Annotated in this window: 57 protein-coding genes (1 of these 57 running past the window's edge); 48 read left to right on the top strand and 9 right to left on the bottom strand. The window is 41.6% G+C overall.

The window, feature by feature from the left end:
- From V7138_RS22775 to V7138_RS22710, 14 genes are all read left to right on the top strand, one after another.
- On the top strand, window positions 1–451 hold the final stretch of the coding sequence (locus tag V7138_RS22775; RefSeq protein ID WP_335401972.1) for a gamma-glutamyltransferase family protein. It extends 1,160 nt beyond the left edge of the window; the window shows 451 of its 1,611 coding nt (coding positions 1,161–1,611); the start codon falls outside the window, past its left edge; its stop codon occupies window positions 449–451.
- A 24-nt stretch (window positions 452–475) separates the two neighbouring features.
- Window positions 476–1,051, top strand: a complete 576-nt coding sequence (locus V7138_RS22770; RefSeq protein WP_335401969.1) for a chromate transporter — start codon at window positions 476–478, stop codon at window positions 1,049–1,051.
- The gene (locus V7138_RS22765) at window positions 1,048–1,578 is read left to right on the top strand and encodes a chromate transporter (RefSeq protein ID WP_335401966.1); all 531 of its coding nucleotides are present in this window, start codon (window positions 1,048–1,050) and stop codon (window positions 1,576–1,578) included. Before V7138_RS22770 ends, V7138_RS22765 begins: the two co-directional genes overlap by 4 nt.
- Before the next feature lie 13 nt (window positions 1,579–1,591).
- Window positions 1,592–2,197, top strand: a complete 606-nt coding sequence (gene pcp / locus V7138_RS22760) for a pyroglutamyl-peptidase I (RefSeq protein WP_335401964.1) — start codon at window positions 1,592–1,594, stop codon at window positions 2,195–2,197.
- A gap of 116 nt (window positions 2,198–2,313) precedes the next feature.
- A complete protein-coding gene (locus V7138_RS22755; protein WP_335401962.1) occupies window positions 2,314–2,865 on the top strand; it encodes a chromate transporter in 552 nt (183 codons plus the stop codon).
- Window positions 2,862–3,389 (top strand): chromate transporter, encoded by a 528-nt coding sequence (locus V7138_RS22750; RefSeq protein WP_335401959.1) that lies wholly within the window; start codon window positions 2,862–2,864, stop codon window positions 3,387–3,389. The genes V7138_RS22755 and V7138_RS22750 overlap by 4 nt, the downstream gene beginning before the upstream one ends.
- Before the next feature lie 556 nt (window positions 3,390–3,945).
- The gene (gene spoIIID / locus V7138_RS22745; RefSeq protein ID WP_010677153.1) at window positions 3,946–4,221 is read left to right on the top strand and encodes a sporulation transcriptional regulator SpoIIID; all 276 of its coding nucleotides are present in this window, start codon (window positions 3,946–3,948) and stop codon (window positions 4,219–4,221) included.
- 145 nt (window positions 4,222–4,366) lie between these two features.
- The gene (locus V7138_RS22740) at window positions 4,367–5,368 is read left to right on the top strand and encodes a rod shape-determining protein (protein WP_335401956.1); all 1,002 of its coding nucleotides are present in this window, start codon (window positions 4,367–4,369) and stop codon (window positions 5,366–5,368) included.
- Between the two features lie 137 nt (window positions 5,369–5,505).
- The gene (locus V7138_RS22735) at window positions 5,506–5,631 is read left to right on the top strand and encodes a hypothetical protein (protein WP_335401954.1); all 126 of its coding nucleotides are present in this window, start codon (window positions 5,506–5,508) and stop codon (window positions 5,629–5,631) included.
- Window positions 5,632–5,738: 107 nt separating this feature from the next.
- Complete coding sequence (locus tag V7138_RS22730) at window positions 5,739–6,575, top strand: flagellar hook-basal body protein (protein ID WP_335401951.1); 837 nt, start codon at window positions 5,739–5,741, stop codon at window positions 6,573–6,575.
- 331 nt (window positions 6,576–6,906) lie between these two features.
- On the top strand, window positions 6,907–7,740 hold the full coding sequence (locus V7138_RS22725; protein ID WP_335401997.1) for a flagellar hook-basal body protein: 834 nt from the start codon (window positions 6,907–6,909) through the stop codon (window positions 7,738–7,740).
- Window positions 7,741–7,818: 78 nt separating this feature from the next.
- Window positions 7,819–8,115 (top strand): DNA-directed RNA polymerase subunit beta, encoded by a 297-nt coding sequence (locus V7138_RS22720; RefSeq protein WP_335401948.1) that lies wholly within the window; start codon window positions 7,819–7,821, stop codon window positions 8,113–8,115.
- Window positions 8,116–8,243: 128 nt separating this feature from the next.
- Window positions 8,244–8,678, top strand: a complete 435-nt coding sequence (fabZ, locus tag V7138_RS22715; RefSeq protein WP_335401995.1) for a 3-hydroxyacyl-ACP dehydratase FabZ — start codon at window positions 8,244–8,246, stop codon at window positions 8,676–8,678.
- A 138-nt stretch (window positions 8,679–8,816) separates the two neighbouring features.
- Window positions 8,817–9,233 (top strand): hypothetical protein, encoded by a 417-nt coding sequence (locus V7138_RS22710; RefSeq protein WP_335401946.1) that lies wholly within the window; start codon window positions 8,817–8,819, stop codon window positions 9,231–9,233.
- A gap of 38 nt (window positions 9,234–9,271) precedes the next feature.
- On the opposite strand, the gene V7138_RS22705 is transcribed toward V7138_RS22710, so the two are convergent.
- Window positions 9,272–9,709 carry a YwpF-like family protein gene (locus V7138_RS22705; protein WP_335401943.1) on the bottom strand — a complete coding sequence of 146 codons (438 nt, stop codon included), beginning with the start codon at window positions 9,707–9,709 and terminating at the stop codon, window positions 9,272–9,274.
- Between the two features lie 297 nt (window positions 9,710–10,006).
- Here V7138_RS22705 and ssb point away from each other — a divergent pair, with 297 nt between their 5' ends.
- From ssb to V7138_RS22665, 8 genes are all read left to right on the top strand, one after another.
- Window positions 10,007–10,348 (top strand): single-stranded DNA-binding protein, encoded by a 342-nt coding sequence (ssb, locus tag V7138_RS22700; protein WP_335401941.1) that lies wholly within the window; start codon window positions 10,007–10,009, stop codon window positions 10,346–10,348.
- 34 nt (window positions 10,349–10,382) lie between these two features.
- Window positions 10,383–10,559: a hypothetical protein gene (locus tag V7138_RS22695; RefSeq protein ID WP_335401939.1), complete on the top strand. Its 177-nt coding sequence runs from the start codon at window positions 10,383–10,385 to the stop codon at window positions 10,557–10,559.
- Between the two features lie 385 nt (window positions 10,560–10,944).
- Complete coding sequence (locus tag V7138_RS22690; RefSeq protein WP_335401937.1) at window positions 10,945–11,310, top strand: GntR family transcriptional regulator; 366 nt, start codon at window positions 10,945–10,947, stop codon at window positions 11,308–11,310.
- 12 nt (window positions 11,311–11,322) lie between these two features.
- A complete protein-coding gene (locus tag V7138_RS22685; RefSeq protein ID WP_335401935.1) occupies window positions 11,323–12,012 on the top strand; it encodes an ABC transporter ATP-binding protein in 690 nt (229 codons plus the stop codon).
- The gene (locus tag V7138_RS22680) at window positions 12,009–12,839 is read left to right on the top strand and encodes a hypothetical protein (protein WP_335401933.1); all 831 of its coding nucleotides are present in this window, start codon (window positions 12,009–12,011) and stop codon (window positions 12,837–12,839) included. Before V7138_RS22685 ends, V7138_RS22680 begins: the two co-directional genes overlap by 4 nt.
- A gap of 15 nt (window positions 12,840–12,854) precedes the next feature.
- Window positions 12,855–14,036: a hypothetical protein gene (locus tag V7138_RS22675; protein ID WP_335401931.1), complete on the top strand. Its 1,182-nt coding sequence runs from the start codon at window positions 12,855–12,857 to the stop codon at window positions 14,034–14,036.
- A gap of 55 nt (window positions 14,037–14,091) precedes the next feature.
- The gene (locus V7138_RS22670; protein ID WP_335401929.1) at window positions 14,092–14,604 is read left to right on the top strand and encodes an RNA polymerase sigma factor; all 513 of its coding nucleotides are present in this window, start codon (window positions 14,092–14,094) and stop codon (window positions 14,602–14,604) included.
- A 90-nt stretch (window positions 14,605–14,694) separates the two neighbouring features.
- Window positions 14,695–15,327 (top strand): hypothetical protein, encoded by a 633-nt coding sequence (locus V7138_RS22665; RefSeq protein WP_335401927.1) that lies wholly within the window; start codon window positions 14,695–14,697, stop codon window positions 15,325–15,327.
- A gap of 891 nt (window positions 15,328–16,218) precedes the next feature.
- Here V7138_RS22665 and V7138_RS22660 read toward each other — a convergent pair.
- Window positions 16,219–18,954 carry a DEAD/DEAH box helicase gene (locus tag V7138_RS22660; RefSeq protein WP_335401925.1) on the bottom strand — a complete coding sequence of 912 codons (2,736 nt, stop codon included), beginning with the start codon at window positions 18,952–18,954 and terminating at the stop codon, window positions 16,219–16,221.
- 12 nt (window positions 18,955–18,966) lie between these two features.
- Window positions 18,967–20,565, bottom strand: coding sequence for an SWIM zinc finger family protein (locus V7138_RS22655; RefSeq protein WP_335401922.1), 1,599 nt, complete (start codon window positions 20,563–20,565; stop codon window positions 18,967–18,969).
- 613 nt (window positions 20,566–21,178) lie between these two features.
- Here V7138_RS22655 and V7138_RS22650 point away from each other — a divergent pair.
- The 4 genes from V7138_RS22650 (at window position 21,179) to V7138_RS22635 (ending at window position 26,910) form a co-directional block, all read left to right on the top strand.
- Window positions 21,179–21,340, top strand: a complete 162-nt coding sequence (locus V7138_RS22650) for a hypothetical protein (RefSeq protein WP_335401919.1) — start codon at window positions 21,179–21,181, stop codon at window positions 21,338–21,340.
- Between the two features lie 306 nt (window positions 21,341–21,646).
- On the top strand, window positions 21,647–23,503 hold the full coding sequence (locus V7138_RS22645) for a GAF domain-containing sensor histidine kinase (RefSeq protein WP_335401917.1): 1,857 nt from the start codon (window positions 21,647–21,649) through the stop codon (window positions 23,501–23,503).
- On the top strand, window positions 23,478–24,110 hold the full coding sequence (locus tag V7138_RS22640) for a response regulator transcription factor (protein ID WP_335401915.1): 633 nt from the start codon (window positions 23,478–23,480) through the stop codon (window positions 24,108–24,110). Before V7138_RS22645 ends, V7138_RS22640 begins: the two co-directional genes overlap by 26 nt.
- Before the next feature lie 328 nt (window positions 24,111–24,438).
- Window positions 24,439–26,910: a S8 family serine peptidase gene (locus V7138_RS22635; RefSeq protein ID WP_335401913.1), complete on the top strand. Its 2,472-nt coding sequence runs from the start codon at window positions 24,439–24,441 to the stop codon at window positions 26,908–26,910.
- Between the two features lie 106 nt (window positions 26,911–27,016).
- Here the strand turns inward: V7138_RS22635 and V7138_RS22630 are convergent, their stop codons facing one another.
- Both V7138_RS22630 and V7138_RS22625 read right to left on the bottom strand, forming a co-directional pair.
- Window positions 27,017–27,478, bottom strand: a complete 462-nt coding sequence (locus V7138_RS22630) for a hypothetical protein (protein WP_335401910.1) — start codon at window positions 27,476–27,478, stop codon at window positions 27,017–27,019.
- A 127-nt stretch (window positions 27,479–27,605) separates the two neighbouring features.
- On the bottom strand, window positions 27,606–27,761 hold the full coding sequence (locus V7138_RS22625; protein ID WP_335401907.1) for a hypothetical protein: 156 nt from the start codon (window positions 27,759–27,761) through the stop codon (window positions 27,606–27,608).
- Between the two features lie 457 nt (window positions 27,762–28,218).
- Here V7138_RS22625 and V7138_RS22620 point away from each other — a divergent pair, with 457 nt between their 5' ends.
- A complete protein-coding gene (locus V7138_RS22620; RefSeq protein ID WP_335401904.1) occupies window positions 28,219–28,755 on the top strand; it encodes a glycerol-3-phosphate responsive antiterminator in 537 nt (178 codons plus the stop codon).
- A gap of 313 nt (window positions 28,756–29,068) precedes the next feature.
- Here the strand turns inward: V7138_RS22620 and V7138_RS22615 are convergent, their stop codons facing one another.
- On the bottom strand, window positions 29,069–30,892 hold the full coding sequence (locus tag V7138_RS22615; RefSeq protein ID WP_335401901.1) for a putative bifunctional diguanylate cyclase/phosphodiesterase: 1,824 nt from the start codon (window positions 30,890–30,892) through the stop codon (window positions 29,069–29,071).
- A gap of 259 nt (window positions 30,893–31,151) precedes the next feature.
- On the opposite strand from V7138_RS22615, the gene V7138_RS22610 reads away from it, so the two are divergent.
- From V7138_RS22610 to V7138_RS22600, 3 genes are all read left to right on the top strand, one after another.
- Window positions 31,152–31,382, top strand: a complete 231-nt coding sequence (locus V7138_RS22610) for a DUF1659 domain-containing protein (RefSeq protein WP_335401898.1) — start codon at window positions 31,152–31,154, stop codon at window positions 31,380–31,382.
- Between the two features lie 36 nt (window positions 31,383–31,418).
- Entirely contained in the window at window positions 31,419–31,634 is a 216-nt protein-coding gene (locus V7138_RS22605; RefSeq protein ID WP_335401897.1) for a DUF2922 domain-containing protein, read from the top strand.
- 66 nt (window positions 31,635–31,700) lie between these two features.
- Entirely contained in the window at window positions 31,701–31,871 is a 171-nt protein-coding gene (locus V7138_RS22600; RefSeq protein WP_335401895.1) for a YvrJ family protein, read from the top strand.
- A 36-nt stretch (window positions 31,872–31,907) separates the two neighbouring features.
- Here V7138_RS22600 and V7138_RS22595 read toward each other — a convergent pair whose 3' ends face one another.
- On the bottom strand, window positions 31,908–32,291 hold the full coding sequence (locus tag V7138_RS22595) for a VOC family protein (protein WP_335401892.1): 384 nt from the start codon (window positions 32,289–32,291) through the stop codon (window positions 31,908–31,910).
- Window positions 32,292–32,338: 47 nt separating this feature from the next.
- Between V7138_RS22595 and V7138_RS22590 the strand changes: the two genes are divergently transcribed.
- From V7138_RS22590 to V7138_RS22505, 18 genes are all read left to right on the top strand, one after another.
- Entirely contained in the window at window positions 32,339–37,618 is a 5,280-nt protein-coding gene (locus V7138_RS22590) for a LysM peptidoglycan-binding domain-containing protein (protein ID WP_335401890.1), read from the top strand.
- A 245-nt stretch (window positions 37,619–37,863) separates the two neighbouring features.
- Window positions 37,864–39,672 (top strand): sensor histidine kinase, encoded by a 1,809-nt coding sequence (locus V7138_RS22585; RefSeq protein ID WP_335401887.1) that lies wholly within the window; start codon window positions 37,864–37,866, stop codon window positions 39,670–39,672.
- Window positions 39,669–40,370: a response regulator transcription factor gene (locus tag V7138_RS22580; protein ID WP_335401883.1), complete on the top strand. Its 702-nt coding sequence runs from the start codon at window positions 39,669–39,671 to the stop codon at window positions 40,368–40,370. The genes V7138_RS22585 and V7138_RS22580 overlap by 4 nt, the downstream gene beginning before the upstream one ends.
- A 102-nt stretch (window positions 40,371–40,472) precedes the next feature.
- A complete protein-coding gene (locus V7138_RS22575; RefSeq protein WP_335401881.1) occupies window positions 40,473–41,759 on the top strand; it encodes an ABC transporter substrate-binding protein in 1,287 nt (428 codons plus the stop codon).
- Window positions 41,760–41,829: 70 nt separating this feature from the next.
- Entirely contained in the window at window positions 41,830–42,522 is a 693-nt protein-coding gene (locus V7138_RS22570) for a hypothetical protein (RefSeq protein WP_335401879.1), read from the top strand.
- A gap of 123 nt (window positions 42,523–42,645) precedes the next feature.
- Window positions 42,646–43,473 (top strand): carbohydrate ABC transporter permease, encoded by an 828-nt coding sequence (locus tag V7138_RS22565; protein ID WP_335401992.1) that lies wholly within the window; start codon window positions 42,646–42,648, stop codon window positions 43,471–43,473.
- Window positions 43,463–44,299 (top strand): carbohydrate ABC transporter permease, encoded by an 837-nt coding sequence (locus tag V7138_RS22560; RefSeq protein ID WP_335401875.1) that lies wholly within the window; start codon window positions 43,463–43,465, stop codon window positions 44,297–44,299. The genes V7138_RS22565 and V7138_RS22560 overlap by 11 nt, the downstream gene beginning before the upstream one ends.
- A 39-nt stretch (window positions 44,300–44,338) precedes the next feature.
- Window positions 44,339–45,679: an FAD-dependent oxidoreductase gene (locus V7138_RS22555; RefSeq protein ID WP_335401872.1), complete on the top strand. Its 1,341-nt coding sequence runs from the start codon at window positions 44,339–44,341 to the stop codon at window positions 45,677–45,679.
- 34 nt (window positions 45,680–45,713) lie between these two features.
- Window positions 45,714–47,363 (top strand): DUF4127 family protein, encoded by a 1,650-nt coding sequence (locus V7138_RS22550; protein ID WP_335401870.1) that lies wholly within the window; start codon window positions 45,714–45,716, stop codon window positions 47,361–47,363.
- Between the two features lie 298 nt (window positions 47,364–47,661).
- Window positions 47,662–48,759, top strand: a complete 1,098-nt coding sequence (locus V7138_RS22545; protein ID WP_335401868.1) for a YecA family protein — start codon at window positions 47,662–47,664, stop codon at window positions 48,757–48,759.
- 141 nt (window positions 48,760–48,900) lie between these two features.
- The gene (locus tag V7138_RS22540; RefSeq protein WP_335401865.1) at window positions 48,901–49,269 is read left to right on the top strand and encodes a hypothetical protein; all 369 of its coding nucleotides are present in this window, start codon (window positions 48,901–48,903) and stop codon (window positions 49,267–49,269) included.
- A 130-nt stretch (window positions 49,270–49,399) separates the two neighbouring features.
- Window positions 49,400–49,528, top strand: a complete 129-nt coding sequence (locus tag V7138_RS22535) for a hypothetical protein (protein WP_335401862.1) — start codon at window positions 49,400–49,402, stop codon at window positions 49,526–49,528.
- A 216-nt stretch (window positions 49,529–49,744) separates the two neighbouring features.
- On the top strand, window positions 49,745–51,169 hold the full coding sequence (locus V7138_RS22530) for a S8 family peptidase (RefSeq protein ID WP_335401860.1): 1,425 nt from the start codon (window positions 49,745–49,747) through the stop codon (window positions 51,167–51,169).
- A 170-nt stretch (window positions 51,170–51,339) separates the two neighbouring features.
- Window positions 51,340–52,311, top strand: a complete 972-nt coding sequence (locus V7138_RS22525) for a Gfo/Idh/MocA family protein (RefSeq protein ID WP_335401857.1) — start codon at window positions 51,340–51,342, stop codon at window positions 52,309–52,311.
- Window positions 52,312–52,781: 470 nt separating this feature from the next.
- A complete protein-coding gene (locus V7138_RS22520) occupies window positions 52,782–54,461 on the top strand; it encodes a methyl-accepting chemotaxis protein (protein ID WP_335401855.1) in 1,680 nt (559 codons plus the stop codon).
- Window positions 54,462–54,512: 51 nt separating this feature from the next.
- Complete coding sequence (locus tag V7138_RS22515) at window positions 54,513–54,662, top strand: hypothetical protein (RefSeq protein ID WP_335401853.1); 150 nt, start codon at window positions 54,513–54,515, stop codon at window positions 54,660–54,662.
- 43 nt (window positions 54,663–54,705) lie between these two features.
- Window positions 54,706–55,239, top strand: coding sequence for a hypothetical protein (locus tag V7138_RS22510; RefSeq protein WP_335401850.1), 534 nt, complete (start codon window positions 54,706–54,708; stop codon window positions 55,237–55,239).
- Between the two features lie 158 nt (window positions 55,240–55,397).
- Window positions 55,398–55,802 (top strand): hypothetical protein, encoded by a 405-nt coding sequence (locus V7138_RS22505; protein ID WP_335401847.1) that lies wholly within the window; start codon window positions 55,398–55,400, stop codon window positions 55,800–55,802.
- Between the two features lie 130 nt (window positions 55,803–55,932).
- Here V7138_RS22505 and V7138_RS22500 read toward each other — a convergent pair whose 3' ends face one another.
- Both V7138_RS22500 and tagU read right to left on the bottom strand, forming a co-directional pair.
- A complete protein-coding gene (locus V7138_RS22500) occupies window positions 55,933–56,382 on the bottom strand; it encodes a hypothetical protein (protein ID WP_335401844.1) in 450 nt (149 codons plus the stop codon).
- A gap of 116 nt (window positions 56,383–56,498) precedes the next feature.
- Window positions 56,499–57,431: a polyisoprenyl-teichoic acid--peptidoglycan teichoic acid transferase TagU gene (gene tagU, locus V7138_RS22495; protein WP_335401841.1), complete on the bottom strand. Its 933-nt coding sequence runs from the start codon at window positions 57,429–57,431 to the stop codon at window positions 56,499–56,501.
- Between the last annotated feature and the right edge of the window lie 240 nt (window positions 57,432–57,671).

Here is a 57,671-nt window from a genome sequence, read left to right as displayed (position 1 = left end):
AGGAATTTCCCTACAAAACCGTGGTCATGATTTCTCCTTAGACCCAACGCATGAAAATGCGTTAGAGCCAGGTAAAAAGACGTACCACACAATCATCCCGGGCTTTTTAACGAAGGATGGCGAAGCGGTTGGCCCATTCGGTGTCATGGGTGGATACATGCAGCCACAAGGTCACACACAGGTCATCATGAATACAATTGATTTCCATTTGAACCCGCAGGCGGCACTTGATTCGCCAAGATGGCAATGGATTGAAGATAAAAAAGTATTGGTCGAACCGAACTTTCCAACCCATGTTGCGCAGGCACTTGCACGACGTGGCCATCAAATTCAGGTAGCCCTTGATGGCGGCAGCTTTGGTCGCGGTCAAATTATTTGGCGAGATCCAAAGACCGGTGTTCTTGCAGGCGGTACGGAGGCAAGGACTGACGGCAGCATTGCATCATGGTAAACAAAACGGAAATGAGTTGATAGCATGAAACAGCTTGATTTATTTTTAGCATTTTTACGAGTCGGGCTATTGGGGTATGGGGGCGGTCCCTCCTCAATTCCACTTGTTCATAAAGAGGTAGTCGGCAAATACAAATGGATGGATGACGATGAATTTGCCGATGTACTTGCCCTTGGAAATACATTGCCTGGTCCGATTGCGACAAAAATGGCTGGTTATATTGGCTACCGCGTTGCAGGTGTGTTAGGGATGATTAATGCCGTATTAGCAACGATTGTTCCGACTATTTTTGCAATGATTATTCTGTTAACCTTCCTAACTTCACTTAAGGATCAGCCATGGGTGCAGGGGATGACAAAAGCAGTTGTCCCAGTCGTTTGCGTAATGCTGGCGACCTTAACCTGGGACTTCTATAAAAAGTCAAAGGACTCACTTGGCTGGAAGTTTGCAGTAGGAATCATCATTGTAAGCTTTTTATTAATGGAGTTTGTTGGAGTTCATCCAGGAATCATCATCGGAGTGCTCCTAGTGGCAGCACTCGTCAAGAAAGACAAAGCTCCAGAAGTTAAGGAATCAATAGAAAAGGGTGTTGGCATGTGATTTATTGGCAAATTTTCTTAGCCTTTTTTATACCGGGAATTGTCGGGTACGGCGGTGGCCCTGCTTCCATTCCACTGGTTGAAAATGAGGTTGTGGGACGCTATGGTTGGTTAACCGTTTCAGAATTCAGTGAAGTACTTGCTCTCGGAAATTCCTTGCCAGGCCCAATTGCTACAAAGATGGCGGGCTATATTGGGTATGATGTAGCGGGAATTCCAGGTGCACTCGTTGGCGTCTTCGCGACTGTGGCACCATCGTTAATTTTAATGGTTGTACTACTCGGCTTTTTATACAAACATAAGGATTCTCCAAAAGTAAAACGAATGTCCAACTATGTGCGCCCGGCAATTGCCGTTTTACTTGGAATTATGACAATTAGCTTTTTCACAACATCGTATGCAGACGCAGGCTTGCTTCAAACCATCATAATCATAGTGGTAAGCTTTGTATTAATGGAAAAGCTGAAAGTTCACCCAGCCTATGTCATCATTGGGGCACTCGGCTATGGCGCGTTTTTTCTAGCATAAAGAGGTGTAAAGAATGAAGAAACTTTTATTAACAGGATTCGTTCCTTTTTTAGATAATCCAATTAATCCGACCGAGGAAATTGTGAAAGCCTTGGAAGGGCGGGTAATCGGAGGATATGAGATTATAGGAAGAGTGTTACCGGTTGATTTTGCAGAGTCGGCAAAACAATGTCTAGAGCATGTCAATGAGGTAAATCCGGATGTCGTCATTTCATTAGGGCTTGCAGCGGGTAGAAGTAAAGTTACACCTGAGCGGATTGCGATCAACTGTCGTGATGGGGCTGAAGATAATAGCGGCGTGAAATTACAGGACGCACCAATTGAAGATAACGGTCCAGCCGGTTATTTTTCGACCTTGCCGATTCGGGCATTTGTCGATGCTTCAGTTGAAAAAGGATACCCAGCTACCATCTCAAACACAGCCGGGACATATCTTTGCAACAATGTGATGTACTCGGTATTGCATAAAATCGAGTTGGAGAATCTTGAAATGCGTGCTGGATTTATTCATGTCCCAGCTTCACATAAGCTTGCCCTTCAGAAAAATGGTATCCCGAGCTGGTCATTAGCAGATCTAGTTGCATCAATTACCGCAATGATTGAAGTTCTCGGGGAGTAACGACTGTTTCAAAAGTTACGTCCAATCGCTGTTTGAATACAAGACCAATATTTGAAAACACTAAGAGGAAGCCTAATCCGAGGCTTCCTCTTTTTCTATATGAAAGGACTTATAAAATGAAGCAATTGTATATTTTTTATGCATTTTTGAAAGTTGGTTTACTTGGATATGGAGGCGGTCCGTCCTCGATTCCGCTTGTCCATAAGGAAGCCGTTGAGCGTTACAAATGGTTAAACGATGATGATTTTGGCGACATCCTTGCACTCGGAAACACCTTGCCTGGGCCGATTGCGACAAAAATGGCTGGCTATATTGGCTATCGTGTTGGAGGCTGGTTCGGGATGATCAATGCGGTTTTGGCAACCTCAGTGCCGACCATCTTATTAATGATTGTTTTGCTTACCTCTTTGACCTCCTTTAAAAATCTGGAGTGGGTGCAGGGGATGACGAAGGCTGTGCTTGCGGTGGTAGGGGTCATGCTTGCTCAATTAACGTGGGAATTCTTCATGAACGCGAAAAAAGGGCTTGGGTGGACAAGAGCGATTCTGCTAGGGGTTGTAAGTGTGTTGGTGTTAGATGTATTTGGCGTACACCCAGGTATTTTAGTTGGGGCCTTACTGGTACTCGCCTTGATAAAAAAGAATAAACAGGAGGAGAAACAAACATGATCTACGTGCAGCTTTTTATTGCTTTTTTCATTCCTGGAATTCTTGGCTATGGTGGTGGTCCGGCCTCAATCCCACTTGTTGAGAATGAAGTTGTTCATCGCTATCACTGGCTTAATGTTCATGAGTTTAGTGAAGTGATTGCGATTGGAAACGCGTTGCCCGGACCGATTGCGACAAAAATGGCGGGGTATATTGGGTATCAACAAGCAGGGATTTTGGGTGCGTTTGTTGCCGTCTTTGCAACGGTTGCTCCTTCACTGATTTTGATGATTGGTTTGCTAAGCATATTAAAAAAGTTTAAGCACTCACCAAAAGTGAAACGGATGACGAATTATATCCGGCCAACAATCGCTGTACTGTTGGGGGCAATGGCATACCGCTTTTTTGAAGAATCGTATGTGGATGCCGGGCTCGTTCATACAATAATCTTGGTGGGGCTGAGTTTTTTACTCCTCGAAAAATGGAAGGTCCACCCCGCATATGTAATTATTGGGTCACTCGTGTATGGGGCGGTGCTGTTATAGTCTTATACCCCGATGCGGGCTGAATTCTACAATTCCCTCTCAATATTTCGCCAAAATCTTTAATTATGACTCAAACAGACAAATTTCTCAGGAAATAATCGAACTGATGTGAATAAAAAATAATATGGTCGAAAAACGCCAAGACAGCCGTTTTAAAAATTACTTATTGTCGAATTCCAGTATTGTTTTTAAAAATGGAGGTAACCGATCATGGGTGTTCTTCTCCGAGTAACGGAAAATCAGAGTCGGATATTTTAAGAAATACAGGTAGTCCAAAGAAAAAACGGCTTGTCCAAACAGAAAAAACATGCCATTTTTAAAAATATTTTGATAAAAGCCTTGTCCCTCTTGAGTTTTATAGCATAATCCCTCACCCAAGCTAATAAAATGTTACAAACCTAACAAAGAGAGTGTTTGAGGTGAGGGGGCGTATACCGTCTTCAAAGATCCAGCAATTCATTATGTCGAATATTATCCAAACAAAATAATTTCTTAGTTGAAGCAAGAACGCGTCTCATTTCACACTTCTCACATCCATATAGGGAGGGCGAGTAGTGTGCACGATTACATCAAAGAACGAACTATCAAGATTGGAAAGTATATCGTGGAGACAAGAAAAACAGTTCGCGTCATTGCGAAAGAATTTGGAGTTTCCAAAAGTACTGTCCATAAAGATTTAACCGAAAGGCTACCTGAAATTAATCCCGAACTAGCAAACGAAGTAAAAGAAATCCTGGATTACCATAAATCAATACGGCATTTACGGGGTGGAGAAGCGACAAAGCTCAAGTATAAAAAAGAAGAAGAATTACAAGAGGAACCAGTAAAATAACATTTAGGGACTTTCTTCCTAGCATTTACGACATTTTCCTACAAAAATCTTACAAAACATCTATTATAAATGTCAGATTGTGATACAATATATTTTAGGAAAATATGTGCATTTGTGTTTCAAATGCAAGGAGGAAAGTTACCAAATGTTAGCTAGGGATATCGGTATCGATTTAGGAACTGCGAACGTACTTATACATGTAAAAGGTAAAGGTATTGTACTGAATGAGCCATCTGTTGTGGCATTAGATAAAAATACAGGTAAAGTTTTAGCGGTTGGTGAAGAAGCTAGACGCATGGTGGGGCGTACACCTGGAAATATTGTGGCGATTCGACCATTAAAAGACGGAGTTATTGCTGATTTTGATGTAACAGAAGCAATGCTTAAGCATTTTATCAATAAATTAAATGTAAAAGGATTTCTTTCAAAACCAAGAATCCTTATTTGTTGCCCAACAAACATCACTTCTGTTGAGCAAAAAGCAATCAAGGAGGCTGCAGAAAAAAGCGGCGGGAAGAAAATCTACCTTGAAGAAGAACCAAAAGTCGCTGCGATTGGAGCAGGAATGGACATCTTCCAACCAAGCGGAAACATGGTCGTAGATATTGGCGGTGGTACTACAGATGTTGCTGTACTATCAATGGGCGATATCGTCACCGCCTCTTCTATAAAAATGGCAGGGGACACATTTGATGCGGAAATCCTTAGCTATATTAAGCGTGAGTACAAGCTCTTAATCGGGGAAAGAACAGCTGAAAACATTAAAATTCAAGTTGCGACTGTTTTCGCAGATTCACGTCAGGAAGAGATTGACATTCGTGGGCGAGACATGGTGACTGGTTTACCTCGTACACTTACAATCAAATCTGATGAAATTGAGAAAGCACTGCGTGAACCGGTTTCTGCAATTGTACAAGCTGCGAAAAGTGTTCTTGAACGAACACCACCAGAGCTTTCTGCGGACATTATTGACCGTGGCGTGATATTAACGGGTGGGGGAGCATTGCTTCACGGGATCGATCAGCTTTTAGCTGAAGAACTACGCGTACCTGTGTTAATTGCTGAAAACCCAATGGAATGTGTGGCAATCGGAACAGGCATCATGCTTGAAAACTTGGACAAGCTTCCACGCAGAAAATTAGTGTAATAAGTAAAATAGGACCTTTCCGAAATGGCAGGTCCTTTCTCACTTTTTTCAAAAAAATTTCGTGTGGCTATATTTTACAGATGAAGAAATAGGGAAATCCTACTATAATAAATAGTAATAAGTGTTCAAAAAGGAGGATGAAGAGGACCGCGTCGACAAAAGCGCCACATCCTGTGGCATTGTCGACACTAGCACGTCCTTGTGCGTCGAAATTTCAAGGCGGTGCAGCTTTGAGTACCGGAGCGTATGCAGTTAATACGTGAGGAACGGAAAAGCAAGCCTACGCAGAAATTCGATGTGTCATATTCACCGCACTTTTTGAACAACCTTTAAAAATAGGTAGATGTTCGGATAAAAATGAGGTGAACCCATGTTACGTGGATTTTATTCTGCTGCAGCTGGAATGCTTGCGCAGCAGCGTCGTACAGAAATGCTAACGAATAATATTGCAAATGCGAATACACCGGGCTATAAAGTAGACCAAGGCTCTTTACGTGCCTTCCCGGAAATGCTCATGCAACGTCTTGAAGGTGTACAAAGCCCAGCTAAAAATGGTGGCAGCCTTCGGAATGCAAGCACCATTGGCGGTCTGAACACTGGTGTATACATGCAGGAAATGATTCCACTGTTCAAGCAAGGAGATATCCGCGAAACAGGGCTACCAACAGATGTGGCGTTGGTGAATGGCAACTTGCCAATCAATGGTGAAACAAACAAACCAGGTTCTCTATTTTTTACCGTGCAAAATGCAAATGGTGATGTGAGGTACACAAGGAACGGAAACTTCACGGTGGACCCGTCTGGATTTTTAACCACAAATGAAGGTTTTTATGTACTTGATGAAAATGGAAACCGAATTGCGCTTGAAAATGATCAATTTGATGTGTCAGCAGACGGTAGGGTTGTTATGAACGGACTACCTCAATCACGTTTAGGCATTGCTTTTTCGGATAATCCAATGGACTTGGTGAAAGAAGGAAATGGCTTGTTCCGGACAAATGACGGTTTAGTGCTACCAAATGCTGCGGTCAATCCAGAAGTGTCCTATACGTTAAAACAAGGTTTCCTTGAAGGTTCGAATGTCGATGTCACACAGGCGATGACCGAAATGATGACGGCGTTTCGGACGTTTGAAGCCAATCAAAAGGTACTGCAGGCGTATGACAAGAGTATGGACAAAGCTGTTAACGAGATTGGAAGATTATAAGAAAAGAGTAAGCGCCTTGTAGTTGAACGTCTACTAAAACCTGCCACATCCTATGGCAAACGTAGACGTCAGCACATCCTCGAAAATGCTATGCATTTTCTTCGTGCGATGATTATGCTGCCGAAGCATTCCTTGTCCTGTGCAAGTCCGACAAGCATAAGACAAGCGCTGACAGAAGGCGCCTTTTGCCTTCAGAAGCGATTGGCTTGTGACCTCGAGCTGCTCAAAGCATCCTTTTCGCAAGATATACACGGAAGCTTATTCAAGGTGAAAACTGGCTAGGCGCTGGAGCTAGACATTAAAGAAAGTGTGGGGATTTTGAGTGCGCTCGATGATTACGGCAACAAATACGATGAGTCAGCTGCAAAAACAGCTTGATACAATTGGACATAATCTAGCAAATATTGATACAACCGGATATAAAAAGCGCCAGGTCAACTTTAGTGAGCTTTTATCCCAACAATTCAATAATCAACCTGTTAACGCCGGGGAGGAAGGTCGCGTGACCCCGAATGGAATTCGCATGGGTGTGGGTGCTCGACTTGGCCATACGAATATGATGATGACCCAAGGTGCCATCAAGACAACAGATCGTGAGCTGGATATCGCGTTTACGAAAGAAAATCAATTTTTACAAGTGTTAGTTGACGAAAATGGCGTTCAGGTCCCTCGTTTTACAAGGGAAGGTGCCCTTTATTTATCTCCAGCAAATGATGGAACCAATCGCGTTTCCCTTGTAACAAGTGGTGGTCATCCTGTTTTAGACCAAGATGGAGAGCCAATCGTATTCGTTGATGATTTTAAGGAAATTAAAATTTCTACAAGCGGAGAGTTAACCGTTATTTCTGAGGCAGGTGCACCTCAAACGTTCAATCTTTCAGTGGTGCAAGTAAACAAACCACAGCTTCTTCAAGCGGTGGGACAAAATCAATTTGCGTTACCTGACTTGGCGGAGCTTGAAATAGCGGCAAATGATGTGTTCGTTTCGTTAGAAGGTGCTTTGCGCGAACAAGTAAGTATGCAGCAAGGGGCACTTGAACAATCCAATGTTGATTTAACAACGGAAATGTCTGATTTAATGCTAACCCAACGTTCGTATCAATTTAATGCAAAATCAATCTCCATTTCAGATCAAATGATGGGGCTTGTGAACGGAATACGATAAAAGAACAACGTAGATACTAAAAGGTAAGGCAGATCATCGCGAATCTCGGCAACAACCTAAAGATAAGGGGTAATCTCAGTGACAAGTGAACTTAACAATACACAAGTAAAATCGCGCGAGGAAATTCGAAAAGCGCGTGACGAAGAAAAGAATACGGGAAAAGAGCCGAAGAAGAAGCGCGAAGGAAAACTTCGTATTCGCTTAATTCCGATTTGGATACGACTTTTGCTTGTCGTTGTTCTTTTTGCAGCCAGCGTCATGATTGGTGTGGTTGTAGGTTACGGAGTCATTGGAGATGGTGATCCGGGCGATGCCTTGAAAAAAGAAACATGGCAGCATATTATAGACCTTGTCAATAAAGATGCAGAAAAGTAAGAGGGTATATACCTTCTTTTTTTTTGTGGCAAAAACTGCTTGGCCGATGTTGTTTTCAATTTCCCTAATACTTGTATTATAATAAGCATTATAAGCTCGACTTATACATAGAGGAGGAAATGGAAAAAATGTACGATATCAATGAAATAAAGGAAATTATTCCACATCGCTATCCGTTTTTATTAGTCGATCGGATTCTTGAATTGGAAGAGGGAAAACGAGCGCTAGGTATTAAAAATGTTACGGCAAATGAGGAATTTTTCAACGGACATTTCCCTGGATATCCTGTCATGCCAGGTGTTTTAATCGTTGAAGCATTAGCACAGGTTGGTGCAGTGGCAATGCTTAAAAAAGAAGAAAACAAGGGCAGACTGGCATTCTTTGCGGGGATTGACAACTGCCGTTTTAAAAAGCAGGTCGTCCCTGGCGATCAACTTCGTCTAGAAGTAGAAATTACTCGTCTTCGCGGGTCGATTGGTAAAGGAAAAGGTGTGGCAACTGTTGACGGCGAGATTGTTTGTGAAACAGAAATCATGTTTGCTTTAGGTGATAAAACAGAATAAGTATCGTTCAAAAACCAGATGATAAAGTTCATCTGGTTTTTTTAATTTTTTTGATACATTTTTTATCTTCGGGGAAAGCTAAGCAAAGACCAAATAGGTCAAACAATACTTAGAAAAAAACAGAAAGGAGAAAATGCAATGAACAACAAATGGTTCTTAAAGCTAATCGGGTCACTTCTTGCCGTGTTTTTAATAACAGGCTGTAACAATGATGACCAAAATCCGCCTCCAGAGGACGATGGACTTGAAACACCGGGGGAGGATTTCAACAATGATCTGAATAATGACACGGATAATAATAACGTGACCCCAGAGGAAGATGTCGTACCTGGTGATAATGATGGTATGAACGATAATAATAACGGTATGAATGGTAATGATACTGGTACAAACGGAAATGGTAATGGCAACATGATTGGTGATGAAAATAACGATGGCGACCTAGATATAGGTAATGACGATGATGACAATAACGGTAACAATAATGGAGTAAATCCTGGTGGCACAGGTGGAACTGGTGGCGCTGGCGCTGGTGGCACAGGTGGAAGCAAATAGGTTTCATCACTAAAAAAGGCAGGATAGTCCTGTCTTTTTTAATTTTCTATTGTTTTTTTCTTTTCTTGAAGGCGGTTTTTGAATTCAGTAAGCAGGCCTTCACCCTGTAAACCCTGTTGAATAAGGTCGGTCAGGACAATCTCAGCCATGATCGGTCGACTTGAGACTAGATTTCCATCCAAGAGGACACTCACGCTATTATCCATTTCCTTAATGATTTTGACGTCGCCCATAAAAGTGGCAGGATCATTTGATTTTTTAGAAATTATGACTTGAAGGTTCAATTTTGTTTCGTCTTGTTTTGCCTTTTCAAAAATGGGCTTAAAAGACTTTTCAAAAAAGGCTTCTACTATCCAACGGTTTTCCCCATCCTCTTTATTGATAATCAACCCATCAATTAACGGTATATCTTCAATCCGGCTCGGCTGCTCATCCTGATGAAGAACCATAAGTGACACCAATCTAAACGTTTTCAAGTTCCTGACCTCCTTATATTTCGTTCGTACTATACAGATAGTTAAATTATAGCATATTACCTTCCTTATTTTATGGAAGAGATGTGGAAATAATCAGAAGTTCATAAGTGAAAAAAATTTGTAGAATCTTAGAAAATCGTAGGTTTACCGATACTTGGTATAAGAAAAATAAATAATGAGCAGTGAATTTCCACTTTTCTAGGAGAAATTCCTTTGATAATTTATTTTTCCTAATTTTACCTATGTCGAAACGTGAAGTATGATAGCCTTGTTAGATTTAACAAGGAGGAAAAATACATGATTAATCAAGTGATTTTGGTTGGAAGACTGACCCGGGATCCGGATTTGCGGTACACCCAGGAAGGAAAAGCGATTGCCCATGTAACGCTTGCAGTTAGTCGAAATTTTAGGAACGCAGGTGGTGAAATTGACACCGATTTTGTTAATTGCACACTTTGGCGAAAGACAGCTGAGAATACGGCTAACTATTGTAAAAAGGGATCAATTCTAGGTGTAACAGGGCGAATTCAAACACGTAATTATCAAAACAATGATGGTAAAAGGGTATATGTGACTGAAGTGTTAGCAGACTCTGTGAAATTCTTAGGTGGAAAGCCAAGGGAGCTCGTTGAAAATTAAGGGTCTAGATGTTTAGATTTGGGAGGTTATGAAATTGAATAATGATGAAATCAAGTCTATAAATGAAAAGCTAAATAAGCTTGCAATGGGAATTGCGTTACATCTGGAAACATTACAAGGGCAAATCGGTGAGCGGATGGATCAGATTGACACAACCTATAATGAACGAATTTTACAAATCAATCGCCTTTTAGACGGGAAGCAGGTATGAGTATGAAATCTGTAAAAATGAGATTTAGAATATAAAAAACCACTATCCATATACCTCGCAACAAGAAGCCTCAGTTGCCTTTTCAAAAATGGTTCCTCAAGAGATAGATGGATGCTCCGGAAATTCCTCAAATTCTTTGCCAATCATGGTCACAACATGGTTGGCTTTTTCTCATTTATAATATAGAACATTTGTTCCTAATTGTCAATTGTATTTTTTCTTGTTGACAGGAGTGGTGTATTAATCATATAATACACAGTGTATTAACCAATTGATACACGATGTATTTTTTTATAGTAACTGTATGGTCCATTTAATACAGTTTTTTTATAAATAGTGTATGAACCCCTTAATACAGGGAGATGAAAATTTAGGAGTTGGGTCTATGGATATCAAGTTTAACAATCGAGATCCTGTATACGTACAAGTTATTCAGTATTTTAAGGAGCAAATTGCGAAAGGCTTTTTCGAACCAGGGCAAGAGATTCTTTCAAGAAGAGAATTAGCGAATCGGTTGAAGATTAATCCGAATACGGCGCAGCGTGCGTATAAAGAAATGGAGGAACAAGGGTTGATTTTTACAGAAGGAAATTTACCAAGTCGTATCACAAAGGATGAAGAGGTGTTGAGAATGGTTCGCGAGGAATTGATTATGGATGCAGTTTCTACTTTTATTCAATCTGTTCGGTCAATCAATGTACCTTTACAGGACGTCTTAACTTTAGTTGAAAAAGAGTACGAAAAGGAATAGGAGGGGCTTTTTGTGATTGAAGTAAAAAATGTAACGAAGAAGTTTGGCAGGAAGACCGTATTAAAGGGCGTTAATTTTACTGCTGAAAAAGGGCAAATCACGGCTTTAATTGGGATTAACGGTGTTGGGAAAACAACGGTCATGAAGGCGATTATGGCGTTAACCCCAATTAATAGTGGAGAAATTCTCATAAATGGTGAAAAAGTTCATAAAGGAAGCTATGAAAAAATCACGTTTATTCCAGACACAATCACGATGCTGCCACAAATGAAAATCAAAGAAGCCTTCACATTTATGGCCGATTTCTATGACAGCTGGAATCCAAAACGCGCGAATGAGCTCCTTGAGTTTTTTAGACTAAAAGAAACCGACAGAATCTCGGAGTTATCGAAGGGAAATACGGCAAAAGTGAACCTGATCCTTGGACTGGCGTTGGATGTCGACTATGTCCTCATGGATGAGCCGTTTTCAGGGATTGATATTTTTAGCCGGGAACAAATTGCCGAAGTGTTCACCAGTCATTTAATTGAAGACCGTGGCGTGATTATCACAACTCATGAAATTAATGATATTGAGCATTTAATTGATAAAGTCGTTTTGCTAGATGATGGTGTTGTGTTAAAAGAATTCGATACCGAAGAAGTTAGAGAAAATGAAGGGAAATCGGTAATCGATGTGATGAGAGAGGTGTACAAGGGATGAAACGTTATTTAAAACTAGTAAATTTCGAGTTTTCTCGTTTTTTTAAGCTTTATCTTGTCTTGGTTGGAATTACGGTATTTTTCCAGGGAATAGGCATTATTTTTACGTCGAAAAGATATCTAGGTAGAGCGGAAAAAGCAATGGTCGAGGACATGATTTCAAAGAGTGACTATATTTCACAATATGGGAAAATAACCATGATTGATTTTGTTCAGACCCTTTGGTTTATGGGGCCGATTATGCTGGGTGGTGCCACATTACTGATTTATGTATTCTTTATTTGGTATCGTGATTGGCTCGGGAAAAACACATTCAGTTATCGTCTGCTTGTGTTGCCAACAGCTCGATTGAATGTGTATCTAGCAAAGGCTACTACGATTTTGCTGTTTGTTTTAGGTCTTATTGCGGTGCAATTAGTATTGATACCCGTTGAAAGTCGAGTGTTCCAGTGGATGGTTCCAGGGGAATTTCGTGCTGATTTTACAGTGGGTGAAATTATGAACGTCAATTATTTACAAATGTTATATCCTAAGTCATTTATGGATTTTATCCTCTACTATGGTACAGGAATAGCAGGAGTTTGCGTGGTATTTAACGCGATTTTGTTAGAACGTTCTTACCGGTTAAAAGGGATTTTCTTAGGGATTCTTTATTGTGCCATCACGTTTCTTTTCCTTTTGGCACCACTCCTAGTAGATGAATATATGTTAGGGAACTATTTTTATCCAAATGAACTGTTTTATTTGGTGGTTGGGGCAGGATTAGTGGCTTGGGCTGCGGCCATCTGGATTGGCAATTATCTTTTAAATAAGAAAATAAGGGTTTGATGGGAGGTCACATACATGAAACGATATTGGAAAATCCTCACGCTCTGTCTCGTTACGGTCATCGTGCTTGGAACCTTTTATATACAATCTAGTGTAGCTTCAGAAAATTTAAAAATTGAATTTGAAAAAGTGAGTGGCGATGAGAGTCTAGTAGAGAATCTAGTACTAAATGCTAATTATGTTGTAGGAGACATTCATCAATACCTGCTGATTACGAATGAGGAAACTGAAAATATAATGAATCGATCTCTTGTTCAACAATTGACCGGTCTTTATGCGGAAACTTCTACACTTGAATTGGTTGAGAAATACAAGTCATTTATGAGAGGGAAAACTCTAGTACCATCCTATTTTTATGAGGATGAACATGTACTCGTTTATGTCAGTATTGAAGGCAGAGGTATGAATATTGCTTATGAGAATGCCTATTTTGATATTGACATTTTAGATAAGAAATCAGAAGAGTCAACCCCAATGAAAATTAATGTACCTACAAATGGAAAATACAATTGGATTGATATTGTGGATATTCAGATAGTAGACAGGAATTTGAAGGTGATCGCAAGAGGTTCTGGTATGGAGGGTGGAGAAGACTTAATTGTTTACACGATTGACTTAAGTAGTAAGAACATAACAAATGAAGAAGTCATTTTCTCCATTCCAAGAGTTGAAAATGGCTGGTATGGCTTTAACGTTTTCAATGAATATTATTCGAATGGACCAGAAAAGTACCTGTTATTTAAAGCTGAGGCATATTCACATGAGCAAGAAGGACCGAGGGCCATAGTTAATGATTTCATGATATACGACATTGAAAAAAACAAGATGATTAAAAGCGAACTACCTGATGACTTTGAAGGTGACATTACACATTCATCCGTATTCAATTCCGTTGCGTATGTACCTGTTCAATCTCAACATGAAGTAGAGGTCATTCAATTTGATATTGAAGCCCAGGAGTGGAGCAAGAAACAAACATTTGCAATCAATCAATCGAAGGATGCGGAGCATGTACCTTATGTAAAACTACAAGATGGAAAATTCTATATCGTTAGTTCTACGGATGATGGACACATGCTTCTAATCGGAGACATAAATACAGGGGAAACCTTATACGAAGGCAAATTAAAGGTGAAGAATCAAAAAACGAATCATAACGATTACCAATTATATGTTAACGAAATAAATGTTGAATAGTAATGTGGGACAAAGGGACAGGTTCCTTGTTCCAAAATAATATAGGGTGAGAAAAATGCTGGAACAACAAATCGAACAAATTATAAGTGAATACGAACCAGAATTACGATACGCGGCCTTTCGGTACGTGCGAAATTGGGTCGTGGTTGATGATATCATGCAGGAGGTCTTTTTAAAGATTTTTTTGAAAATCCATTTGTTTAGGGATCCTTCTAAAATGAAAGCCTGGTTGTACAGTATTACCCGAAACCAATGCATTGATTACCTTCGCAGCAAGGTTGTGAAAGCAACGGTCTTAATGGACGATATTGAAGCACTGCGATATACGACTACTGAATCTGTCGAAAAAGAAATCGTAGAGAAATTTGATCGTGATACACTTTACGAACATATTGAGTCTTTGCCGAAGGATTACAAACAAACCTTATCCCTGTATTATTTTCATGATTACTCGTATAACGAAATTAGTAAACTATTGCGTAAGGATATCTCGTTTGTGAAAAATAAGCTGTTTAGAGGTCGACGATTGTTGAAGGAAGTATATGAGAATAACGAGTTAATCGTATAAATGAGGGGCCAATCATGGGAATGACATGATTGGTCCTTTTTTATAGGAGTTTGGTAGGGTATAATGATTCAAAAATAACTATTGGTGGGAATGAGTAGGATGAGAGTTGCCGTTTTGTTTGGGATAGCGTTATTGTTAGGAGTTTTGTTAGGGTTATTGGAACTAGGCCAACCGACAAGTATGATCATAAGCATGATTGTGATCGTAGTTCTTGGTACTTACCTATTTATTTATCCGATATACTGGGAGAAAAATATAAGAAAGATAGAATCCTATCTTGAGAAACGCAGAAAAAATCCGGTGTTTAAACTCTATTATGGGATGGGGAACCGGATTGATCAGGATGTGAAGGAAGCGACGGAGGCATTGCTTCAAAAATATAAAGACCCCACAAGACAGGCATTGTTCAAGACCTTGCATGCCTTATACGAGGATGATATTTTGCGAGTAAAAAAGGATGTAGAGGACATCCGTCCCCCGCAGTATAAAGCCTATTATCAGGCAATTATTGCTGTGGAGGAAGGCGAATTGGAGCAAGCGGCCGAGCTTAGAAAACAGGTGAAGTCGGAGTGGATGAAGCATGCATTGGCTGCCGGGATTGCTAAGAAAGCGGGTAATCACGAGGAGTATGTGACTGAAGTCCAAAAAGCCTATGAAAAGTCGCGTGGAATGCAAAGGTATGTGATATATAAGCAATTTGAGGAGGATATGAAGGTGGTTTGATTGGGGAATGCCTCTTCAATTGGGTATTTGCGTGTGAATGTGAGTGTTATGCGTCGGTTCGGGGATATTTGCGTGTGAATACGGGGATATGCGTCAGTTCGGTGATATTTGCGTCAGGATGCGAGGATATGCGTCGGTTCAGGGATATTTGCGTGTGGATGTGAGTGTTATGCGTCGGTTGGCGGATATTTGCGTGTGAATGCGGGATATGCGTCAATTCGCAGCTATTTGCGTCTAAAAGACTTTCTACACAAAATTAGGTTGGTGACAACAGTCACCAACCTTCACTCATTTCTTTAGTTTTTCCTCGACTAGGTGGTAGAACTTTTGCCAAGGTTCGGTTTTGTCTTTGTGCTTTTCACTTGGCACAAATTTTTTCGTCCTTTTCCTTGGTTTGGTTGTCTTTTCTGCCAAATGAATCAGCTCCTTTGGTTAGCGGTATATCATGATATGGTTTACGGAGGATTGATATACAAATTAGGCCGTTAGCGGTATATCAAGCCTCAGATTTCTATTTCTGATATACCGATTAGACTGTTTTCGGTATATCAAGCTTCAGATTTATGTTTCTGATATACCGATTATGCCGTTTGCGGTATACCAAGCCCTAGATTTCCACTTGTGATATATCGATTAAGGTGTTAGCGGTATATCAAGCCTCAGATTTCCGTTTTTGATATATTGATTAAGCTGTTTGTGGTATATCAAGTCTGAGATTTCTACTTTTGATATACCGATTAGACTGTTTTCGGTATACCAACCTGCAAAATCCCCACATCCATATACCGCAACCCCGATATCTAGATCAAGCCTTAAAATCACACAATAGTATGGGGAAACCTGTCCCTCTGTCCCAAACGCTACCGTACTCCAGACAGCCTCCCGCGTCCGTTAAAACACTCCAAGTAACTCCTTCAGTTCGTTGGTCGAGAGTTCGGTAATCCAGTTTTCGCTGGTGATGATTTCGTCGTTTAGTGACTGCTTCTTTTCCAGCATTTCGTCGATTTTTTCTTCGAGTGTGCCGGTGGCGATGAGCTTGTGCACGTGGACGAAGCGCTTTTGGCCGATGCGGTATGCGCGGTCGGTAGCTTGGTTTTCGACGGCTGGGTTCCACCAGCGGTCATAATGGATGACGTGGTTTGCTTCCGTTAAGTTCAATCCGGTTCCGCCTGCCTTTAGGGACAGGATTAAGATATTGAACTCACGGTTTTGGAAGCCGTCGATCATCTTGTCACGCTGTACTTTTGGGACACTTCCGTTCAAGAACTGTACGGGCTCGTTGAAGCGTTTTTGAAGCACATCCTGAATCATTTCGCCCATTTGAATATATTGGGTGAAAATCAAACAGCTCTCGTTCTGGTCGCGAAGGTGATCCACCAATTCAAGCAGCTTCTCCATTTTCACGGAGCGTTCATCCACATTCTTAGGATTTTGTTCCTTCAAATAGAGCGCAGGATGGTCACACACCTGCTTCAACTGGCCGAGCATTTTTAAAATCAGCCCTTTACGCTGCATGCCTGCAAGCTGTTCGACCTGCTCCAGGGTATCTTTCACAAGCTGCTCATAAATCGAAGCCTGCTCAACTGTTAATGGACAATATTCCTTCTGCTCGAGCTTGTCAGGTAGATTTAATGCAACGGCCTCATCATTTTTCGTGCGTCTTAGTAAAAATGGTTTAATTAAGCGCTGCAGCTGAGCAATTGTTTCCTCATCATGATCCTTTTCAATTGGAGATACGAAGCGCTTTTGGAAGCCCCCAAGGCTGCCTAAATAGCCACGGTTAATAAAATCAAAAATCGACCAAAGCTCTGTTAAGCGGTTTTCCATTGGCGTTCCAGTCAAAGCAATATTATGGTCGCTTTTGAGTTTGCGAATCGCGCGTGACTGCTTCGTTTGCGCATTCTTAATGTTTTGCGCCTCATCCAAGCAAATCGTACCCCAGTCAAAAGCAGAAATTTCTTCTTCATCCAAATGAGACAACCCATAAGAGGTAAGGACGATGTCCACTTGATTGACTCTTTCAGCAAACTCTTCACCCTTCAAGCGGTTAGGGCCATAATGAAGGTGGACGCGTAAGTCCGGTCCGAATTTCTCAAGCTCCTTTTGCCAGTTTCCGAGAACAGATGTAGGGCAAATAATGAGCGCTGGTTTTGAGCCGCTTTCTTTGACCGCTAAAAAATAGGCAATCATTTGTATCGTTTTTCCAAGACCCATGTCATCAGCGAGACAGGCACCAAATCCAAACTTCCTTAAAAATAAAAGCCAGTCGACACCTTGTTGCTGGTAAGGACGGAGCTCCCCCTTGAACGTGTCAGGAATAACAGCCTGTGGAATCTCCTTGATATCGGTTAGCTGCGTAATCATATGTGACAGATGGCGGTTCAGTTCAATTTGGACGCCTGCAAAGGCGTTTGCCGCTTCCTGTTCCTCACGTTCAGCTTTTTCCGAAAGGGAAAGCAACTCTTGCTCCAGTACATCTCGAACATGGAGTCCTTCTTTGTTTGCGCGCTCTAGGATTGACTGTACCTGTTTGATAAAAGCCGGGTCAAGCTTGATCCATTTGCCGCGGATATTGATTAAGCGTCTTTGCTCGTTTACAAGTGACATGAATTCTTCCTCAGAAAGCTCAACACCATTGGTTGAAAAGCGCCAGTCAAAATTAATGATCGATTGTAAGCCAACGAAAGATTGACGGCCACCACCAGCCGACGTTTTAACCTTTGCCTTGATTGCAAGCTGAGCGTCTTTGATGGCCTGCCACCACGCTGGTAACAGGATGCCAACTCCTGCTTCAATAAGCTGCGTGCTTGCTTCCGTTAAAAAGTCCCACGCCTGGCGTTCGGTTAACTCGTGAACAATCCCGTCTCCATCACGAAGCCAGGGAACGAGCTTACACCACATGGCTTGCTCACTTTCAACTTTATCCGCAAACTCTGTCCATTCCAGGGGCAGAGCGGTATACAAGGTATGAGGTTTTTCTTTCTTGCGAAGCACTGTGTGGAGCGTCCAGACTCCGTTATCCACCTCGGGTTCTTCGATTTGCAGGAGGCATTCAAAGGGTGTGTGATCTTCCTTCCAACCAATTCGTTCGAGCCAATTATTTTCATCCACGACCGACCCAGCGCCGGCGGTACTTTTTACAAGAGGGAAGGTTTCAGCGATCTCTTCCCAGGCATCAGATAACGTCGAATCAGACCGAATCCAATCGGTGATGGCTTCAGAAAACCACTCCAAGGCAAAGCCAGTTAGCTCGGTGCCAATTGGTTTCCAGCCAAAGCGTTCAGAGCTATTCCAATGGTCAAAGTCAGGCATAAATTCGCCGTTCTCGATAAGTGGGAGTAAGCTGCTAGCAATCTTATGGTACTGGTCAACATCCTCACTCAGCTCGATTTGGATATGTGAGTTGACGGGCAATTCAGCGAAAAAGGTGAACGCCTGCCAGGGTGAAAGAAGGACAGCATGATCAGTCTCTTCAAGAAAGGTCCCGTAAAAGCTGGCTTCATGCCAGGCGAGGAGATTATGTTTCCACTTATTCACTTCAAGTTCGTGGCCGTCTTCTGTTGTGCACCATATAGAGCAGCCATTGTCCCACTTGGCATTGATTAAAAATGTTTCTCCAATGTACATCGTCTCACCCCTTTACTCTGAGATCATAGAAGCCCGAAGTAGCTCTTGCTGGAAGGCACGTAAACGTTTATTCACAGTGGCAAGCTTTGTAATATAGTCGTCCCAACGGTCTTCTTGTTTTAGCTTTTTATAATGAGTCCGGATCTTGCGTAAATATTTGACGGCTTTTTTATAGCTTGGTCGGTTTTTCCCGGCAATTGCTTTTGCGACGGCTTGGTGGTAAAGAGGAAGCAATGCCGAACGATCAAGGGTTTCGATTTCTTTTATTATATAGCGATCCAGGTCATCGATTTCATGGCCGACCATGATTTGCAGCTCGACCCATTTCCGGTATTGTTCGGTGTCGAGTAAAAAGTCATTGTATTCAACATAGCTGTATGGAAGCAGTAATTTCAGCGCTTGAATATAAACCGCTGAATCGTGCTCATCAGCATATGTCGAGATATTTTGTAAAAACAGCCTTGTCATATGGCGGCGCCCTTCATAGCTTTGAATCCCAAATATATAGTCCTGGACTCCTTCTAATGCAAGGTCAATCCATGAGCGAGCGCGATCCCAATTTTTTGCTTCAGATAAATAGGAAATCCACCAAAAGCTATAGGCAACAGCCGGGTGCCCAAGCGTTTTCACGGCTTCAATCGCAGTTGCGTCATCATTCTGTAAAAAACGAATATGGGCATAGGCAATCAGCTCGACTGGATGTTCGGTGTCCAATGCACTTTCTTCGGTTTCAAGCCATTTTTTTCGATTGAAAAAGGTCGCCCAAAGCAAACGGTACATTTGCATGCGCTCATATTGAAACATGGACTCGGTAAGTAGCGACTCGCGGACAAGTTCGAGGCTTTCTTCAAGCAGCCCGTCAAGTGAAAATGGGAGAGACACCCTCCGCATTTCTAGCGAGTTATCGAGTACAACATCTGTGAAGTTATGAAAATAAGGCTTGATATAGGTATCTACTTGGTAATTCCGAACTTCCAATTGCTCGAGCAGCTCAAGCGTTTTTCGAATACAAAAAAGAGCCGCATGGATGAGATACAAGCGTTTCAGTTCCTCAGACCGTGGCGCTTTCTTTTTGATGGTTTGAAAAAGGGAATGATACAGGGTCGCAAACGTATACACATTTTTCTCGCGTTGACCTGATTCAAACCGCTTATATTCACTGTTGAAAAGAGTTAGCCAGCTCTCAAGTGAATTTTCCTTGTATTCGACACGTTGTAAGACACTGCCTTTTGTTACGGGAATGGAGGCTAACATAGGCTTCGGTTTGTTTCTAGCCTTCCATTGTTCAAGCAAGGACCCGACGCGGTCGACGCTTGCGTAGACGGAGAAAAACAACGCCATCCGGTGCCGGCAAAAGGAAGGGTCGGGGCAAGTACAGCTAGACATTTCTAAGAAATCAAGGTCTAGTGTGACATCAACAGGGGTGACATCCTGCACGCGGCCAGCTACTGTTTGTCCGGTGAATTGTACATTATAAACACTACCTTGACGGTAAAGGTTTAGTCCTTTTTTGATTAAATTGCGGTCTTCTTCATTTTCGAATGTAATCATCCCACGAAGCTTTTCGGAAAAATGCATGACCGCATCCTTTGGAATATCGTTTTGAAGCAAAGTGGTCTCACTCCCCACATGCAATATTTAAAGTTCAAAAAGGAGGATAAAAAGGACCACGCCGGCTAAAAACGCCACGTCCTTATGTCTAGCCGGCACTAGCACATCCTGTGCGTCGAAAGTTCGAGGCGGCGCAGCTCCCGCGTACCGGAGCGTATGCGATTAATACGTGAGGAACGGAAAAGCAAGCCAACGAACTTCCATAGGATGTGGTGACTTCGACGTTCGACACAGGACGTGTCGGCAGTTAGTCGAAGTTCCTAATTGTAATGGGTCATTTTTACCGGACTTTTTGAACATCCTCTAAATTCATATCTTTTTATTATACCGCAAAAAAGGATTAAATGGGATTTCGGCAACTAGTGAGAGTGGATGTTTAACTTAATTTTGGAAAATTTTTAAAGGAGACAGTCGCAAAAAACAAGTCTCTAGCGTACATGTATAGTAATTACTTGGCGGAGTTGGTTTCTCCATCCAACCTCCCCAAGAATCATTTTCTCCCAAAGTGCCGTGATGGTACTTATAGAATTCTCTTAGCTTGGTGGAGGTTTCTCCATCCTTCACCAAGCCATTTTTTTATGAAAGGCACATTTCAACTAGGAGTGAACTTAAATTGAAACATTCATCTTCAAACAAGGAGATTTCGATTGATGAAAATAGGGTAAGACGAGCGTTAATTCGTGCCTATATGAAGGGAGAAAGAAATTCAGAAATTGATATGAAGCAATTTATTCAAGACTTAGCAAATGATATAAAAGGATCCCCTACAACATAATCCCCTCTAGACGTGGGACAAGGGACATGTCCCCTTGTCCCTGTACTACTTTTGTCGTATAAAATTAATTAATTTGGGTCATAGAAATGTTTGTGTTTTTTTGGCATAATTATCACCACAAACATTTCGCGGTGTTTGTGGTTACCCAGCATTGGTCAGTGGTTTTCAAGCCATTAGACTAGTCTGGGTTCTTTATGCGTAAAAAATGATTTCGGTTTCATAGATTCGGTTGTGATTTTTTTACGATACATATATGATGAACCTAATACGTTTAATTAACTGAAAGTTATGATAAGGGGGAGAGATGTGAAGCTTCCAAAGGTGTCCTCTCAAAGACGTGAGAATTATGCGAAAATCTATATGATTATCATTGCAGTACTGGGCGGTGCTGCTGTGGTGAATGCGCTTTTTCATCTTGAACCAATAGATAATATCACTATTCTAATATTACTCACCGTATTTTTAGCAATAATAGAGTATTACCCAATTCCACTTTTGCGAGGGTCAACGACAGTCACATTCCCGTTCATCTTTGTGATGTATGAGCTTTTTGGAATTTCGTATCCAATCATCATTTATGCGGGGATTGCTTTAGTGATTAATATCCTCCACCAACGTCCGTTAAGGCTGATCCTGTTTAACCCGGCACAGCTGGCTGGCAGTGTATTTTTAGCGGAATACATTTTATCACATACAAATGTGGTTCAAGTTCTTTCGTCAAGTAGTAGTTTTCTAGCAGGATTAAGTACATATATTCTTTTTCTTATCCTCTTTTTTATTATAAATAATCTGATTGTCGATATTGTGTTGCTGATTCGCCCACAGCCCTATACGTTTTATTTATTTAAAACGAAAACACTGACAGAATTAAGTAATGTCGGAATTTCCTTTCTTTATGGGGCGATGATGTTTTATCTTGGAGGTCGTAGGGTTGACGAATTCTCGTTGTTCTTCTTCTTCTCACCATTGGTAGCAATTTCGTTATTGTATTCGGTGATTTCAACCTTAAGAAATGAAAAGAAGCGGCTCAATGCGCTGTTTGCAATCACAACCGGGGTTAATAAGAAAATCCATTCAACTGAATGGATTGATACTTTTAAAAATACATTCTCGGAAATTGTCGATGTACAGGCAATTATGCTATGGGTGAAAGAAAATGACGTTTGGAAGATTTTGCATTCCGACGGACGTGTAACCCCGAAAGATGAGCTAACAGGGGAAGCACTAGCCCGTTTTGATGGTAAAAAACAACCGATTGTTTATCAGGATAGAGTGAAAAAGCTTGGCCCCATTGACGAGTTTTTTAAAAAGGATATGAAGGCTTTTGTGTACTCCCCGATGGTTGTTGAGGATGAAACGATTGGAATGCTTGTTGTTGCAAAAAGTCGATCACGCAGCTTTGGGGATGATGAGATCCATTCCATCGCGACCCTTGCGAATCAGCTTGGTATTGCTGTGAAGACAAGGCTTTTGATTGAGGAAAAGGAAAAGCGAATTGTCCTTGAGGAACGGAACCGAATTGCGAGAGGCATCCATGATGGGGTTGCTCAAACCTTGGCTGGTGCGGTCATGAAGCTGGAGACGGCAGAGCGAAAATTCGATCGAAATCCGGAGGAAACGAGAAAACTGATCCGCGAGAGTATGGATAAGTTAAGACTTAGTTTGCGGGAAGTGCGTGAGTCGATTTACGAGCTGCGGCCCTATCCTACTGAGCGAGTAGGATTGTCTGAAGCAATCAGGAAACGAATTGAAATGGTAAAGAGCGAGTATCATATTGAATTTTCGTTTGATAAAAGAGGCAAAGAGGTTCCACTCAGCTCAATGGTCGAAAAAGAATTATTTGATATTTTTCAAGAGAGCCTGCAAAACACGATTAAGCATGCTCAGGCTACAAAAATAGAAGTTCTGCTAAGCTATCAGAAGGAGCATATTATTTTAAAAATAAAGGACAATGGGGTAGGCTTTTCGTTGTTCCAGGCAATGGTCAAGGCACAAAACAACCCTCATTTTGGAATTTTGAATATGAATGACGCAGCAGAAAAAATCAATGCGACGCTTCAGATTGATACAAAAGAAGGACATGGTACTGATATTACATTAACTGTTCCAAAGATGGGACTTGAAGGAGGTAGTACTGTTGATCAAGCTTATGTTAGTGGATGATCATGCTGTGTTACGTGACGGACTGAGGAATATTTTAGAGCTAGAGGACGATATTCGTGTTGTTGGTGAGGCGGTTTCAGGGGATGATGCGCTTGACAAGGTGCCAACGTGTGAACCTGATGTGATATTAATGGACATCAATATGCCCCAGAAAAATGGTGTGGAAACGACAGGTATTTTGAAGAAAAAATACCCTTCGATTAAAGTATTGGTGCTAACAATGCACAACCATGATGAATACTTCATGGCCGCAATTCGCGAGGGGGCCGACGGGTATTTGCTAAAGGATGCTCCATCTGAACAGGTGGTTGACGCGATTCGCACCGTTGCTCGCGGTGAGTCTGTGATTCATCCATCCATGACGAAAAAGCTTCTTAACTTCCATCAACAACAGGAGCAACCGAAGGACAACGCCCTAACGGAGCGGGAAACGGAAGTTCTTCAATGCCTAGTGGAGGGGCTTAGCAACAAAGAAATCGCCGAGCGTCTCTTTATCAGTGACAAAACAGTAAAAATTCACGTCAGCAAAATCTTCAAAAAATTCGACGTCAAAAGCCGTTCCCAAGTTGTCATCTACGCGGTGCAAAACAAATTAGTGCCGATGTAGGTGGGTAGGCGTGCCGGGAGCTCTGTGGGGCGAAGGGACAGGTTCGTTGTCCCAGCAGTCTGGGCTTTTGAGGTCCTTCTCCTCCGGCCATTTGCGCTTATTGAATAGTAAGGTCATCAACTGCTTTCCGTTTGTGGAGGCAGTTTTTTTGTACTCAATTGTGGTACTTTTGTCTACTTCGATATACAACTTTAAGAATCTATAAATTACAACTTTTGCCTAATAGGAATATGGTTATCCACTAGTGATAATAAGTAATAGGGGACATTTAACTAGGAAGAATCACACAGGTAAGTTCCTATTAAAATGAAGAAGGAGGTAGATGAGAATGAAGAAGGTTTTGTACCTGGTAATTGCATTATCTTTATTTTTACCAACTCTTTTTACAGGGAGTAAGCCAGTAGAGGCTGTGGAAAGTCAGTCTGCGATCATTGACCCATTACTAGAAAAGGAATGGGACAAGGTTGGTTCCTTGCAAGCAATTGTTACTTTTAAGGGGGATGGGGCACCTAGGGAGCATCAATTAAATCTATTAAAACAACTAGGAATTGAGACAGGTCTGAGTTTACAGTCATTACCAATGGCTGGGGTGATTGCGACTAAGAGTCAAATACAGAAACTCGCACAAAATGATGAAGTTCAATCAATCTATTTAAATAGAAAACTAAAATATTTTAACGCAGATTCAACCGAAATCACTGGTGTTGATAAGGTTCGAACTGATAATGTCATGCAAAAAGCGAACGGAGGGCTCCCTGTATCAGGTAAGGGGGTTGGAATCGTTGTAAATGATAGTGGTGTTGATGGAACACATAAAGACCATGAATTCGGGAAAAATCTTGTGCAAAATGTACTAGGGTCAACGAATCTTTCTGCTCTAGCGCCAGGTTTGCTACCTGTATCCTACGTAGAAAATGTAGTGAATACGGACACGAACTCAGGACATGGTACACATGTTGCGGGAACCGTTGGCGGCACTGGGGCTATGTCCGGTGGAAAATATGAGGGTGTTGCACCGGGAGCAGATTTAATCGGATATGGTTCAGGAGCTGCATTATTTATTTTAGATTCAATTGGTGGCTTCGATTATGCGATTACTCATCAACAGGAATACAATATTCGGGTTATTACAAATTCCTGGGGCTCGTCAGGTGAATTTGATCCATATGACCCAGTCAATATCGCGAGTAAGAAAGCGTATGACCGTGGAATTACAGTTCTTTTTGCAGCGGGAAATGAGGGGCCAGGTGAGAATACGCACAATCCATATGCGAAAGCGCCTTGGGTGATTTCAGTTGCAGCTGGTGTGAAGGATGGAACATTAGCTGACTTTTCTTCAAGAGGCACAAAGGGTGTAGGCGGAACATTTACAATGGATGGGAAGGAATGGACATGGGAGGACCGACCAACGGTTACAGCACCTGGGGTTGATATTGTGTCAACAAGAGCTGTATCACCAGTAGCGGCACTTGCAGTAGACCAGGATGTCGAATTACTTGAACCGGCACATGTTCCTTATTACACACATATGAATGGAACGTCGATGGCAACTCCTCATGTTGCTGGAATTGTGGGACTTTTACTTGAAGCGAATCCATCGCTTTCTCCAGATGAAATTAAGCAAGTTCTTCAAGAGACAGCGACAAATATGCCAGGCTATGAACCATGGGAGGTTGGTGCAGGCTATGTAAATGCATATGCAGCAGTTGATCAGGCTTTTCATGGAAAAAAATATGGCGAGACTGTGAATCTATATCAAGAGTTTAATAGTAGCGTAGTTAGTGAAACGGACCGCAAAGACTTTGAAGTAACATACGATCCTACTACTCTATTATCTATAAATCAATATGAGTTTACGGTTGACGAAGGAGTAGCAAATCTTGTCGCACAAATAAATGCATATGGCTTGTTGTCCCAAACAGGAAACCCATTGAATCTTGTTTTAATAGGACCAGACGGGACAGAGTATAGTTCAGGTGTCAGTTTATTATTTCCTCTCTATACAGACCGAACTGTATCAGTAGGATCGCCAATTGCAGGTAAATGGAAGGTAGAAATCAGAGGACTAAGGGGAGCAACGGAGAACCCAATCGGAATCGGTTTACCAGAAACCGTGAAGGGTACTTTAGCTTTTTCAAAGGTTAGCGGGTATACAGGTTTAAGTGATATTAAGGGCCATGCCGCAGCAGGCGCCATCCAGTTTGGGGTTAACGAAAGATTATTTGATGGCTATTCGAATGGTACATTTAAGCCAGATGCCGAACTAACAAGAAAGGATTTAGCAAAGTACTTAGTGATGGGTGGAGAGATTCGCCAAGCTTTACCACCATCAGCTTCCTTTAGTGATGTTGCAGCAGCCGATACACCGTTTGTCGAAGCTGTAGTTGCAAAGGGTGCGGCATTCCGTGATGGCAAGCAGGTACAAAAAGGAGTAATGCTTCCCAAAACAAATGGAAAATTTGCACCTAAAGATTCTGTAACACGTTCGGAATTAGCATACTCACTTGTGCAAACGCTTGGTTTACAAGCTAAGGCAGAAGAGCTAGGAACAGGTGACATTACTGTTCAATACAAGGACGAACGTGTGAAAATTGAGGATGCTGGTCATATTCCAGCAGAACTAAGAGGCTATGTACAGCTTGCGTTAGACCTCAATATTCTCAATGCCAAGTTCTCCGTATCACAAGGTCCATTTGATCTAAAACCAAAGGTTACAGCAACCTTCAGTCCCACTGAAAAAGTAACCCGCGGCGAATTTGCAGTTGCCATGACGCGATTCTATAGCGCATATTTGCAATAACCATGGTACAAATCAAAAGATAGTTTTGTTAGCTAAAATAAAACCCAAGAATGCTGTTTTATCATCATTTTTGGGTTTTAAGTTTGGGTAAAAGTCATCCGTCACACTATTGATACGACCACAAAATCGTCCAGTCCCCGGATTCTTTGACGACGAAGACATCCTGGTGGATGGTGAAGGTGCCGTATATGCTTTTGTAGGTTTGGGTGATGGGCACTTTGTAGACGTCGTGGAAGATGGTCGTGTTCTTCGTCATTTGCCAGGATTTAAGTTTTTCCGGGTCTTCCACCGTGTATTTGAATGTATCTGTTCCGAAATGGCCGACAAACACGTGGTTCCGCTGCTGGATGTAGTCGACCTTTTCAAACCGTTCCTGCATTAGGGGATGGAACAATTCCCAAGAGCTTCCGAAATCAGCGTCCTGCTCGTATTTATAAAAGGAGTGGACAAGCTCCTTTGCTTCCTCCTCCGGCGATGAGCGAAATAGTGAAACTATAAGAATGATGATAAGTATCGCTCCAACTGGTACCAAAATCAGTTGAATGGGCAATCTGCGTCGTAGTCTCATATGTAAACAAAAGCCCCCTTAAGCTTGTTTACTATTATGGATATGCCTTCGGAAAGTTGTCCTAGTACAAGATATTTGGTTTGGAACGAATGCTTTTCCCTTTGTCCCCAAAAAAATAGGCCAGGGCCTATGCCCTAGCGCTAAATTTACTGAATCGAGTTAGAAATGGACGACGTGGTCCTTTACCGAGCCTTACAAAATAAAGTCGATCTTCAAGTCTTTTATAAAAACGAATTCCCATGAGGCTTAATGGTGTCCAGATTTCCTTAAATGTATAATACACGTTTAGCACTCCTCCCCCAATCGAAAACAAAATTTCTATACTATTTTTTGAATTTTTGGAATCTATGTGAGAATAGGATAGCATGTCCAAATAGATAAAAATGGGGAAACGTGTAGAAAATAATTATTTTTTTTCAGCCAATTTTAGACAAAAAACGCTAAAAAAGGCCTGTTTTAGGAAAGTCGCCTCGTAAAAGTCCCAATAATCGCTATAAATATACATCGATTTTCCCAATATACATTTTCCTATTACATTGGTACTATATAATTATAGTAAAATACTAGATTAGTAGTATTACTTTTGTTAGTTAATGTAGAGAATAGGGGTTTTCTACATTTGACTATATATTTTTACCTGTAGACTTTTTTCTCTTTTGCCCTGCTCTTGTGTGAGCAGGGTCTTTTTATGCTTGTAACGAAAAAGTGTATACTACTTATAAGAGATGGAGGGGAATCAGGTGGATCAGCAAATTTTGCCTGCGTCGACGACGATGAAGGAATTCGAATATTTTTTAAAAAGTAAATATGAAATTGGGATTTATACAGAAATCCATATTGCCCAGTTGAAAAATATTAAGAGAATCGCCGAGCAGCACGGGAAAAAAATGATCTATCATGTGGATATGGTACATGGGATCAAAAATGATGAGTATGCGACGGAATTTATTTGTCAGGAGTTTCAGCCATATGGGTTAATTTCGACGAAATCAAGTGTGATTCAAAAGGCGAAGCAAAAGGGAGTTTTTGCGATTCAGCGGATGTTTTTGATCGACACACATGCACTTGAAAAAAGCTATAAGTTGATTGAAAAAAATAAACCGGATTACATTGAGGTACTGCCAGGAGCGATGCCGTGGATGATTAAAGAAGTGAAGAGCAGGCTAAATATTCCAGTGCTAGCAGGTGGGCTGATTCGGACAAAAGAGGATGTGCAAAACGCACTCAAGGCGGGTGCAACGGCCATTACGACGTCAAAAAGGGAGCTTTGGGTATGAAGTGAACCAGTATAGGCTCCTTTTTTGATACAATTTAGCAGAATTTGTTGGTGAGTTTTTCTGTAAGCGTTGTCATTATTCCGTTATAATATAGGCAGGAACTATATAAGGAGGCGAAGTGATGGAAGAGAATACGAATCAATTAGCGGTTGGCATGGTGTGGGGAACGACATTGAGTATACCACTTTGGATTGCGTTTTTTGGTTGGTTGAAGCTTCTATCACAGCTCCTTTTTTAATCGGAAACTGGACGTGTGCTATTGTCAGAGGACAGCCGTGTGGCCATCGTGACCAAGGCCCCCTGCGGCCCTTGGTCACTTCAGCCATTTTTCTTCGAATTCGGCCTTAGGGAGGGGCTTACTGAAATAGTAGCCTTGGCCGTAGGTGCAGCCTTCTTTGAGGAGGAAGGCGAGTTGTGCTTCAGTTTCGATGCCTTCGGCGATGACTTGGACGTTTAAGTTATTAGCCATTTGGATGATCATTTGAATGAGCATTTTGGAATCAGTATTAAAATTTTGGATGAAAGAACGGTCAATTTTTAAAAAGTCGATGGGCAGCTGATGAAGAACGCTTAACGAGCTATAGCCGGTGCCAAAGTCATCGAGGCTAATGCTGATCCCGAGCTTCTTCAATTCGCGAACCGAATCAATTGATTTTTCAATATTCATTAAAGCACTTTCGGTAATTTCAATGTCTAAGTGGTGTAGGCAAGCAGCGCCTCCTTGATTCACCTTCTGGATAAAATGATACAAGCCTTGTTTTTCAAAATGCTTCGCTGAAATATTTACCGCCACTTTTCCAAACGTATAACCTGCCTCTGTCCACGACCGTATCAATCCTAAAACTTCTGTTATAACCCACTCACCAACATCGACAATCAGCCCGGTTTCCTCAAGCACATGTATAAAAACGTCCGGACCCAGCACCCCTTTTTCAGGGTGATTCCAACGCAATAAAGCTTCAGTGCCGCGAAGTTTACCTGTACAAATATCTAATTGTGGTTGAAAATAGACATCAAATTCCCGTCTCTCAAGAGCTTTCTTTAAATCCTGTTCGAGCTTAAAGCGATCCTCGACCTTTTTTAAGAGTGTTTCATTGTAAAAGACAAGGTCACTCCCGCCATTTTCCTTGGATGCATACATCGCAAGATCCGCCTTCTGGAGCAATTCCTCAATGGTCTCTGCATCAAATGGGAACCGCGCAATTCCAATGCTTGCGAAAACATTAAAAGTGAATTCTTGATAGGTAATCGGCAGCCGGATTTCGTCAGCAATCCCAAGTGCAATTTTTTCAAGTGCCTCGTACCGTGCCTCCGGAAGGGTAACCGCAAATTCATCCCCTCCGATATGATAGGCAACACCCTGATCGTCTTTTTCTTTAAGCCGATTAGCTATTTCAGTTAAAACCGCATCCCCAGCTAAATGTCCATAACGGTCATTTGTCTTTTTAAATTCATTCAAATCGAGGTAAACAAGGCTGAAAGGGATTCGGTTCACCATTTTTTCTTGAACATCCTCACTAAGCTTCCGTTTATTCGGCAGATTGGTGAGGGGGGTGTGGTAAGCCATGAAGTGAATCTTTTCCATATTCTTTTTTTCTTCCGTGATATCCTTGATGATCCCGTAAATTCCTTGAATTTTATCGTCTACCGTAATCGGGATATTTCGAATGAAGACATCATGTAAGTCACCAGCTGCATTATAGATTTGAACCTCATATTCGACAATTTCACCTGCTAAGACTTTTTGGAAACGTTGTTGTATGACCTCTTGCTCATGCTCAGGTAAAAAATGAATAAAATGCAAACCGATAATCTCCTTTTTTTTCATCGCGGCCAGTTTTTCAGCACTTCGGTTAATATCGATGATGACACCGGTCGGATCGATCATGACAATCGCGCCTGGGTTTAACTCATAGAGTGGGCGAAAATAGAGTTCTTGCTCTTTTAATTTTCGATGTTCCGCTAGTAGCTTTCGCTGGTACCGATTGCCGAGAAAGGTGATGAACAAACATAAGAAGACACTCAATAAAAGAAACGGGAAAATGAAACGACCCGTAAAAAAACCATCATCAGAAGGGATGACTAGACTTAAACCTCTAATTGAAAGGAATGGAAGATTGAAAAAGATTGAGATCATACGTACACCTCGGCCATTTGCATCTGTACGGATAGTATGAGCCAAATTAGTGAAATTATTGGAACCTCAGATATTTTTTTCTTTTTTACGTATAAGAACGCTCAATTCAGGAAAGGATGTATAATGTATTCCCCCCCTTTGTATATATTTTTTTGTGGACCTCCTTTATGGAGGTATTTTTTTTTGCCATTTTTTCAAAATCAATGCTCCTTTTTACCCCTTACCTCTCTATAACATAGGTGTAAAGGAGGTGAGGGACATGGCAGCAATGCAAGATATTCAACGTACACAGTTACGCTTTGTGTTTGAAAATGGGACTGATGAAAAAGGAAGAATGATCTTAAAAAACAAAAACTACAACAATATCAACCCATTTACAACAGCTGATGATTTATATTCAGTAGCCGTTGCAATTAAAAAACTTCAAAGTTTACAGCTTGTAAGCTTAGAGCGTAATAACAGCTACTCGTTAGCTGGTGACGGACAGTAAGCTTCAAACCAATTTTAAAGAAAGGGGGAGTAAACAGTGGCAAAAACACTAGAAATGCAATTTATTAATGAAGATGGGAAAACGGCAATAGTCTCCATTGAAAATCCAATAGAACCCGTTGATACAGCAGCGCTTTCTGCTGCAATGGATCTCATTGTATCAACCGATGCATTTATTACAGCGGGTGGTTCGATTGTCGAGAAAAAAGGCGCCCGTATTGTTGAACGCAATGTTCAAACTGTAGAATTATAAGTCGAATAGGGCCAGCTCTCGTTTTAGGGAGTTGGCTCTACTTATTTCAAGAGAGGAGGAGTTTCGGTGGAGCAACTGCTGCCTTTTATTCAAGAGGTGGGTTTCCCTGTGGTCGTGACATTCTATCTTTTGCATCGGATCGAAACGAAGCTTGATAGTGTCATAGACTCGATTCAAATGCTGCCACAAAGCATGAAGGCCGACCCACCATATGAAACGAAGAAAAGTATATCGTAAAATGAGGGCACCTGACGTGAATGCGTCGGGTGCTTTTTATGGTGCTACCAGCTCTACCTTAATCCGGTCAGGATCCTCGAAATAGACCGCATAATAGTCCTCTCCTCCTGCATACGGTGTTTTATCGGCATACAGAATGGAAATTCCTTTTTCCTTCAGCTTTTCAGTGACCTCATCTACATGCTCTCTTGACTGTGCATGAAACGCCAAATGGTTCAGCCCAACCCGACAACGATGATATGGTACATCCATAAACCGCTCCTCTACCTGCACAAACACAAGATATGTCTCACCATATTTCCAGCTAACTCCCAAATCCCACTCTTGGTATTTCGTATAGCCCAATTCCATTAAAAACCAACCCCAAAAGGCGTTCGATTTTTCTAAATTGGACACATATATTTCGACGTGATGCAGCATGGCAATCCCTCCTATGTCCATCTTATCTAAAAAAAGGAATGAATAAAATGGAAGATGAGAAACTAAGACGAGAAATGGAGGTGTTCCGTTTGGAAATTCAAGGATACAAGCTTGTGAAAAATAAGGATGAATATACACTCGTTGTCTTCGTGGAGTCTCAAATGACTGAATTCTCATCAGAGTTTGGCGGACATTTTCACCAGGATAAAAAGGACCTACACACACAAGTTCGCCATCTCGTCAAAGAAAAATTCCCGCACCTGCCGATTAAGGTTGCAAAGGTGCTAGCGGGTTCAATGCTGATCACAACCTTCTATTTAGGAGCAACTGCCTCAAATGTCGGGGCACAAACGATCAGCGGTCAAACACAAGCAGTGGGTGACATTTACACGGTAAAAGCGGGTGACACCCTATACTCAATTGCAAAGCAGTACAATGTGTCGGTGGATTCGATTAAACAAATCAATGGGCTTACATCCAACATGTTGTTTATCGGCCAACAACTGAGAATGCCGTTTTTTACCTATACGGTGGCCTCCGGTGACACGCTGTACAACATTGCGAAGCGATATAACACAACTGTTGACCAAATCCGCACAACTAACCAATTAAAATCGGACATGCTCGTAATTGGCCAAAAACTGCGGATTCCACAGCTGCAGGCAACAAGTGTGCCACAGCCGAATGAGGCACCAGTGACATCACCAGTGCTGGAAACTACCACTTACACGGTAGTTGCGGGCGATACATTATATGGGATTTCTGTGAAACTAGGCACGACAGTAGATGAGATAAAAACACTCAACAATCTGACATCAAATGTACTGAGTATTGGGCAGGTACTGAAGGTTCCAGGAAGTGGAGTGACTACTCCGACTGCTCCCGAACCAACCCAACCGACACCAGTCATGTCAACATATACCGTTGCTGCTGGTGACACATTATATAGCATATCTTTAAGGTTTGGCACGACGGTTAGTGCGATTCAAGCTGCGAACAATTTAACAACGACAAATCTATCGATTGGTCAGGTTTTGACGATTCCTGGGGAGTCAACAGAGACGGTTGCACCGCCAGTTGACACAACAGCACCGAGCGCACCAGTTCTTTTGCAAATCCCTGGTGTTACAACAGCTAACCAGTCCAATTTCACAGTTTCAGGTACAACGGAAGCCAATGCATTGGTGACCCTTACGGTAACAGATGCAGGCAATACACGAAAAACGGTCCAAGTAAAAGCAGATGGAAATGGTGCATTCAAAGCAGGAATCGATGTGTCAGGCTTACAGGATGGCACAATGACGATCACAGCTATTGCCACTGATGAAGCTGGAAATAAAAGCTCGGAAACAATCCAAACGATCAAAAAAGATACAAAAATCGATACACCAACATTAGTTACCACACAGATCATCAATAGCCAATCTGCTGCGGCCTACCCGGTAAAGGGTACTGCTGAGCCAGCATCTCGCGTGCAAATTGTCTTTTTTGATGGAGTGAATTCACCCATCACGACGGAAGTTCTTGCGAATGATAAGGGAGAATTTAGTACGTTTGTGAATCTTGGTAAATTGCGTGATGGACCGATTGCGATTACGACGAAGGCCGTTGATACGTCTGGAAACGAAAGTGGTATGACGAAGCTGACGGTAAAAAAGGACACCGCAGTTGAGGCACCCATTTTTCAGGGATTACAAAATATCACGGGAAAAAACGCAGCAAATTATACGTTTGCCGGAACGGCTGAGCCAAATGCAATCATTACCATTCGCGCGACCGATGGTGTGAACTCAAGCGCAGAAACGTCACTTAAAACCAATGAAAACGGTGCATTCCAGGCGGCTCTTGACCTGTCCGGTTTGAAAGACGGTGCAATAACGCTTACCGCAACTGCAACGGATGAAGCACAAAATAGTTCGACACCGGCACAGGTTTCGGTCGTGAAGGACACCATTGTGGGTGAGCCTGTTCTTGACACAAAGCAAACGATTACGACACAAAATGCAAACAGCTACACGTTGATAGGAATGGCAGACCCGGGCACGACCGTGCAAATGGTTTTATCCGATGGGGTGAATCCAGAGGTGACGGTGGAAGCCGTTGCGAACGAAAGTGGCCAATTCCGGACAAATGTTGACCTTCGCAGCTTAAATGACGGGGAAATTTTTATCACAGCAAGTGCAATTGACGAGCACGGTAACGAGAGTGGTGTCGAGCAAGCAACACTCATCAAAGAAACGACCTTGGCTCCACCGGTGATTAGCAACACGGAAATCATCAACGTTCAGACAGCAACAAGCTATACTGTTTTTGGAATCGCACAGCCGGGTACGACCGTTGATATTACGGTGTCTGACGGAGTGAATCCGGATATCATCACCTCGACAACGGCGAATGAAAATGGAGAATACAATGTCGCCATTGACGTAAGTGCGTTGCTTGATACCGACTTGACAATCTCAGCGTTTCAAACGAGTGCAGCCAGCATCACAAGCAATGTCAGTAACGTAACGGTTGAAAAAGACACAAAGGCACCGACCGCGCCGATTTTTAATAACAATCAATTTATTACGGGTGAAAATCAAGCGAGCTACGAGTTAGTCGGAAAAGCCGAGGCAAACACAAATCTTCAAATTCGCATTTTTAACGGGAATGGCCAGGAACAAGTTGTGACCGCAGCCACGAATGAAAATGGGGAATTCCGAGTTCCAGTTGATGTAACAGCTTTTTCAGATGGGGATGTTTCATTTGAACTGACCCAGGCTGACCGAGCGGGAAATGTGAGCCCAGCTGTAACGAAGACGTTGGTCAAGGATACGGTAGGGCCAAACGAAATTAGACTGGAAACGCCTCTGCCGATTTTCTCGGATAATGTCTTGGTATACCCGATTCGTGGTGTCGTTGAACCACATAGTACCGTTGTGATTGAAATTTCGGATGGTGCTAATGTCGTCACCAAGACTGTCGAAACGGACGACGATGGTAGATTTGAGGAAACTTTTGATTTGAATACGTTGAGAGATGGCGAGTTAACAGCCACCTTCCGTGCAACAGATAATGCTGGAAACATTGGCGAAGCGCAAAGCTTTACGCTGGAAAAAGATACAGCGGCACCAGTTGGGGTAGTGACGAGTCAGCCACCTTTTGTGAATAGTACGAACCAGTCCAATTTTACAATTACAGGTTCAAGCGTGGAAGAAGGAGCGACCGTGGAGATGGTTGTTAGTGATGGCACGACAACCGTAAGACAAACGGCAAAGGTTGTAAATGGAGCGTTCGGGGCTAATCTTAATCTGTCAGGGCTGAAGGATGGGCCGTTGACCTTTGAAGCGCGGCAAACGGACCGAGCAGGAAATTCAAGTATCGCTGAGGCGTTGACGATTATGAAGGATACAGTTGTTGAACATGCAGTTGCGACGAAAAATGGCTTCCGCTATGAAAACTTGCAGTACATGTATACGGTGATTGGAACTGCCGAGGCGAACGCAAGGGTAGAGGTTTCCCTTTATGATGATGTTAGAAATGTTCTCGTCACAAGAATCGCAAATGCGGATGCGAATGGATTTTATTCAGTCGATGTGTATGTTGACCAGGTGTCTAAGGTTGCGTCAGCTTCCGTTACGCAAACGGATGAAGCAGGAAATACAAGCGAGGTCACCAATGTTTCGCTGAGTTCGTATACAGTTAATCAGGGCGACACCTTGTATACGGTGGCGAAGCGCTACAACACAACGGTTGACTCGTTGATGGCGCTGAACAATTTGAGTAGTGATGTGCTGCAGCCGAACCAGACATTGCGCCTGCCGATTACAGCGAGTGAGGTTGTCAATCTTGGGTATATGTACTTTGGCAACACAAAGCAATATGTAAATACAGTCAATTCGACGGGACATGCTGTTAACATTGTGTCACCAAGTTATTTTGATATAAATACGGATGGGACACTGAAGCTTACCTACCAGGTTGACCCGAATTTTATCGAGACCATGCACAGACAAGGAATACGCGTTGTTCCGTTTTTAAGCAATCACTGGAACCGCGATGTGGGGCGGGCAATGCTTGCGAATAAGGAACTTGCAGCCCAGCAAATTGCGGATGCCATCGCGCGCTATAACCTGGATGGGGTCAATGTCGATATTGAAAATGTAACCGATGCGGATCGCGCAAACTATACTGAATTTGTTCGACTGCTACGTGAAAAAATACCGCCAACAAAAGAAGTATCTGTTGCGGTTGCGGCGAACCCAAATGGCTGGACATCAGGCTGGCATGGGTCGTACGACTACACAAATCTTGCAAAATACGCGGATTATCTCATGATCATGGCCTATGACGAGAGCTATCAGGGCGGTAACCCTGGCTCGGTTGCAAGCTATTCATGGGTTGAAAAATCCATTCAGTACGCACTCGCGCAAGATGTCGCACCAGATAAGATTGTTCTTGGAATTGCGCATTTTGGACGCTATTGGATCGAGGGGCAAAGCTATGGTGGCTATGGGATTTCAAACACACAGGTCCAGACCTTAATTGACCGCTATAACGGCACTGTTGTGTTTGATGAAGTGAGTAAAACGCCAAAAGCGATTGTCACGATAAAAGCGGGCGATCCGTTGACATTTGTAGGAGGAGCTGCGCTTTCACCGGGGACCTACACGATTTGGTTTGAAAATGACGAGTCGATTCAGGCAAAGCTTGAACTTGTTGGCAAATACAATATTCGTGGTGTTGGAAACTGGAGCCTTGGCCAGGAAAATAAAAGTGTCTGGGACAAATACACGACAACATTGCCTAACACCGTTCCAGTTGTGTCCCCGATTTACACCGGGCCTGTTCAGAACTATAAAACGTACACGGTTGTTGCAGGGGATTCGCTCTGGGCCATCGCAAAACGAAATGATACAACGGTGAGTGAGTTAAAGGAGGCAAACGCCTTAACATCAGATTCATTGTATATGGGACAAGTATTACGGATTCCGACAGATGAAGTTACATCACCTGTGGCTCCGCCTCCGCCAACTGGCACGACCGCACCAGCATATACTGTGAATTACACCGTTGTAGCGGGCGACACATTGTCGGCAATTGCTTTAAAAAATGGCACAACCGTGACTGCCATTAAAAATGCCAACAACTTAACATCGGACATGATTTATGTGGGACAAGTGTTAAAAGTACCAACAAATGTGGTGATGCATACGGTTGTGTCCGGCGACACCTTATACGGCATTGCTAAACGTTATAATACCACCGTTGCCAACATCAAAGCGACGAATAACTTAACAAGTGACATCCTAAGTATTGGACAGACGTTGAAGATCCAGGTTTAGGTGAGGACCCGAATGCTCTTTGTGGCGTTCGGGTTTTAAAGTGGTGCTAAAAACCATAGGTGGACGGGATGTACCTCGTTAATAACCATAAATAAAATTTATTGGACTTATTTTACATAAATATCATCTTTAGTTGTATTTTTTAGAATCTCGCTTCAATCTATTTTTTTACAATAATATACAAAGGATTTCATTCGTGAATGTCGAAAGAAATAAAAAAACACAACAGTCATGAGGAGAAATCTATGGGGATTCCACAGTATCAACGAATGAAAATTGATTTGCTTTCATTACCTTATCGTGTAAAACTTATGCTGGTTTTTTCACTCCTAATTCTCTTAACAGCTCTCATATTGGGGACCATCACCTATTATCAGTTTGCAAAATCAAGTCAAGAGCGAACGGAGGAATACCAAATTCAACTGGCTGTTCAAATCAATCAAAATATCAATCGGTATTTGAAAGAGATGCAAATTATTTCACTTTCACCCTTATATGACCAGCAGATTTTGGAGATTTTAAAATCTCATCAAGAACGAAGTACATCAACTGCCTTTCCACCAGCATCTGAAAGACTGCCGATGTGGAGATACATCTCAAGTTTAATACATATGAGAAATGAGATTAAGGGGATTCATATAATAGCAAATGATGGGACTATTTTTAGTAATCTAGATTCCAATTCGGTTATGCTAAAGGTCTTTGAAAGAAACAATGAATGGATTAAGGAGATTGAGAAGGCAGATGGAGAGTGGGTGCTGCTGCCGCTTCATCAGCCCAATTACTATATAAATAAAGAGACATCCGTATTTTCGGTTGCCAGGCTAATTCGAGACCCTTCAACATATGAGCCACTTGGCATCATAAAAGTAGATTTGAGACAGGAGCTTATCGAGGATATTATCGGCAATACAAACTCAAACAGTCATATTTTTGTATTAGATAGCGACAATCAGTTTATTTATCCAAATAAGGAAAGCAAAATCATTGAGCCAAGCTTTTTAGAAGAATTGGAAGGTGTTACAGTTAAAAACTATACGAGTATTCCCATTAACGGAACAGATTACATGATGGTTTACAATGAATCCTCTTATTCTGGAGTGAAAACCATTATGCTAACCCCCCACACCGTTGTATTTAGTGAAGTGAATCAACTACGCAGAATGATTATGGTTGTTGTGATTATTGGAATTTTAATTTCCCTTTTACTAGGGTTTTTACTCTCCAAACCACTTGTACAATCAATCTATCAATTGCGAAAAGCCATGGATAAAGTTCAAAAGGGAAATTTCTCACAGAGGGTTGAAATCGCATCTAATGATGAAATTGGCCAACTTGGAAAGGGTTTTAATCATATGATTAGTGAAATTGACAGACTTGTATCCGAAGTATATAAAACCGGTTTGCGAGAAAAAGAGGCAGAAGTAAGAGCCCTACAAAGTCAGATGAACCCTCACTTTCTATATAACACACTCGAATCGATTAATATGCTGGCGATTACAAAAGGGAATCTCGATGTGTCAGATATGGTGGCTTCACTAGGGAGACTACTTAGATATACGATTGATCATTCATCAAAAGTGGTGTCATTGAAAGAAGAGTTACAATTTATACGCTCTTACATCTCGATTCAAAAGGTAAGAATGGGCGAAAGACTCCATTATGTAGAGGAAATTGACACTTCCCTATATAATGCACTACTACCAAAACTAGTACTCCAGCCATTAGTTGAAAATGCCATTATTCATGGTTTATCAAGTAATGGGGGCACTATTTTTATTAAGGTCAGTAGTGAAGCCCGCCATATAACGATTAAGGTTAAAGATAATGGTCAGGGAATGACAAAGGAACGCCTTACAGAACTTAAGAGATTAATAGAGAATCAACAATATACATCTTCTGAAAAACATAATGGAATCGCTCTTTCAAATGTTCATGAACGGATTCAGCTGTTGTATGGAAAACAATATGGATTGCAAATTGATGGTGGAGTACAGGAAGGCTTTTCAGTTATCTTAACATTTCCGATTCAAAGAATGGGGGAAGAAAAATGAAAGAAGTTCTAATCGTTGAAGATGAAGAGATTATTAGAGCTGGCCTAAAGGTATTACTTGAGCAAGTAATAGGTGGTTTTTCTGTTCGTGAGGCTAAAAGTGGAGAAGAAGGTCTATCGATTTTACATCAAAGACTACCTCACCTAATTATAACTGACATTAGAATGGGAGCGATGGATGGGTTGACCTTTATTTCGAAGGCAAGGCAGATAACAAAGGAGGTTCCTATTATTATTCTAAGTGGACATAGCGATTTCGAGTATGCTCGTACAGCAATGCGCTATGGCATAACGGATTACTTATTAAAGCCGATTAACAGGGTGGAATTATCTGAAACCATTTCAAAGCTATTGAAGGATAAGGAAGAGGAAATAGGAGATACCTCAAAACAATTTCAAAAAATTCTTCGATACATCGACGACCATTTAAGTCATGAAATCACGCTAAAGCATATTGCAGATTATGTTTATTTGAATCCCCAATATGTAGGTCAGCTTTTTAAGGCAGAACTTAATCAAACATTTACCGATTATATAACGGAGGAGCGCCTAAAACGCGCCAAAAAACTATTGAAAGAAACTCAGTTAAAAGTGTATGAGGTTGCTCAGCTCTCGGGTTATAAAAGCCCAAAGCATTTTATGACTGTATTTAAGCAAGAGGTTGGAATGACTCCTATTCAGTTTCGCGAATCTTCCTAACATTCGCATTACCTGAGAATAACGAACTATATCTCTTTTTGAGAGGATATTTTTAGATGGGCTTTTTCCCTAAAATGAAAAAGAAAGGGAGGGATTACGAAAATGAAAAAGATTGGAATCATATTTTTAACATTCCTTTTGATAGCGTTTACAGTTGCGTGTAGCAGTGACGCAGATACAGGCGAATCGAAAGAGGATGGAGACAAAAAGAGCGATAAACAAGTAGAACTAACCTTCATGATGTGGGGAAGTGAAGCGCATCAGGAAGTGTACAACAAGTTAATTGAGAAATTCAATGAAACACACCCAAATATTAAGGTGAAAATGGAAAGTGTACCTTTCCCGGACTACCAGCAAAAGATTACCGTTTTAGCGGCTGGTAGAGAATTACCTGATGTTGGATGGGTGGCAGAGCGCATGGTTCCTCAATTTATGGAAAACGATTTATTAGAGGATGTATCTTCATTCAAAGATGATGCTGAGTATAACATGGATGACTTTTTCCCATCAACACTCGATTTATTTAAGAAGGATGATCAATTATTAGGGATTCCGTTCTCTACTCCTCCAATGGTTATGTTCTATAACGAGGATTTGTTCGTAAATGCTGGTGAAAAGACACCAAACGAGCATGCGGAAGCTGGAACATGGACATGGGAGCAATTTGAAAAATCCGCAAAAGCTATTTCGGCTGACGGAGTGTATGGTGCAAACTTCTTCCGTGATTGGAATACATGGATAGCGTTATTATCGCATACTTGGGCAAACGGTGGAGACTTGTTTAATGAAGGCCAAACAGAATTCGCATGGAATAGCCCACAAGGTGTAGAAACATTAAAAATGCTTGAGCGAATGATGTTTACTGATGCATCACATCCAAAAGCAGGAGAACAGGTAAGCTTTGAATCAGGAAAAATTGGAATGTTTTTCGATGTGTATAGCTACGTGTCGGCTGCTCGGAATGTGCAAGATTTTAAATGGGACATTGCCCCTCTACCAGAGGGACCTGAAGGTAGATTCCCAATGCTTGGTCAAGCGGGTTATGGTTTATTCAAGGGTTCAAAACATCCTGAAGAAGCTAAGGAGCTTTTAAAGTTCTTTACAAGCCAAGAGGGAATTACTGCAACATCTACATTCTTTGTACCGCCACGTGAATCCGTTTTAAGCTCTGATGAGTTTGTAAATCAACCGAATAATCCACCAGTTGAGAGCATTCAAAGAGCCGTTATTGATGAAATGGACAATGCAAGACTTCAAGCTGGTCATATGGAGTGGCAAAAAATTGACAACGCTATTCAATTCGGATTTGACGAGTTATTTGGACAATTAAAAGAGCCTGAAGACATCTTAAAAACGATGGAAGAAAAAATTAATCCACTATTGAAATAAAAGAATGACGAGGATGCGGTTAAGTATGCAAAGGACTTAACCGCATACCTTTTCCTAGGGGTGAAATCGCTTGAGTACATCATTACAGCAAGTATTGGAAAAAAAGAAAATGGCGTTAATTGTGAGTTTGCCAGAAAATCGGTTAGATTTAGCGAGGTCTGCCATTCGTGCTGGCGTTGATGTGATAAAAATGCATGTGAATGTTGAACATCGTGCATCAGGAAATCATTTTGCAGATGTCGATTCTTATACTGAAGTATTTCGTAGTATTAGGGATGAATTTTCTGGACCACTTGGCATCGTTCCAGGTGGCTCATTTGAAGATATAAAAAGAACTGAAATGGAAAAGCTAATCAATCTTGGGTTTGGTTTTTATTCAATTTACGCGCACCATAAGCCTAGTTGGATGTTGGGACTAGATTCAATCGAAAAAACATTTGCGATAACCAGTGATTATCAAATAGCGAATATTGGAAATGTAAAACAGTTCGGAGTTACTGCTCTAGAAGCATCAATTATCCGTGGGGAGGAGTATGGGACCCCATTAACTTTTAAAGATGTACTCGCCTATAGTCAACTTGTGAAAAACGTAGATGTACCTGTTCTTGTTCCTTCGCAAAGAAAACTGGAGCCACATGATATACCAGTTCTTTATCAAGCGGGAGTAAAGGCTGTTATGCTTGGGGCCATCGTAACTGGACACACTGTTGACAGTATTGAAAAAGCAATCTCCATTTTTCGAGAAGGAATTGACTCATTATAGAGGAGGCAGGATAAAGTGGAATCAAAAGTACAAACAATGGATCGCCTACCTTTGAATGGTGAAAAAAGGAGAAGAAAATTCCTAGGTAGTGAGGCTTTTTACGGGTATTTATTTGTCAGTCCAATGGTTTTTGGGTTTTTAGTAGTCATGGTATTTCCACTCGTATATTCGATTTATATTAGTTTCACAGATTGGCAGCTTCTTGGGGATCCAAACTTTATTGGAACGGAAAACTACCAAAGGCTAGTGAATGACCCTGACTTTTGGGTAGTCTTAAAAAACACATTAATTTTTGCAGCTGGACTTGTTCCTATCAATATTGTCCTTGCATTATTCCTGGCCCTGCTTTTACAACGTAATCTGCCGGGCATTGGTATTTTCCGGACAGCCATCTTTATTCCAGTAATGACATCAATCGTGGTCTGGTCAATTATTTGGAAGTATATGTTCGGTACAGATGAAGGCTTTATTAACCAAATGCTTGCTGTGTTTGGTATTGATGGGCCTGCTTGGTTGTATTCGCCAAACCTTGCAATGGCGGCCGTCATTGTTGTAAGTGCTTTGAAGAATGTAGGGTTAAATATGGTTCTCTTTTTAGCGGCACTGCAGCAAGTAGATAAAAATTTATATGAGGCTGCCGTATTAGATGGGGCGGGAAAAGGAAGGCAATTTTGGAATATCACACTTCCGATGATCACACCAACCGTCTTTTTAACCCTAATTTTAACGGTCATTGGATCGATGAAGGTGTTTGGCCAAATATACGTGATGACGGGCGGAGGACCAGGAAATTCTACGAAAGTGCTAGTTTACTATATTTGGGAAAATGCATTTAAACTCTTTGATTTTGGGTATGCATCAGCAATTGCCCTCATATTATTTGTCATCATTTTATTCTTTACCATAATTCAGTGGGTTGGAAGAAGAAGGTGGGTATTCCATGAACAATAAAAAGAAAAACGGTATACTTACGAAAATCTTGTTTTACGGGATATTGTCTTTAATATCTTTTATCATGATTGTCCCATTATTATGGATGGTGAATACATCATTCAAGGACTCTACAAAGGTTTTCGTCTTTCAGTTAATCCCAGATCCTTTTAAATGGGAAAATTATTTAAAAGTACTAGACTCTACACCCTTTCATCTTTTTTATTTTAACAGCTTATATATTGCCATTCTTGTGACAGCAGGGACCATTATTTTGGGTTCATTAGCTGGCTATGCATTTGCGAAACTAACGTTTAAAGGAAGTTCATTCTTATTCCTCTGTTTATTAAGTACGATGATGATCCCGGTTGAGGTGATTACGATACCACTGTTTTTGTTTATGAGGGACTTAGGATTAATCGATACACATGTTCCGTTAATCGCAATTCCTATTTTAGGCCCTGCAGGTGTATTTGGTGTCTTCGTCATGAGACAGTTTTTTCTATTAGTTCCTAAGGAATTGGAAGAGGCTGCAAAGCTGGATGGCTGCTCATATTTCCGAATCTATTGGAATATCATGCTCCCATTGGCAAAACCAGCAGTAGCTACTTTAACCATCTTTACATTTTTAACAAGCTGGAATGAATTCTATGAACCATTGATTTACATCAATTCAAAAGAGCTAATGACATTGCCGCTAGCATTGGCCTTATTCACCGACGAGGTTGGAACAAAGTGGGAATTACTTATGAGTGCATCAGTGATGGCAACTGTTCCGTTGCTTATTGTCTTCTTCTTTGCCCAAAAGCAATTTATTGAAGGCGTCGCGATGACCGGTGGTAAGTAAGTAGTCAAATTTAAAACAAGTACGAAGGATGTGTCTATTTTGAAGAGAGAATTAGAGTTTGATGTCGTGGTAGCAGGTGGAGGTCCTGCTGGCATAAATGCAGCTATTGCTTCAGGTAGGACAGGAGCGAAAACACTTCTAATTGAAAGATACGGATTTTTGGGCGGGATGTCGACGGTAGCCTTAGTCTATCCATGGATGACCTTTCATACATCATCTGGAAAGCAAGTAATTAAAGGGATCGCACAAGAAATTGTCGATCGATTGATCGCTCAAGGCGGCTCGCCAGGTCATTTACGTGATACGGTCGGCTTTACCAATACACTGACTCCTTATCATCCTGAAAAATACAAGCTATTGGCACTCGAAATGCTTGAGGAGGCTGGAGTTGAAGTGCTTGTCCATAGTTTTGTAGATAAAGTAGAGGTAGACGGAAACATCATTTCATCAATTAATTTAACAACTAAATCCGGACCAATCACTGTCTCTGCAAAGAGATTTGTTGATACAACGGGTGATGCAGATATTGCCTATTTATCGGGAGCCCCTTGTTTAAAAGGAAGGGACAGTGATCACAAGACACAACCGATGACAATGAAATTTCGAATGAGAGGCGTTGACTTGTCTAAGGTCAAGGAAGCGATGAAGGCAAACCCAAGTAATTTCTATAAAAAAACACCAATTGAAGAATTAGATGAATTGCCATTAACAGGCGTTCAAGGCTTTTATAAGGAATGGAATGAATCAGGTGTTCCGATTAATCGTGATCAAGTGCTCTTTTTTACAGGTCCTGAGGAAGATGAGGTTCTAGTCAATTGCACACGTGTACAGGGGTTAGATGGGACAGACGTATTTGACCTATCCGAGGGAGAAAAAGAAGGAAGAAAACAAGTACTAATGATGGCTGAATTTTTACAGAAGAAGATTCCCGGCTTTGAAAAAGCATCCATTTCAGCTGTTGGTACGCAAATTGGTATCCGAGAAACCCGCCGTATTGATGGGCAATATGCCCTTACAATTGAAGATGTAGTAGCGGGTAAAAAATTCGAGGATACGATTGCACTTAGCGGCTACCCAATTGACATACATGACCCAACTGGTAAAGGCGTTCAGGCAAATGACATCGAAGGAGATGGAAGCTATGGCATACCTTACAGAAGCCTTGTGCCAAAGAAAATTGAAAATTTATTAGTAGCGGGGAGGTGTATTTCAACTACACATGAGGCATTAGCAACTACAAGACTAACTCCAAGTGCAATGGCAACAGGGCAAGCAGCTGGAACAGCCGCAGCACTTTCACTTACTGAAAATGTTGCACCAAAGGATTTAGACATCAACAAGCTAAAAGCGATTTTAGTAGATAATGGGGTAGTTCTATAAGGTGTTAAAGTAAGTAATAAGTAGGAGGAAACCCATGAAGAAATGGAGAAAAATGATTTCTATTAGTCTCGCGGTCCTTTTGTTATTTAGCTCAGCTAACGTAATAAGTGCCGCAACGGAAAAAAACGAACTTGCCACAATCTTAATGGTTCCACTTGACGATCGACCAGCAAACATCTATTTCCCTACTCAAGTTGGATATTCAGCTGGTGTAGAAGTAATTGCACCACCAAAAGAAATGATCGGCATGTTTACGACACCAGGAAATAGTGAGGAAATAAGCAAATGGCTGATCGAAAATGGAAATAAAGCTGATGGATTCGTCATTTCAACGAGTATGCTTGCTTACGGGGGATTAGTTGCTTCACGAACAGGCACAAAGCCGCTTGAAGATGCTCTCTCCGACATTCAGGTTATCAAACAACTTAAAGAGCTTTATCCTGAAAAACCTGTTTATGTGTATGATACGATTCAACGATTAGCCGTCACAGCAATAAGTGATGAGTATTTAAAGTATTATTCACAAATTAGTGAATGGGCGGTTCTTTATGATAAAGTTGTTAACTTAGGAATGCCAGGAAAGGAAAGACTTGAAGAATTAGAGAGAATGATTCCTGAAGCGGTATTAGAAGACTATAAAAAAGCGAGGGCAAGAAATCACACAGTAAATAACCTTATGATTGATTGGGTGAAAGAAGGTTATATTGACTATTTAATCCTATCTCAGGATGACGCCGCCCCATATGGCCTTCATCGCGCTGAGAGAGAGCTTTTACTTGAAAAGGTTGATACACTCGATGTTGAGGATCAGGTAGCGGTTTTCCCAGGCGCTGATGAGGTCGATGTCGTATTGGTTTCGCGATTTGTGAATCAACTATTTGGGACAACACCAACATTCTTTGTAGAATACGGTGGGATTCACGGGGAAGACTGGATAGCTCCTTTTGAAGATACTACCTTTGATTATAATGTGCAAAAACATATCGTCTCTGCTGGAGGAAAAGTGGCAACGAATGAAGAAGAAGCAGATATTCATCTGCTGTTAAATACTCCATCAGCAGCAGATTCAACAAGAGAGCAAGACATAGCAGGCCTTGTAGAAAGAACAAGTGAACTGATTGTAAATGGAGAACAAGTAGCAATCGGAGACGTTTGGATTGTCAACAAGGCTGATGAAGCGTTTGTGACAGAGCTTGCTGAGAATGTGGATTTAACCAAGATCCTTTCATACAGTGGTTGGAATACAGCAGGAAATGCACTTGGTATTACAGTAGGTCATGCAGCCGCACGCTATGCATTCTTAACTCAAGAAAATGGTTTTGGGGTTCCTTTATATGGGCAGACAGCGGAATACCATTACGAATTTTTACTCCATCGCTTTACAAAGGATCAAAGTTATAAAAACATCGTTCATCCAGCAGCGAGAGAGTATATCCAATCTATAGGCGCAAGTGAATGGGACCTTGGAGAAAAATATGATCAAGTCAATCACTTTGTCCAAGAAAAGCTAACACATGAAACCGAAAAATGGTATGAGTATTTTGACGGGAAGAAAGTTTACATCGGTTCCAGAGGAAACAAGGATTTCTATAAGACAATCTCTGAGCTAGAAAGTGTCCATGTCAAACTTCCATGGCCTCGTATCTTTGAAGCGGAACTCGAGCCAGAGCTTGAATTAAAATGAGAATTAAAAAAGAAGGTAGACTGCATTGGTCTATCTTCTTTTTTGTTAGAACGCGGAGAAGTTGATACGATAAAAGGAAATTAATCTTGGTCGGAGAAAAATTAGGGACCCCTAAAAGCCAGGTTTTTTATTGTCATCCATTCCACCATAAAAAGCTGGAAATTTGCCAACCAAAATATACGATAGAATCATTTTATTGCCGACAGAATACAAATAACGGTGATAGACCCACCCCTCCTTCAAAGAAATTATGATATGATAAACTCATAGTTATAGAGAAGAAGGGTGAATGATTTTCATGAAGGTTATTGGACGGAACGACCTTTGCACATGCGGGAGTGGAAAAAAGTATAAAAAATGCTGCGGCCGTTCTGCGGTTGTTTCAATCGATCAAGTCGTGGAAAACGAGCTGAATGATATTCAGCATGATTTGTTTCAATATGCGTTTCATATGTATGAAGAGTTTTTAGATGATGTTTTGGATGGGTACTCGGATATTTTCGATGAACTTCCTGAAGATGTGTATGATTTATTTTCATTCTTTTCGCGTGTTTGGGTGGTCACCTCAATTTCGACTGAAGGGAAAACGATTTTAGAGGAATATGTCGATGTCTATGGTCCGAAGTGTAACCGTCCGCGTACGCGTGATCTTCTACAAACATGGAAGGCAGCGCGTCCATCTGCCTACATGGTTACTGCGGTGGATGAGCAGCGAAACTATATGACGGTACGGGATATTTTTACGGAAAACGAGCATTGCGTACGGATTTTTGAGACAGAGACGGAAGTGGAAGCAGGCTATTTTGTGTTCGGAACGTTGTTGCCTGCAGGGACGAACTCCATCTTTTTCCCAACATTTCTTGAGTTGCCAACGGAATTTGCGGGAGACATGCGACAGATGATTTTAGAGCTCTTTGAACAAAGTACGGAGACCAATCCAGTTGATTTTATGTCACATGAGTTTCTTAATGTATTCACGGTGTTTATGTTCGGAAAAACAAAAATAACTGCTGAAGACTACGAATGGAAGACACCTAAGCAACAAGAGGTTGCCGAAATGTTCCAGATTCGGATGAAAGAGTATAACTACGAAGAGGAGATTGTTGGGATTGGGCTTTCATTGTGGAATACATTTTGTGAGCGCAAAAATCCAAGGATCATCAAAACGGGTATTTATGAAGCGGCATTAGTATATATGATTGAACACATTTATCCGTATGAAGGTGTATCCACTCAAGAAGAGCTGGCAGAGGAATTTGATGTATCCCCAAGCAGCATTTCGGTAAAATATAAGGAACTTGAAAAAGTTCTTCAGGAAGAAATTGAAAAATACGATGAAATCGTCAACGGTCCTAGTTTCGAAGATGATGATTTCATTTGGGAGAATAAAAATTAAGAACAACTCTACGGGGTTGTTTTTTTGTAGGTAAAAAGAACTACCGCTCCTCCCTTCGACTCATTTTTACAGAAAATAAAGGATTTTGTCGGATTCCTGTGTAATTTGTAAAAATGAAGCTACGAAAAGGGAGGAAATGGAATGAAGAAAATGGTCAAGGTTTTCGGAATAGTACTCGTACTGTTGATGCTTGCTCTACCTGGAAATAATGCTTTTGCACATGGGGATGATTGCGAATGCGGCGTAACCTATTTACAAGGGTCCGAACGCAACAAGGCGGTTGCAAACACATTGAAACTGGCTGAGTTTTCAAAGGTGAAAGCAGACCTAGACAAAGAAGGCTACGTATTTGCCGGGGCTGATCAAGTGATGGCAGTCAGGATGCCTGCACCAGACGGAAATATCTATACAATCGTTGCAGTACCGTTTGTTCATGCAAATGGGGATGTGTTGTTCGCTGGTTTTACGAATGGACAATTTGCTGGATTTCAAGGAGAACCAATGGAATAGATTGAATTTTATACCCCTAACAAACTAGTTAGGGATTTTGTCGCAAATTTGTCACGATTTTCCTTTGCAAAGTTTAGCGAATAGTGTAAAATGGATTTTAATTGGAAAATAAGATTGGTAGGTAAAAAGTATGAGTGCCGAACAACTTTTAAACATTATGATAGAAATACAGAAAAAGGTTGAAGAAACAGCTTCGATTACCACAGAAGAAGTAATGCAGGACCTTGTTGGTAGATTGAAAGAGTGTCAATCAGCTTAAATTTAAAAGGTTACAAACCGAAGTCAGGGGAAACTCTGGCTTTTTTTGCGTTTCCCCAACATAACCTCCTACTTTTCGACTACCTTTGGGTATTCCTGTAGGTATTTGATGAACGAAAGTTAAAGGATTGGGAAGATACCCGTCTAAATATATGGTGTTGGAGTATTCCATATAAAATGTGGCTATTTCCAAACAACATGTATGAGGGGGAGTATTATGAAAAAGGTTTTTGCAGTTTTACTAAGTGTGGCTCTGTTACTGACCTTCTTACCATCTGTTTCTGCAGCGGGTAAGGATGTTCAGACAGAGTACTATTCCGTACTGTTTACTAAAAACAGTATACCTGCTAGTTTTGCTAAGGATGTAAGTAAATTAGGCGGAGAGGTTGTTTACACCGTTCCGGAAATTGGTTTTGCGCAGGTAAAGGCTTCAACAGCTGCATTTTCAAAGCTAAAAGGAATGGCTGGGGTGAGTGCTGCAAATCCGTCGATCTCCTGGAAACTTCCAGAATCACAGCAGATTGAAGCTGACACTGTAAACCCTGCGAATGCGGCTTTATGGGATTTACAGTGGGATATCAAACGCATCACCAATGATGGTGAAAGCTATAAATTAGGAACGGGTTCAAAGGACGTGGTTGTGGGTATAATTGATACTGGTATCGACCGAGATCATCCTGACTTAGTAAAGAACCTAGTACCTGGTTCTAAAAACTTCGTGCCAGCGGGTGGTTTCCAAGGGGAAGAACCATATGAAACAGGAGATCCGGGAGCATTTGATGACATTCATGGACATGGAAGCCATGTAGCAGGCTCAATTGCCGGTAACGGAGCAATGCTAGGAGTGGCTCCTGACACGGGGATCCGTGCTTATCGTGTATTCGGTGCCAGTTCTGCCGAATCTGCCTGGGTTTACGCAGCAATGATTGCAGCGGCAAACGATGGAGTAGATGTTATCTCCATGAGCTTAAGCGGATTTGATATTCTTGGTCAAATTTTCTATGTAGACCCTGTTACAGGCGAAAAGGTAAATCTAGGGAATGATGTTGCGGATTTTACAGCTTATAAGAGAGTTGTTGATTATGTAACAAAGAAAGGTTCACTTGTTGTAGCTGCTGCAGGTAATGATGCGGTGAATATGACAAACAAGAAACAAGTGACAGAGTTCTTAAATGGTGAATACGGTGGTAATGGATTGTATTTTATTGGAGCTGGTCACATTGTACCTGCTAATATTCCGGGTGTTGTAACCGTATCGGCAACGGGACCAAATGATGTGCTTGCAAACTACTCGAACTACGGACCAGGTTTTGTTGATATCGCAGCTGTAGGCGGGGATGCGAGATTATATGATCAGTATACAGCTGAGGGTAAATTTAATGAATACATTGCAAAACGTATGTTTGAATCTGAATTTAATTTAAGCGCAAGTAATAACGGAGGTTGGTACTGGTCAATTGGTACGTCAATGGCAACGCCAAAGGTTTCAGCTGTTGCTGCGTTACTCATTGATAAGTACGGAAAAATGTCTCCTGCAAAGCTTCAAGACCTTCTATATATAAAGGCGGTTGACCCTGTAAAAGGCAGTGACCAACAGTTTTTTGGTAACGGACATTTGGATGCATACGATGCGTTAAAGTAATTTTTTGAAGGGGGGGGGCGGACCTGGCATTTGCTAGGTCCGTTTTTTCTGAACAATATTAGTAAAAATTAGTGCGGCTACTTAATTCAATAGAATAAAGCCCTTTCATAATCTCCTAAAATATGAGAATATAGATTTGTTGAGTACGTAAACAAATAGGAGGAACGCTGATGACAAAGGTTCGTTTTGGTGTTTTATCGACAGCAAAAATTGCGAGAAATACATTGATTCCAGCGATGGAGCGCGCACATAATGCGGAGGTTGTGGCGGTTGCGAGTGAAAGTGGGAAGGCGAAAGATTTTGCAGATGAACTCGGCATCCCTAAGTATTATGACTCCTACACTGATTTATTAAAGGATCCAGAAATTGATGCGGTGTACATTCCGCTTCCAAATCAATTACATAAACAGTGGGCGATTGAAGCGGCCAAGCATGGCAAGCATGTGCTTTGTGAAAAGCCAGCTGCTTTAGTATCACAAGATGTGGAAGAAATGGCGGCGGCTTTTAAAGAAAACAATGTGATTTTTATGGAAGCATTTATGTATCAATTCCATCCGCAGCATAACCGCGTGAAAGAAATCATCGCAGCAGGTGAAATTGGCGATGTGAAGCTGATTCGTTCGACGTTTTCTTTCTCCGTTGATTTCCAATCAGGAAATATTAGGCTTCGAAAGGATTTAGGCGGCGGAGTATTGTATGATGTGGGCTGCTACTGCATCCATGCAAGTCGTTTAATCACGGGAGAAGAGCCAATTGAAGTGAAGGCGGCAGCGAATCTTCATCCGACACATGATGTCGATGTTACCGCAGCAGGTACATTGAAGTTCGAAAGCGGCGTGATAGCGAATTTTGATGTCAGCTTTGAGCAAGCATTTAAGGCATCGTATGAGGTTGTTGGGACGAAAGGTTCGATCCTAGCCAAGCATGCGTTCCGTCCGGACAATGAAGGCGGAAATGGCATGCTCGTTGTGAATGCTGAAACTGGCCAGCGCGAAGAAATCGCTCAAGGTGACCAGTATAAGCTTCAGGTGGAGCATTTTGCAGAAAGTGTTCTTTCTAATCAACAGCCGATGTATAGCGTAGAAGAAACAATCAAAAATATGCGTGTGATTGAACAGGCACTTGCATCTGTTCGCAACTAAAAGTCAGCCCCCGGGTTGGCTTTTTTTCTCTTCTTCCTCTTTTTAGCGACCTCCCTTCGCCAAATCTAGCAAAACTTTTTCTAGCAATCATGTATATCTATTAAAATTCTGGTAATACTAGATTACTAGTGATAGACGTTAGGGACAGAGAGACAAGGAACCTGTCCTTTGCAACCCAATAAAAATGGAGGGATTCTAGGATGAAAACAAGTGTTGAGTTACCTGAGGTGCTACCAGCGAACAAGGATGATTTTTTTAAGCTATTGTTTGACTTAGTGGTAAAAAAGTAACAGAAGCTTGCTGCCGAGTATTGTTGAATGGTCTGAAAACTTATATACTAATAGGTAGAAAATCATATATTTGAAGAAAAAGGCACTACCAAATATATGAAGCGTTTTGGGCCAATCTAGTAGAATTGGCTTTATTTTTTTGCCTTGTTTTCAATATTCAACAAGAAAGAGGTACCAAAGATGAAAAGTATTCGTACGCGTTTATTTGCAAGCTTTTTTGCCATTATCATTCTTTGTGTAGGCTTAGCGGCCTATAATTATGTGGCAGTATCAAATACAAATCAGCAGACGGAGGAAATGGTCTCTGAGGAACTCACTGTTTTACTAGAATATGATAATTTGAAATACAATATTGCGCAGAGCATTGCGTTGGCTCGCGGGTATGTGTTGTACGGGGAATCTACTTATCGAAATGATTTTGACATCTACTCCGTGGAGTTTGATTTAACCGACCGAAAATTAAAGGCGATGAAAGTTAAAGAGGTCGAGGGGCTATTACGCGAGACAAAAAAGTGGCGTGACTTGATAAAGGAAAAGGTCTACATCCCTTATGATAACGGTGATACAGAACTTGCGAAGCATAATCTGCAAACATATGTCCAGCCGGGAGCAAGGAGCCTGATGGATGAAGTTGAAAAACTTTCAAACGACCGAGAACGACATATTGTCTTAACGGGTGAAGATGTTGTGAGCTATGGTGAGACGGCGAACCTTGTAGGTCTAATCGTTACAGCGGTTGCGCTGATTTTAGGAACGATTATTTCTGTTTACACGTCTGAAGTAATCGCAAGACCTGTGAAAAATGTGGCAAGTCGGATGAAGGAGATTTCGAATGGAGAACTCGAGGCTGAGCCTATTAAAACGAAGCTCAAGGACGAAATTGGCGAGCTCGTCATAGCGGTCAATACGATGAACGAAAACGTAAGGGGCATGGTTAAGCAAATGGCTGTCGTTTCCGACAATGTAACCGGTCAAAGTGAGGAATTGACCCAGTATGCGGATGAGGTCATGGCAGGCAGTCAGCAAATTGCCGTCACGATGGAAGAACTCTCACGCGGTGCTGAAGACCAGGCAAGTTCATCCACACTTTTAATTGAAAAAATGTCTAGTTTCTCGCAGGAAATTATGCAGGTTGCGGTAAAGGGTGATGACATTAAGGACCAGTCACAAGGCATGCTAACACTGACGAACGATGGCAGCGCCTATATGGAAACATCGATTCAGCAAATGAGCAGCATCCATGAAAAAATGAAGCAGTCCCATACGATGGTGGTTGGGCTCGATAACAAAACGAATGAAATAACGAAACTTGTCAATGTGATTCAGGAGATTGCTGGACAAACGAATCTTTTAGCATTGAACGCAGCAATTGAGGCTGCTCGAGCAGGTGAACACGGAAAAGGCTTCGCGGTAGTGGCGGATGAGGTTCGCAAGCTCGCTGAACAGGTTGGAAAATCGGTGGCTGAAATCACTTCAATTGTAAAAGATATTCAAAGTGAATCAAAGCAGGTCGTCCAATCCTTAGATGACGGCTACCAATCTGTTGAAGAAGGAACCGCACAAATCCAAACAACCGGTAAAACATTTAATGCGTTGAAGCAAAAAATTGAAGAAATTGGTACACAGTTCGAGGCCATGTCGGGCTCGCTCTACGGTGTGCTTGATGACACAAGAGAGATTAGCGGAGCGATTGAAGGAATTGCAGCTGTGGCAGAGGAATCAGCTGCAGGCGTCGAAGAAGTATCAGCTACTGCCCAACAATCCAGCAGCTCCATGGAAGAAGTCGCAAAAAGTGCGAAACAACTCGAAGAAAACGCTGGAGAACTAAACACGTTAATCCAGCAATTCAAGTTGAAATAGGTTGTGGGACACAGGGGCAGGTTCGCTGTCCCGGAGAGGAGAAAACCGAGCATGATAAATATCGGAGACATTCTTTTTCAATTATTTGCGCTACTCGTTCCACTTAGTTTTATTGCGGTTCTCGTTTATGTGGTGCGTTTTTCAAAGCGTGTCAAACGTATGGAAAAGAAGATAGATGAAATATCAAAAAAGGTAAAGTAAGGCTTGGGAGAAGATCTCAAGTCTTTTTTTAGGGGGAAAAGGTATGATCCAAACATTAAGGGAGATAGTGGCTGAGGTTGGTCAACGAAAAATGGTTTGGGGTGTTGGAGGCTCACTTTTACTTAGCTTTCATGGACTGGTTCAGCACCCAAATGATATCGATTTGTTGGTGAAAGAGGAGGACGCTCTGGAGCTTAACGAGATTCTTGCGGGGCTAGGATCAGCGCTCGAAGCGAAATCAAGACGTCCTTTTAAAACGAGATATTTTGCGAAATACAATGTAGGTACTCTAAGTATTGATAGCATGGGCGGATTTGGGATTGAACATAATGAAGGGATTTATCAGTTGCCATTTGATGAAAACTCGATTGTCGGAAATGTTGACGGGATACCGCTAAGTTCACTTGAGGACTGGTATATTCCTTATATGTTGATTCCAAATAAAGAGTACAAAGCGACTTTGATTGAGGAGCATTTTAAAGAGAACGGTGTCAAGCATCCAGGTTTGCTTGCTCGTGCATTGAAGCAGCCGTTGCCTCATGAGATTAGGGCAAAAGTAGAAAGGTTATTAGGATAAAAAAAGGGTACCGTTAGATAAACGGGTTCACTTTTGGGGACCATTTGCATCGTCTTAAAAGACGATATTTATTTATGGAATTTGTCGCAATAAATAGCAAAATAATCAACAGGAAAATGCCGCACAACAGCGAATTTAATAAAAAAAGGGGGTAATGAATGAAATATGCAGAAAAAGACTTCACATTCGATTTAAAAGAGCGGATAGTAATTAATGAAGCAACATTAAAAGACTTAATAGGAAAATTACGAGATGAAAATAAACCCATCTTTGCAAAGAAAGGTCTGGATTTTGATGCTGGATTTGAAAGGATGGGAAATGACCCTTTTCTTCCTGGATACAGCTCCTCTATTTCAATTGGAATTTCTGATGAAAGTGGCGAACTTATTGATTTGCATATCATAAAAATATGGGAATGTGGCCGCTACTTTTTAGGTATACCTGTTTCGCAAAAAATTCCGGGAAGTAAGATTGTAGGGGAACTTCTTGATGACTCATTGGAAAATATAAAGTCGGAATTGAATGAGTACATTGAAGATCACTTGTCTTTAACTGAGGATTAAAAAATAAACGTTACCTCCGCTTATTTTCTTGTCGTTCCGCTTTTGCATCGCCCAGTCACGGGCTCTTTCGCGGCAATTCAAGTCTCCAATAAATTGCCTAGAGCGCGCGTGACTGTTAGCTGGCATCCTTTTATTTTTTTACACTCATTTTGACGTTCCGAAACATGAATGTGGTTTTTTCTTGTTTGTTTGTAAGGACCATTGCATCGATTTGCGAGGTGGTTTCCTGAAGCTCAACCTCAAGCTGAATGGTTCGCCATGGGTCATGCAAACCAATCACCGGAGACACGGTTTCAGCTAAAAAGGTCCCGCGCGCATCCGTCTCGTCCACTAGCAAATAGACGGCAGGATTACCTTTTACCTGGACCTCGAACACAATCGTTTCGCCACCTTTAACCCCTTTTGGCGAAAAAACAAATCCTTCGTTTTCCTCTTCGCCCTTCGTTTTCACCTCAAACGTACCGTCTTCCACCTGCACCACAGTTGCACTCACACCAAAAAAAGGCGATTTCTCTGCAGCACTGGCGGGAGATAGGGATATAAACAATAACGCTATACTAAGTAGAATTTTAATCTTCAAATGAGAACCTCCTTTAGGACACAGGACCGTCGTCCCATTTAGTATGTGGAAAAAGGAGGAAAACATGTAAGGTATAAAAAAAGCAACCGGCGTTGCCACCGTTTGCTTTCATAAATCTATTTGATTTCCAAATGTGTTTTCAAGCGTGTTGAGACGGCTTGGCGTTCTTCTTCGGAAACGACCCAGTACCATGCGTCAAGGGTTTGACCAGCACCGTCGATACTGAATTGCTCGATGTTGTGACGAGCATCCTTATATTTCGATTGGATGGTTTTCATTTCATCAAAGGAAATATCTGTTGTTACGTTCGTGCCAAGCGCACCAAGGACGTCATCAATTTTTGTGACAGACGAGAAGCTTGCGCCTTTGTCAATAATTCCTTGGATTACCTGCTTTTGACGGTCCTGTCGACCGAAATCACCACGAGGATCGTCATAACGCATCCGCGCATATTTAAGAGCTTGCTCACCATTTAAAGTCTGTGGACCTTCACCGAACGATGCACCTTCATAGGAGAACGCGAATGTGCTGTTCACCTGGACACCACCAAGCGCATCAACGATTTGCTGCAGGCCTTCCATGTTCACCTTCACATAGTAGTCGATTGGTACATCAAGGAAATTCTCAACCGTATCAATTGTCATATCGACACCACCAAATGCGTAAGCATGGTTGATTTTATCCTGTGTGCCCCTACCGACGATTTCAACACGAGTATCACGCGGGATGCTTAGCATTTGCATGGATTTCGTGTTTGGATTAACGGTAACCACAATTAATGTATCCGTACGTCCCTTGTCGCCCGAACGTTCATCCACACCCATGAGCAAGATGGAAATCGGATCTGCTTTTGAGATATCAATTTCCTCTGTACGTTTGTCAGATGGACCGCGGTCGCTATGCATTTTTCCTACCGTACTGGCTACAGATTGATATAAATAAACGGCGTATCCACCGATAGCTAACAATAAAACAAGTGCGATTGTTCCAATAACTTTTGGCCATTTACGTTTCGTTTTCTGTTTCGAATGGCGATCAACTCGACTCATATTTATCAACACCTTTTTCGTAGTTTACTAGCTGAATAAAATAGTACACATATATTAGACGTTTGGGAAGAGAAAAAGTTACAGATTTTGTGAGAAAAATGTCAAATCGTGCGAAAAAGATTGTCGAAGGGATGGAATAAAGTAGTGGCGACGTAAATTTGAGATTGTTGACGGAGATTTGATGATTCCGACGCGAAAATTAGCGAGAGGACGCAAATCTGAGGATCCCGACGCAAATAT

Source organism: Bacillus sp. JJ1533 (genome assembly GCF_036965045.1).
Lineage (GTDB): Bacteria > Bacillota > Bacilli > Bacillales > Bacillaceae_L > Ferdinandcohnia.
The sequence above is the reverse complement of the archived record's forward strand: the minus strand, read 5'-3'. Positions and strand labels throughout refer to the sequence as shown.

Bases quoted from the DNA above. Each gene is read 5' to 3' on its own strand.
- V7138_RS22635 (WP_335401913.1), top strand. From the start codon at position 24,439: ATGAAGAAGGTTTTGTACCTGGTAATTGCATTATCTTTATTTTTACCA.
- V7138_RS22550 (WP_335401870.1), top strand. From the start codon at position 45,714: ATGAAGAAATGGAGAAAAATGATTTCTATTAGTCTCGCGGTCCTTTTG.
- V7138_RS22750 (WP_335401959.1), top strand. From the start codon at position 2,862: ATGATCTACGTGCAGCTTTTTATTGCTTTTTTCATTCCTGGAATTCTT.
- V7138_RS22520 (WP_335401855.1), top strand. From the start codon at position 52,782: ATGAAAAGTATTCGTACGCGTTTATTTGCAAGCTTTTTTGCCATTATC.
- V7138_RS22660 (WP_335401925.1), bottom strand. From the start codon at position 18,954: ATGTACATTGGAGAAACATTTTTAATCAATGCCAAGTGGGACAATGGC.
- V7138_RS22565 (WP_335401992.1), top strand. From the start codon at position 42,646: ATGGTTTTTGGGTTTTTAGTAGTCATGGTATTTCCACTCGTATATTCG.
- V7138_RS22535 (WP_335401862.1), top strand. From the start codon at position 49,400: ATGAGTGCCGAACAACTTTTAAACATTATGATAGAAATACAGAAAAAG.
- V7138_RS22725 (WP_335401997.1), top strand. From the start codon at position 6,907: ATGATTACGGCAACAAATACGATGAGTCAGCTGCAAAAACAGCTTGAT.
- V7138_RS22575 (WP_335401881.1), top strand. From the start codon at position 40,473: ATGAAAAAGATTGGAATCATATTTTTAACATTCCTTTTGATAGCGTTT.
- V7138_RS22540 (WP_335401865.1), top strand. From the start codon at position 48,901: ATGAAGAAAATGGTCAAGGTTTTCGGAATAGTACTCGTACTGTTGATG.
- V7138_RS22525 (WP_335401857.1), top strand. From the start codon at position 51,340: ATGACAAAGGTTCGTTTTGGTGTTTTATCGACAGCAAAAATTGCGAGA.
- V7138_RS22665 (WP_335401927.1), top strand. From the start codon at position 14,695: ATGAGTAGGATGAGAGTTGCCGTTTTGTTTGGGATAGCGTTATTGTTA.
- V7138_RS22530 (WP_335401860.1), top strand. From the start codon at position 49,745: ATGAAAAAGGTTTTTGCAGTTTTACTAAGTGTGGCTCTGTTACTGACC.
- fabZ (WP_335401995.1), top strand. From the start codon at position 8,244: ATGTACGATATCAATGAAATAAAGGAAATTATTCCACATCGCTATCCG.
- V7138_RS22680 (WP_335401933.1), top strand. From the start codon at position 12,009: ATGAAACGTTATTTAAAACTAGTAAATTTCGAGTTTTCTCGTTTTTTT.
- V7138_RS22515 (WP_335401853.1), top strand. From the start codon at position 54,513: ATGATAAATATCGGAGACATTCTTTTTCAATTATTTGCGCTACTCGTT.
- V7138_RS22710 (WP_335401946.1), top strand. From the start codon at position 8,817: ATGAACAACAAATGGTTCTTAAAGCTAATCGGGTCACTTCTTGCCGTG.
- V7138_RS22580 (WP_335401883.1), top strand. From the start codon at position 39,669: ATGAAAGAAGTTCTAATCGTTGAAGATGAAGAGATTATTAGAGCTGGC.
- V7138_RS22560 (WP_335401875.1), top strand. From the start codon at position 43,463: ATGAACAATAAAAAGAAAAACGGTATACTTACGAAAATCTTGTTTTAC.
- V7138_RS22770 (WP_335401969.1), top strand. From the start codon at position 476: ATGAAACAGCTTGATTTATTTTTAGCATTTTTACGAGTCGGGCTATTG.
- V7138_RS22735 (WP_335401954.1), top strand. From the start codon at position 5,506: ATGAAGAGGACCGCGTCGACAAAAGCGCCACATCCTGTGGCATTGTCG.
- V7138_RS22545 (WP_335401868.1), top strand. From the start codon at position 47,662: ATGAAGGTTATTGGACGGAACGACCTTTGCACATGCGGGAGTGGAAAA.
- V7138_RS22690 (WP_335401937.1), top strand. From the start codon at position 10,945: ATGGATATCAAGTTTAACAATCGAGATCCTGTATACGTACAAGTTATT.
- V7138_RS22610 (WP_335401898.1), top strand. From the start codon at position 31,152: ATGGCAGCAATGCAAGATATTCAACGTACACAGTTACGCTTTGTGTTT.
- V7138_RS22505 (WP_335401847.1), top strand. From the start codon at position 55,398: ATGAAATATGCAGAAAAAGACTTCACATTCGATTTAAAAGAGCGGATA.
- V7138_RS22630 (WP_335401910.1), bottom strand. From the start codon at position 27,478: ATGAGACTACGACGCAGATTGCCCATTCAACTGATTTTGGTACCAGTT.
- V7138_RS22675 (WP_335401931.1), top strand. From the start codon at position 12,855: ATGAAACGATATTGGAAAATCCTCACGCTCTGTCTCGTTACGGTCATC.
- V7138_RS22730 (WP_335401951.1), top strand. From the start codon at position 5,739: ATGTTACGTGGATTTTATTCTGCTGCAGCTGGAATGCTTGCGCAGCAG.
- tagU (WP_335401841.1), bottom strand. From the start codon at position 57,431: ATGAGTCGAGTTGATCGCCATTCGAAACAGAAAACGAAACGTAAATGG.
- V7138_RS22585 (WP_335401887.1), top strand. From the start codon at position 37,864: ATGGGGATTCCACAGTATCAACGAATGAAAATTGATTTGCTTTCATTA.
- V7138_RS22590 (WP_335401890.1), top strand. From the start codon at position 32,339: ATGGAAGATGAGAAACTAAGACGAGAAATGGAGGTGTTCCGTTTGGAA.
- V7138_RS22670 (WP_335401929.1), top strand. From the start codon at position 14,092: ATGCTGGAACAACAAATCGAACAAATTATAAGTGAATACGAACCAGAA.
- V7138_RS22510 (WP_335401850.1), top strand. From the start codon at position 54,706: ATGATCCAAACATTAAGGGAGATAGTGGCTGAGGTTGGTCAACGAAAA.
- V7138_RS22595 (WP_335401892.1), bottom strand. From the start codon at position 32,291: ATGCTGCATCACGTCGAAATATATGTGTCCAATTTAGAAAAATCGAAC.
- V7138_RS22615 (WP_335401901.1), bottom strand. From the start codon at position 30,892: ATGATCTCAATCTTTTTCAATCTTCCATTCCTTTCAATTAGAGGTTTA.
- V7138_RS22755 (WP_335401962.1), top strand. From the start codon at position 2,314: ATGAAGCAATTGTATATTTTTTATGCATTTTTGAAAGTTGGTTTACTT.
- pcp (WP_335401964.1), top strand. From the start codon at position 1,592: ATGAAGAAACTTTTATTAACAGGATTCGTTCCTTTTTTAGATAATCCA.
- V7138_RS22740 (WP_335401956.1), top strand. From the start codon at position 4,367: ATGTTAGCTAGGGATATCGGTATCGATTTAGGAACTGCGAACGTACTT.
- ssb (WP_335401941.1), top strand. From the start codon at position 10,007: ATGATTAATCAAGTGATTTTGGTTGGAAGACTGACCCGGGATCCGGAT.